The 56,681-nt window shown below is 58.8% G+C and carries 50 protein-coding genes, 1 tRNA gene and 3 pseudogenes (1 of these 54 only partly in view); 33 read left to right on the top strand and 21 right to left on the bottom strand.

Annotation, left to right across the window (positions count from 1 at the left end):
- Positions 1-72: 72 nt before the first annotated feature.
- Positions 73-723 (top strand): DNA repair protein RadC, encoded by a 651-nt coding sequence (radC, locus tag ACJ2A4_RS01380; RefSeq protein WP_408874068.1) that lies wholly within the window; start codon positions 73-75, stop codon positions 721-723.
- A 4-nt stretch (positions 724-727) separates the two neighbouring features.
- Here the strand turns inward: radC and ACJ2A4_RS01375 are convergent, their stop codons facing one another.
- From ACJ2A4_RS01375 to rpmE, 6 genes are all read right to left on the bottom strand, one after another.
- Positions 728-1,852 carry a 5-(carboxyamino)imidazole ribonucleotide synthase gene (locus tag ACJ2A4_RS01375; RefSeq protein WP_408873311.1) on the bottom strand — a complete coding sequence of 375 codons (1,125 nt, stop codon included), beginning with the start codon at positions 1,850-1,852 and terminating at the stop codon, positions 728-730.
- Positions 1,849-2,373 (bottom strand): 5-(carboxyamino)imidazole ribonucleotide mutase, encoded by a 525-nt coding sequence (gene purE / locus ACJ2A4_RS01370; RefSeq protein ID WP_408873310.1) that lies wholly within the window; start codon positions 2,371-2,373, stop codon positions 1,849-1,851. The genes ACJ2A4_RS01375 and purE overlap by 4 nt, the downstream gene beginning before the upstream one ends.
- Positions 2,374-2,574, bottom strand: a complete 201-nt coding sequence (locus ACJ2A4_RS01365) for a YdcH family protein (RefSeq protein ID WP_011253895.1) — start codon at positions 2,572-2,574, stop codon at positions 2,374-2,376.
- A gap of 151 nt (positions 2,575-2,725) precedes the next feature.
- A complete protein-coding gene (locus ACJ2A4_RS01360) occupies positions 2,726-3,310 on the bottom strand; it encodes a DUF1013 domain-containing protein (RefSeq protein ID WP_062510366.1) in 585 nt (194 codons plus the stop codon).
- Between the two features lie 210 nt (positions 3,311-3,520).
- Positions 3,521-3,979 carry an Hsp20 family protein gene (locus tag ACJ2A4_RS01355; protein WP_408873309.1) on the bottom strand — a complete coding sequence of 153 codons (459 nt, stop codon included), beginning with the start codon at positions 3,977-3,979 and terminating at the stop codon, positions 3,521-3,523.
- Between the two features lie 156 nt (positions 3,980-4,135).
- Positions 4,136-4,363: a 50S ribosomal protein L31 gene (rpmE, locus tag ACJ2A4_RS01350; protein ID WP_062028708.1), complete on the bottom strand. Its 228-nt coding sequence runs from the start codon at positions 4,361-4,363 to the stop codon at positions 4,136-4,138.
- 189 nt (positions 4,364-4,552) lie between these two features.
- Between rpmE and mscL the strand changes: the two genes are divergently transcribed.
- Together mscL and ACJ2A4_RS01340 are read left to right on the top strand one after the other, a co-directional pair.
- On the top strand, positions 4,553-5,011 hold the full coding sequence (mscL, locus tag ACJ2A4_RS01345) for a large-conductance mechanosensitive channel protein MscL (protein WP_062510362.1): 459 nt from the start codon (positions 4,553-4,555) through the stop codon (positions 5,009-5,011).
- Positions 5,011-5,403, top strand: a complete 393-nt coding sequence (locus tag ACJ2A4_RS01340; protein WP_408873308.1) for a hypothetical protein — start codon at positions 5,011-5,013, stop codon at positions 5,401-5,403. The genes mscL and ACJ2A4_RS01340 overlap by 1 nt, the downstream gene beginning before the upstream one ends.
- 36 nt (positions 5,404-5,439) lie before the next feature.
- Here the strand turns inward: ACJ2A4_RS01340 and secF are convergent, their stop codons facing one another.
- Together secF and secD are read right to left on the bottom strand one after the other, a co-directional pair.
- Positions 5,440-6,378 (bottom strand): protein translocase subunit SecF, encoded by a 939-nt coding sequence (secF, locus tag ACJ2A4_RS01335; RefSeq protein WP_408873307.1) that lies wholly within the window; start codon positions 6,376-6,378, stop codon positions 5,440-5,442.
- Positions 6,379-6,383: 5 nt separating this feature from the next.
- The gene (gene secD, locus ACJ2A4_RS01330) at positions 6,384-7,925 is read right to left on the bottom strand and encodes a protein translocase subunit SecD (protein ID WP_408874067.1); all 1,542 of its coding nucleotides are present in this window, start codon (positions 7,923-7,925) and stop codon (positions 6,384-6,386) included.
- 159 nt (positions 7,926-8,084) lie between these two features.
- Between secD and ACJ2A4_RS01325 the strand changes: the two are divergent.
- Positions 8,085-9,069: pseudogene (locus tag ACJ2A4_RS01325) on the top strand (Gfo/Idh/MocA family protein).
- Between the two features lie 27 nt (positions 9,070-9,096).
- On the opposite strand, the gene ACJ2A4_RS01320 reads toward ACJ2A4_RS01325, so the two are convergent.
- Entirely contained in the window at positions 9,097-10,905 is a 1,809-nt protein-coding gene (locus tag ACJ2A4_RS01320; protein WP_408873306.1) for an ABC-F family ATP-binding cassette domain-containing protein, read from the bottom strand.
- 60 nt (positions 10,906-10,965) lie between these two features.
- Positions 10,966-11,706, bottom strand: coding sequence for a response regulator (locus tag ACJ2A4_RS01315; RefSeq protein ID WP_408873305.1), 741 nt, complete (start codon positions 11,704-11,706; stop codon positions 10,966-10,968).
- A gap of 222 nt (positions 11,707-11,928) precedes the next feature.
- Here ACJ2A4_RS01315 and ACJ2A4_RS01310 point away from each other — a divergent pair, with 222 nt between their 5' ends.
- The 8 genes from ACJ2A4_RS01310 (at position 11,929) to recQ (ending at position 21,211) form a co-directional block, all read left to right on the top strand.
- Positions 11,929-12,435, top strand: coding sequence for a sigma-70 family RNA polymerase sigma factor (locus ACJ2A4_RS01310; RefSeq protein WP_408874066.1), 507 nt, complete (start codon positions 11,929-11,931; stop codon positions 12,433-12,435).
- Positions 12,436-12,567: 132 nt separating this feature from the next.
- On the top strand, positions 12,568-13,143 hold the full coding sequence (locus tag ACJ2A4_RS01305) for a sigma-70 family RNA polymerase sigma factor (protein ID WP_194260590.1): 576 nt from the start codon (positions 12,568-12,570) through the stop codon (positions 13,141-13,143).
- Positions 13,144-13,344: 201 nt separating this feature from the next.
- Positions 13,345-13,518 carry a NepR family anti-sigma factor gene (locus tag ACJ2A4_RS01300; protein WP_408873304.1) on the top strand — a complete coding sequence of 58 codons (174 nt, stop codon included), beginning with the start codon at positions 13,345-13,347 and terminating at the stop codon, positions 13,516-13,518.
- The gene (locus ACJ2A4_RS01295) at positions 13,515-15,389 is read left to right on the top strand and encodes a sensor histidine kinase (RefSeq protein WP_408873303.1); all 1,875 of its coding nucleotides are present in this window, start codon (positions 13,515-13,517) and stop codon (positions 15,387-15,389) included. Before ACJ2A4_RS01300 ends, ACJ2A4_RS01295 begins: the two co-directional genes overlap by 4 nt.
- Positions 15,390-15,502: 113 nt before the next feature.
- The gene (gene cydD / locus ACJ2A4_RS01290) at positions 15,503-17,188 is read left to right on the top strand and encodes a thiol reductant ABC exporter subunit CydD (protein WP_408873302.1); all 1,686 of its coding nucleotides are present in this window, start codon (positions 15,503-15,505) and stop codon (positions 17,186-17,188) included.
- Positions 17,185-18,867 (top strand): thiol reductant ABC exporter subunit CydC, encoded by a 1,683-nt coding sequence (gene cydC, locus ACJ2A4_RS01285; RefSeq protein ID WP_408873301.1) that lies wholly within the window; start codon positions 17,185-17,187, stop codon positions 18,865-18,867. The genes cydD and cydC overlap by 4 nt, the downstream gene beginning before the upstream one ends.
- Before the next feature lie 54 nt (positions 18,868-18,921).
- Positions 18,922-19,329 (top strand): OmpA family protein, encoded by a 408-nt coding sequence (locus tag ACJ2A4_RS01280; protein ID WP_408873300.1) that lies wholly within the window; start codon positions 18,922-18,924, stop codon positions 19,327-19,329.
- Between the two features lie 13 nt (positions 19,330-19,342).
- Positions 19,343-21,211, top strand: coding sequence for a DNA helicase RecQ (gene recQ, locus ACJ2A4_RS01275; RefSeq protein WP_408873299.1), 1,869 nt, complete (start codon positions 19,343-19,345; stop codon positions 21,209-21,211).
- A gap of 18 nt (positions 21,212-21,229) precedes the next feature.
- Here recQ and ACJ2A4_RS01270 read toward each other — a convergent pair whose 3' ends face one another.
- Positions 21,230-21,715: a copper chaperone PCu(A)C gene (locus ACJ2A4_RS01270; protein WP_408873298.1), complete on the bottom strand. Its 486-nt coding sequence runs from the start codon at positions 21,713-21,715 to the stop codon at positions 21,230-21,232.
- Positions 21,716-21,845: 130 nt separating this feature from the next.
- On the opposite strand from ACJ2A4_RS01270, the gene nrdR reads away from it, so the two are divergent.
- Genes nrdR through thiL form a run of 3 tightly spaced genes read left to right on the top strand, consistent with a single transcriptional unit; the run spans position 21,846 to position 23,809 of the window.
- A complete protein-coding gene (gene nrdR / locus ACJ2A4_RS01265; RefSeq protein WP_408873297.1) occupies positions 21,846-22,346 on the top strand; it encodes a transcriptional regulator NrdR in 501 nt (166 codons plus the stop codon).
- Positions 22,343-22,828: a transcription antitermination factor NusB gene (nusB, locus tag ACJ2A4_RS01260; protein ID WP_062510336.1), complete on the top strand. Its 486-nt coding sequence runs from the start codon at positions 22,343-22,345 to the stop codon at positions 22,826-22,828. The genes nrdR and nusB overlap by 4 nt, the downstream gene beginning before the upstream one ends.
- A 3-nt stretch (positions 22,829-22,831) precedes the next feature.
- Complete coding sequence (thiL, locus tag ACJ2A4_RS01255) at positions 22,832-23,809, top strand: thiamine-phosphate kinase (protein ID WP_408873296.1); 978 nt, start codon at positions 22,832-22,834, stop codon at positions 23,807-23,809.
- 24 nt (positions 23,810-23,833) lie between these two features.
- Here thiL and ACJ2A4_RS01250 read toward each other — a convergent pair whose 3' ends face one another.
- Complete coding sequence (locus ACJ2A4_RS01250) at positions 23,834-25,027, bottom strand: hypothetical protein (protein ID WP_408873295.1); 1,194 nt, start codon at positions 25,025-25,027, stop codon at positions 23,834-23,836.
- A 139-nt stretch (positions 25,028-25,166) separates the two neighbouring features.
- Here ACJ2A4_RS01250 and ACJ2A4_RS01245 point away from each other — a divergent pair, with 139 nt between their 5' ends.
- From ACJ2A4_RS01245 to ACJ2A4_RS01235, 3 genes are all read left to right on the top strand, one after another.
- Positions 25,167-25,970 carry an SDR family NAD(P)-dependent oxidoreductase gene (locus ACJ2A4_RS01245; protein WP_408873294.1) on the top strand — a complete coding sequence of 268 codons (804 nt, stop codon included), beginning with the start codon at positions 25,167-25,169 and terminating at the stop codon, positions 25,968-25,970.
- Positions 25,971-26,083: 113 nt separating this feature from the next.
- The gene (locus ACJ2A4_RS01240) at positions 26,084-27,052 is read left to right on the top strand and encodes a glucokinase (protein WP_408873293.1); all 969 of its coding nucleotides are present in this window, start codon (positions 26,084-26,086) and stop codon (positions 27,050-27,052) included.
- Between the two features lie 851 nt (positions 27,053-27,903).
- On the top strand, positions 27,904-28,326 hold the full coding sequence (locus ACJ2A4_RS01235) for a hypothetical protein (protein WP_408873292.1): 423 nt from the start codon (positions 27,904-27,906) through the stop codon (positions 28,324-28,326).
- 1,190 nt (positions 28,327-29,516) lie between these two features.
- Here ACJ2A4_RS01235 and ACJ2A4_RS01230 read toward each other — a convergent pair.
- The gene (locus ACJ2A4_RS01230) at positions 29,517-29,771 is read right to left on the bottom strand and encodes a hypothetical protein (protein ID WP_408873291.1); all 255 of its coding nucleotides are present in this window, start codon (positions 29,769-29,771) and stop codon (positions 29,517-29,519) included.
- A gap of 377 nt (positions 29,772-30,148) precedes the next feature.
- Here ACJ2A4_RS01230 and ACJ2A4_RS01225 point away from each other — a divergent pair.
- Positions 30,149-30,944 (top strand): IS5 family transposase gene (locus ACJ2A4_RS01225; RefSeq protein ID WP_408873290.1). Its coding sequence is split into 2 segments (ribosomal slippage): positions 30,149-30,489 and positions 30,488-30,944, totalling 798 coding nucleotides; the frame shifts between segments, so codons are not numbered across the junction.
- Between the two features lie 6 nt (positions 30,945-30,950).
- On the opposite strand, the gene ACJ2A4_RS01220 is transcribed toward ACJ2A4_RS01225, so the two are convergent.
- The gene (locus tag ACJ2A4_RS01220; RefSeq protein WP_408873289.1) at positions 30,951-31,730 is read right to left on the bottom strand and encodes a carbohydrate porin; all 780 of its coding nucleotides are present in this window, start codon (positions 31,728-31,730) and stop codon (positions 30,951-30,953) included.
- Between the two features lie 116 nt (positions 31,731-31,846).
- On the opposite strand from ACJ2A4_RS01220, the gene ACJ2A4_RS01215 reads away from it, so the two are divergent.
- On the top strand, positions 31,847-32,926 hold the full coding sequence (locus ACJ2A4_RS01215) for an IS5 family transposase (protein WP_408873288.1): 1,080 nt from the start codon (positions 31,847-31,849) through the stop codon (positions 32,924-32,926).
- A 461-nt stretch (positions 32,927-33,387) separates the two neighbouring features.
- Positions 33,388-34,110: pseudogene (locus tag ACJ2A4_RS01210) on the top strand (IS5 family transposase).
- A 517-nt stretch (positions 34,111-34,627) separates the two neighbouring features.
- On the opposite strand, the gene ACJ2A4_RS01205 reads toward ACJ2A4_RS01210, so the two are convergent.
- A tRNA-Cys gene (locus tag ACJ2A4_RS01205) sits at positions 34,628-34,701 on the bottom strand.
- 156 nt (positions 34,702-34,857) lie between these two features.
- Here ACJ2A4_RS01205 and ACJ2A4_RS01200 point away from each other — a divergent pair.
- From ACJ2A4_RS01200 to ACJ2A4_RS01185, 4 genes are all read left to right on the top strand, one after another.
- Positions 34,858-36,315: a TolC family outer membrane protein gene (locus ACJ2A4_RS01200; protein WP_408873287.1), complete on the top strand. Its 1,458-nt coding sequence runs from the start codon at positions 34,858-34,860 to the stop codon at positions 36,313-36,315.
- Positions 36,316-36,482: 167 nt separating this feature from the next.
- The gene (locus ACJ2A4_RS01195; protein ID WP_408873286.1) at positions 36,483-36,866 is read left to right on the top strand and encodes a DUF2497 domain-containing protein; all 384 of its coding nucleotides are present in this window, start codon (positions 36,483-36,485) and stop codon (positions 36,864-36,866) included.
- Positions 36,867-36,921: 55 nt separating this feature from the next.
- Positions 36,922-39,588 (top strand): valine--tRNA ligase, encoded by a 2,667-nt coding sequence (locus ACJ2A4_RS01190; protein WP_408873285.1) that lies wholly within the window; start codon positions 36,922-36,924, stop codon positions 39,586-39,588.
- Complete coding sequence (locus ACJ2A4_RS01185; protein ID WP_408873284.1) at positions 39,581-40,447, top strand: hypothetical protein; 867 nt, start codon at positions 39,581-39,583, stop codon at positions 40,445-40,447. Before ACJ2A4_RS01190 ends, ACJ2A4_RS01185 begins: the two co-directional genes overlap by 8 nt.
- On the opposite strand, the gene ilvD is transcribed toward ACJ2A4_RS01185, so the two are convergent.
- Complete coding sequence (ilvD, locus tag ACJ2A4_RS01180) at positions 40,425-42,281, bottom strand: dihydroxy-acid dehydratase (protein ID WP_408874065.1); 1,857 nt, start codon at positions 42,279-42,281, stop codon at positions 40,425-40,427. The genes ACJ2A4_RS01185 and ilvD overlap by 23 nt on opposite strands.
- Before the next feature lie 152 nt (positions 42,282-42,433).
- Between ilvD and ACJ2A4_RS01175 the strand changes: the two genes are divergently transcribed.
- The 3 genes from ACJ2A4_RS01175 to ACJ2A4_RS01165 all read left to right on the top strand — a co-directional run bounded on the left by ACJ2A4_RS01175 (position 42,434) and on the right by ACJ2A4_RS01165 (position 46,451).
- On the top strand, positions 42,434-44,380 hold the full coding sequence (locus ACJ2A4_RS01175; protein WP_408873283.1) for a CocE/NonD family hydrolase: 1,947 nt from the start codon (positions 42,434-42,436) through the stop codon (positions 44,378-44,380).
- Positions 44,381-44,453: 73 nt separating this feature from the next.
- Positions 44,454-45,008, top strand: coding sequence for a peptide-methionine (S)-S-oxide reductase MsrA (gene msrA, locus ACJ2A4_RS01170; protein ID WP_408873282.1), 555 nt, complete (start codon positions 44,454-44,456; stop codon positions 45,006-45,008).
- Positions 45,009-45,068: 60 nt separating this feature from the next.
- Complete coding sequence (locus ACJ2A4_RS01165) at positions 45,069-46,451, top strand: DUF2252 domain-containing protein (protein ID WP_408873281.1); 1,383 nt, start codon at positions 45,069-45,071, stop codon at positions 46,449-46,451.
- Positions 46,452-46,466: 15 nt separating this feature from the next.
- Here ACJ2A4_RS01165 and ACJ2A4_RS01160 read toward each other — a convergent pair whose 3' ends face one another.
- The 5 genes and pseudogenes from ACJ2A4_RS01160 to ACJ2A4_RS01140 form a co-directional block, all read right to left on the bottom strand.
- The gene (locus ACJ2A4_RS01160) at positions 46,467-47,780 is read right to left on the bottom strand and encodes an AAA-associated domain-containing protein (protein ID WP_408873280.1); all 1,314 of its coding nucleotides are present in this window, start codon (positions 47,778-47,780) and stop codon (positions 46,467-46,469) included.
- A gap of 25 nt (positions 47,781-47,805) precedes the next feature.
- The gene (locus ACJ2A4_RS01155; protein WP_408873279.1) at positions 47,806-49,449 is read right to left on the bottom strand and encodes a transporter; all 1,644 of its coding nucleotides are present in this window, start codon (positions 49,447-49,449) and stop codon (positions 47,806-47,808) included.
- Between the two features lie 90 nt (positions 49,450-49,539).
- The gene (dut, locus tag ACJ2A4_RS01150; RefSeq protein ID WP_408873278.1) at positions 49,540-49,995 is read right to left on the bottom strand and encodes a dUTP diphosphatase; all 456 of its coding nucleotides are present in this window, start codon (positions 49,993-49,995) and stop codon (positions 49,540-49,542) included.
- 29 nt (positions 49,996-50,024) lie between these two features.
- A pseudogene (gene coaBC, locus ACJ2A4_RS01145) lies at positions 50,025-51,217 on the bottom strand (bifunctional phosphopantothenoylcysteine decarboxylase/phosphopantothenate--cysteine ligase CoaBC).
- 4 nt (positions 51,218-51,221) lie between these two features.
- Positions 51,222-52,010 (bottom strand): class I SAM-dependent methyltransferase, encoded by a 789-nt coding sequence (locus ACJ2A4_RS01140; RefSeq protein WP_011253996.1) that lies wholly within the window; start codon positions 52,008-52,010, stop codon positions 51,222-51,224.
- Positions 52,011-52,040: 30 nt separating this feature from the next.
- Between ACJ2A4_RS01140 and mutM the strand changes: the two genes are divergently transcribed.
- From mutM to recF, 5 genes are all read left to right on the top strand, one after another.
- On the top strand, positions 52,041-52,874 hold the full coding sequence (gene mutM, locus ACJ2A4_RS01135) for a bifunctional DNA-formamidopyrimidine glycosylase/DNA-(apurinic or apyrimidinic site) lyase (RefSeq protein ID WP_408873277.1): 834 nt from the start codon (positions 52,041-52,043) through the stop codon (positions 52,872-52,874).
- Between the two features lie 126 nt (positions 52,875-53,000).
- Positions 53,001-53,270 carry a 30S ribosomal protein S20 gene (gene rpsT / locus ACJ2A4_RS01130; protein WP_062510301.1) on the top strand — a complete coding sequence of 90 codons (270 nt, stop codon included), beginning with the start codon at positions 53,001-53,003 and terminating at the stop codon, positions 53,268-53,270.
- Positions 53,271-53,592: 322 nt separating this feature from the next.
- Positions 53,593-55,032, top strand: coding sequence for a chromosomal replication initiator protein DnaA (gene dnaA / locus ACJ2A4_RS01125; protein ID WP_408873276.1), 1,440 nt, complete (start codon positions 53,593-53,595; stop codon positions 55,030-55,032).
- Between the two features lie 90 nt (positions 55,033-55,122).
- Positions 55,123-56,247, top strand: coding sequence for a DNA polymerase III subunit beta (gene dnaN / locus ACJ2A4_RS01120; RefSeq protein ID WP_408873275.1), 1,125 nt, complete (start codon positions 55,123-55,125; stop codon positions 56,245-56,247).
- A gap of 13 nt (positions 56,248-56,260) precedes the next feature.
- Positions 56,261-56,681, top strand: the 5' end (the start) of a protein-coding gene (gene recF / locus ACJ2A4_RS01115; protein WP_408873274.1) for a DNA replication/repair protein RecF. The gene runs 683 nt beyond the window's last position; 421 of the gene's 1,104 nt are visible here — the first part of the coding sequence; its start codon is at positions 56,261-56,263; its stop codon lies beyond the right edge, outside the window.

Here is a 56,681-nt window from a genome sequence, read left to right as displayed (position 1 = left end):
TCGGATGGCATAACCGGCCTGTCGTCAGCCCATCTGCGACAGATCACAGCACTGACGGATGCTCTTCCCGAAATGGAACCGCCGCTTGCCCTGCTGACGGGGCGGGGGCGGCATCTGGACGATGCAACCTTGCTACACCTCCTGACCGTGCTGTTCACCGGACGGGAAACGGGCAGCGTCTCGCTGTCTCACAACCTCTTCGCGCGTTTCGGATCCCTAGCCGCCGTCCTGTCCGCTACAGACCGGGAACTCGAAAGCATCACGGATATGGGCACGCACATGCTGCCCATGATCCGCGTCCTTCAGGAAGCAGCACTTCGCTACAACCGCGCACGCCTGCCGCCGGAAGACGTGCTCGACAACGAACAGAAACTGCTCGACTACCTCACGGCCCGTCTGGCGCGGGAGAACATCGAACAGTTCCGCATCCTGTTTCTCAACGAAAAAAACAGCCTGATCGCCGACGAGGCTCAGGCCAGAGGCACGGTCAATCACACGCCTGTCTATCCGCGGGAAGTCGCCAGACGCGCCGTGGAAATTGGCGCCACAGCACTCGTTCTGGTCCACAACCATCCAAGCGGCGATCCTACGCCCTCGGAAGCCGATCTTCAGATGACCATGCAGGTTCAAGCGGCGCTCGAAGTGGTCGGTGTCACGATCGCGGATCACTTCATCATCGGCAACGGCCGGCACACCAGCTTTCGCCGCAGCAACCTGCTCTGAGCCTTCAGCCGCGCGGCGGCAGAAGGCCTTCAAGCGCCAATTCGCCCGGAAGAGCTCCGCGCGGGAAGATGGTGTTCACATGCCCCATCTTGCGTCCCGGACGCGCTTCCGCCTTGCCGTACAGATGCAGCGATGCCCCATCCGTCGCAAGAATGGCCGGAACACGCGCCATGTCCTCGGGTCCGATCAGATTATGCATGACCGCATCGGAATGCCGACGTGCCGGCGGCAGCGGCAGGCCCGCAACCGCCCGCACATGCATCTCGAACTGATGCACCAGACACGCATCCATGGTCCAGTGCCCGGAATTATGCGGGCGAGGGGCGATCTCGTTCACCATGAGACTGCCATCAGCAGCGTGGAACATCTCCACGCCCATGATCCCGACCAGACCCAGCGCCTCGGCAATGCAGGCCGCCATATCCTGCGCCTGCATTGCCATATCCGGCATCACGCGGGCCGGGGCCAGCGTCACGTCCAGAATGCCATTGCGGTGCCGGTTCTCGACCGTATCAAAACACCGCACGGTCCCGTCCAGACCACGGACCACCATCACGCTGAGCTCACGCTCGAAATCGATCATCGTCTCCGCAACGAGCGGGTAGGGCAGATCCTTCAGGGCATGGAGCGCCTCGGCATCGGTCACCCGGAACTGGCCCTTGCCGTCGTAACCAAAGCGGGTCGTCTTGAGAATGAGCGGAAAACCGAGCGTCTCAAGCCCTGCCAGATCCTCGGGGCCATTGACGGCCCGCCAGGGGGCCAGACCAACGCCAATTTCGGACAGACGCGTCTTTTCCGCGATCCGGTCCTGACTGATCCGCAGGATTTCCCCCGCAGGTCGCACCGGCCGGTGCTTCTCCAGCAGAGCCAGCCCTTCAGCACTGATATTCTCGAACTCGAACGTCACGACATCACAGCGCGAAGCAAAATCCTCAAGCGCCGCCGGATCGTCATAGGCCCCGACCGTCACAGACGCCGCGACTTCCGTAGCCGGGCTTGGCGCCTCGGTGCTCAGAACATGGACATGAAAGCCAAGCTTCGAGGCCGCCACGGCTGACATGCGGCCAAGCTGCCCACCGCCAATGATCCCGATCGTGCTGCCGGGAGGAAAAATCTTCTGGTCCGTCATTCGACCGGGACATCCGCAACAGCCGCCGTCTGCGTCGCCCGCCAGGCATCCAGACGCGCCATGACCTCGCTATCCGAAACCGAAAGAATAGACGCGGCGAGTAGGCCAGCATTAATCGCACCGGCCTTGCCGATCGCCAGGGTCCCGACCGGCACGCCGCCTGGCATCTGCACGATCGAAAGCAGGCTGTCCTGCCCGTTCAGGGCACGGCTCTGCACAGGGACGCCGAGAACGGGAATGCTTGTCCAGGCGGAGCACATTCCCGGAAGATGCGCTGCACCACCTGCGCCGGCGATAATGACATGAAGGCCACGCTGACGGGCCGTCTTTGCGTATTCCACAAGACGGTCAGGCGTGCGGTGAGCCGAGACGATCCGCTTCTCATGGGCAATTCCAAGATCGTCGAGGATCTCACAGGCGTGACGCATAGTCTCCCAGTCGGACTGGCTTCCCATGATCACACCAACACGGATCGGCATGTCGTCCTGAAGGGTTTCGTCGGCGGAGAGGATCTGGCTCATTCAGGCAATATTATCCGGGATGAGACGGGTCTCGATCCACGAAATCTCATCTTTGAGCTGGAGCTTGCGCTTCTTGAGACGCTGAAGCTGCAGCTGGTTGAGGGGATGATGGACAAGACGCTCGATGACGGTATCAAGGTCGCGATGCTCGCTGCGCAGTTCGTGCAGACGTTTCAGCATGGCATTGTCGTCAGTCATCATGGCATCCGGCCCCGGAGAACGGTCAGGCGTTGTGGAGAGACTGATTCTTTCCACTTTTGTCATTGCAGTATCATGCCTGACGGGCAGCGGACCAGTGCCCGTCAGGCATTCATCCGGACCAGCCCTTCACAAGGCCGTCCGGATGCCGCAATCAGGCATGACTGTCGCTGTCTGGCACATAGGCGTCCACGACCGGAAGCGCATGACCTTCACGGGCCAGACGGTCGTTGGCAGCTGTCACGGCAGCATGCAGATCCGTCTGGGTGCACAGGCCGAGAATCACGGGATCACGCGGTTTGATGTTCGCGCTGTTCCAGTGCTGGCGATCGCGGACCTTGGTGATGGTGTCCTTGGTCGTGCCGAGCAGCTTGACGATCTGGGCTTCGGACAGCTGCGGGAACTGACGCAGGACGAATGCGATGGCATCCGGACGGTCATTACGCTTGGCGACCGGGGTGTAGCGCGCACCTTTGGCACGGCGCTTCACGGGACTTGCCGTCGGCATGATCTTCAGGCGTGCGTTGGTATCTGCCTCACAGCGCTTGATTTCGGCTTCAGCAAGCTGATGGTTCTTGATCGGATCATAGCCGTTGATCCCGGCAGCAACTTCGCCATCTGCAATCGCCTGCACTTCAAGCGGATGCATGCCGCAGAATTCTGCGATCTGGGTAAAGGTAAGACCGGTTTTCTCGATCAGCCAGACGGCCGTGGCCTTGGGCATCAAAGGCAGGGTCATGTCGGTGCGTTCCTTGCTGGGACACGGATGGAGCCGGCTTCCGCAGGCACCGATCGGGCGTATCCGGCGAGGAACCAATCCCGCCCGGGATATGATCGCGGCACCTGCTGGATGCTCTGCGATAATGCAGACGAGTATGGGCCACTGACGCCGCAGTGGTCAAGCACCAAAAAGAAAGGGAGCGCTTTTAGGACGCTCCCTTTCTGACGTTCAGGCTGCCTGAACAGTTTCTGCCGGTGCGACACGCTCCGCTCCCGTCCGGACGGGAATACGGCGCGGTCTGGCGGCTTCCGGCACGACCTGACGGACGGCAATGGACAGCAGTCCATTCACCAGCTCCGCCTGATCAATTTCCGTATGGTCAGCCAGAACAAAACGGCGCTCGAAGGCCCGCGTGGCGATGCCACGATGGAGCCAGTCCCGGTCACGACTGTTCTCGGGGACGCTACCGCGCACGACAAGCGTGTTCTCTTCCTGGAGAACTTCCACATCTTCTGGCCGGAAGCCCGCAAGAGCCATCGTCAGGACGTAATTCGTCTCGCCGGTTTTTTCGATATTGTAAGGGGGATAGCTTGGAATTGCCTGGGCATTGGCAACATTGCCAGCCATTCTGGCAAGACGGTCAAAGCCGATCGCGCTGCGGAACAGCGGTGTAAAATCGTAGGTCACTGAAACCTCCTTCTGGCAGGAATCATCTGGCGCATTTCCCGGTATGGCAAAATGCTATGGTCAAACCAGTCGCGACCCGAACGGCATCGCGACTGGTTTTCCAGATAGGTTCCGACCTGCCCGCCTTCAAGAGGAGACGGGAGGAGGGGCGCCGAATTACTTCGTGCGCGTACCGATGCCAGCAAAGCGCTTGTTGAACTTTGCGACCTGGCCTCCGGTATCCATCATGCGCTGGACGCCAGTCCAGGCCGGATGAGACTTCGGATCAACGTCGAGACGCAGCGTTGCGCCCGGTTCACCGTAGCAGGAGTGCGTCTTGTACTCAGTCCCGTCGGTCATGATGACGGTGATCTCGTGGTAATCGGGATGGATGCCGGATTTCATGAATTTCTACTCCATAAAGAAAGCTCCGATGCCGACCGGAGCGAATCATGAGGTGCGTATAACGGAAACCGCTCCCGGATGAAAGTAGCCTTTACTGGATCATATGAGTTCGTTTATCCCTTGGAATGAATGCGGGCTCGAAAGTCAGGCCTGCGACCGTGGTTTCACGGGTACCGAGAAAGGTTTGATATGAGCGAAACCAAACATACACTGCACACCCCGGGCTGGGTTGGCGATTTCCAGAAATTCATCATGCGCGGCAACGTGCTTGATCTTGCCGTCGGTGTCGTGATCGGTGCTGCGTTCAGCGCGATCGTCAGCAGTGCCGTCAAGGATATCCTGACGCCGTTCATTGGCCTGCTGACGGGAGGTGTCGATTTCTCGAACCTCTTCATTACACTCAAAGGCCCGGTCAAGGACACTCTGGCCGAGGCCCAGAAGGCGGGCGCTGTCACCGTCAATATCGGCGTCTTCCTGAACGCCGTGATCCAGTTCCTGATCGTCGCCTTCTTCATTTTCTGGCTGACGCGCATCCTCAGCAAGCTGCATCGCAAGGAAGAAGCTACACCTGCAGCTCCGCCGGCACCGACCAAGGAAGAAGTTCTGCTGACGGAAATCCGCGATCTTCTGGCAAAAAAGAGCGTCTGATGACTGACCTGAAGGCTTCCCCTGCTGCAGTCTGGCGCTCTACGGCCACACTGCTGGTAGCAGGAAGCCTTCTGGCCGGATGTGTGGCACGCCCTGTCATGACAGGGCTGCCGCCATCGCCGAACTCGCGTCTTTATGCCTATCTGATTGCACATGGCATGGCACGGGGTGCGGTTATGACCGGCCAGATTGGCCCCGAGGGACTGGTTCGGCTCGTCACTCTGGACAAGGCCGCACAGCAGGCCACGGTGAACGCCCTGAAGCTGCAAAGCTCGTCAGCCAACCGGCAGGCCGATCAGGCACTTTCCAACCTGCTGGCAGATCTTCCGCAGAAGACACCGCCGCTTCCACGAAGTCCGGCAGAACAGACACAAAAAAACCGGCTCCCCTGAGGGACGCCGGTTTTTTTGTGCTTGGAACAGACGTAATCAGCCTGTGTCAGTTTCCTTGCGCAACCGCTTCTCACCCATAAGGAGAAGCAGGGGCGCTGCAATGAAGATCGACGAAGACGTTCCGACCACAATGCCGAACAGCATGACCGTCGCAAAACCGGTCAGCGTGCTGCCACCGAACAGGGCCAGCGGCAGGGCGGCCAGAAAGACCGTCATGGAGGTGCCAAGTGTCCGGTTCAGGGTCTCGTTGATGGACAGATCCAGCAGTTCCCGCAGCGGCATCGTGCGGTATTTGCGAAGGTTCTCGCGGATCCGGTCATAGACCACCACCTTGTCGTTCGTGGAGTAGCCTAGGATCGTGAGCAGAGCTGCGACCATCACAAGATCGAATTCGAAGCGCGTGATGGCCAGAAAACCGACCGTCTTGGTCAGATCGAGAATGAGCGTTACCACTGCACTGATGGCGAACTCGCGCTCGAAGCGGACCCAGATATAGATCAGGATCATCGCAAGGCTGAAGCCAAGCGCCAGCAGACCATCGCGGAACAGTTCAGACGAAACCGAAGCGCCCACGGCGTCGGCACGAAGGACCTGAGTGCCGGGCTCGGCAGCCGAAATGGCACTCTTGACGCCATCAACCAGCTTCTGGGTCTGTGCCTCGCGATCCGCACCTTCCGGAGCATTGATCGAGATACGCACATCACGCGGCGATCCGAAGGCCTGCACGGCATCCGGATGAATGCCGGCATGATCGAGAGCGGCGCGCAGCTTGCCAAAATCGGCAGGGCCGGGGGTCTGGGCTTCGACAATGATGCCACCCCGGAAATCCAGTCCGAGCTTCAGCCCGGGCTGGAAGAACAGGATGACGGAAGCAATGGAGAGGACCGCCGAAACGATCAGCCCCATGTGACGGCCGCGCATGAAGTTGATGCGCCGATCGTCACGGACAAAACGGAAAAGAGGACGTGACAGCATGACGATCAGACCGGAAGTTCTTTGGGACGGGCGAGGGCGTACCACCGCACGACCAGAAGGCGTGACAGCAGGAGGGTCGTGAAGAGTGTCGTGACGATACCGATGGTGATCGTCAGGGCGAAGTTGCGGACAGGACCCGTTCCGAACACGAACAGCATGACATGCGCCAGGAACGCCGTGGCATTACTGTCAATGATCGTGCCGGTTGCGCGGTCGAAACCGGCCTGCAGGGCCTGAAGCGGACCACGGCCACGCTTCACTTCCTCACGGATACGCTCGTTGATCAGGATGTTGGCATCCACGGCCATGCCAAGGGTCAGCAGCATACCCGCCATGCCCGGCAGGGTCAGCGTTGCCTGGAACAGCGAGAGGATCGCCACCATCAGGATCAGGTTCGCGAACAGTGCGACGTCTGCATACAGGCCGAACCGACCGTAGAACAGCACCATGAACACGATGACCAGAAGCAGTCCGGTCAGAAGGCTAATGATACCGGCATGGATGGACGCCGCGCCTAGGCTCGGGCCGATCGTCCGCTGCTCGACCACCGAGAGTGGAGCAGGCAATGCACCGGCTCGCAGCAGAAGCGCGAGATCGGACGCACTGCGAGCATCGAAACCACCCGTGATCTGGCCGTTTCCAGCCGTGATCGGGCTGATGATGTTTGGGGCCTCGATGACCTTGTTGTCCAGCACGATTGCAAAGCGCTTGCCAACATTGGCGCGCGTCACGTTACCGAATGCCGTCGCACCCGCGCTGTTGAGCTGGAACGTCACAGCCCAGCCACCGCTCTGCTGATCGATCACCGCGCCTGCATTGGTCAGATCCGTGCCGTCGACATCGACATGATCCTGCACCGCGACCTGCGTATGCACACTCTCGTCCTCAAGCATCGTCGAGCCGGGGCTTGCAACGCTTGGGTTCGGAGCCAGCAGACGGAAAGTCAGACGAGCCGTCGTTCCCAGCAGGCTCTTGATCCGCTCGGGATCGCTGACACCCGGAAGCTCGACCACAATCCGGTCGTCACCTTCACGCGCGATGCTCGGATCGATCGCACCCGTTGCGTCGATACGACGACGGACGATCTCGATTGACTGTGCCACAGCTTCGCGCGCACGGGCCAGCATCGCGTCGTGCTGCAGCGTCAGAACGATACGGCCGTCCTTTTCAGACGTCGTGAATTCGTTCGGTACCACCGGCGGCAGGGACTGCATGGCCTTGAGCGCGGCGTCGCGTTCGGCATCCGAACGCGGCATGAAGCTCAGGCTGGCGGTTGCATCATCGCGGGCAAAATCACGATATCCCAGAGACCGGTCCAGAAGCGTCTGGCGCGCCTGATCCTGAAGGGACTGGAGGCGGTCATGCTCAAGGGATTTCAGATCGAGCTGAAGGAGCAGGTAGGATCCACCCCGCAGATCGAGCCCCAGATGGATCTGCCGCCAGGGCAGGGACGGTGAGGGAGAACGCAGAAAATTGGGCAGACACAGGAGCACGCCAATCAGGCAGATGCCCGCGACGCCCAGCAGTCTGAGCCGGCTGTAATACATCATATCAGGTCGAGACGTCCTCGGCGGATTTGGACAGATCGTTTTTCAGATCATTTTCAGGGCGGGACCATGCCGTTTCCGCCATGCCGATGCAACCTTTTGCCTCTTTGAGGGCGCACTGCCTTTGCGAGGATCGCCGTGGCTGATAAGCCTGTCACCATGAATACAGCGCAACAGCTTCGGGTCGGCATCGTCGGGGCCGGCCATTTCGGACGGTTTCATGCCCTCAAGTCTGCCGCAAACCCGGGCGAACAGCTTGTCGCGCTTCACGATCCCGATCCGGCCCGCGCAGCGATCGTGGCACGGGAAGTTCGTTGCGGAATTGCCACAAGCTATGAAAATCTTCTGGAGCAGGTGGATGCCGTCATCATCGCTGCACCAGCCGAGTATCACTTTGCCCTGACAAGCCAAGCCCTGAGAGCCAGGCGACATGTTCTGGTCGAAAAGCCTATCGCGGCCACGCTGGACGAAGCGCATGCCCTTGCCGATCTTGCCCGGGAAACCGGGAGAATCCTTCAGGTCGGCCATCTGCTGCGCTACTCGGCAGAACACCGGGCCATCACGGAGCGGATCAAGGCGCCGCTTTATATCGAAGCCACCCGCATTGCGCCTTACAAACCGCGGGGAACGGACGTATCGGTCATTCTGGATCTCATGATCCATGATCTTGACCTCGTTCTGGCAATCGTGGACAGCCCGATCGCGGAAATTGATGCCTTGGGAGCGGCTGTTTCGAGCGCGCATGAAGATATCGCCAATGCCCGCGTCCGCTTCGAGAATGGCTGGCGTGGCCACGATCACCGCCAGCCGGATTTCCCTGAAAACTGAAAGGCGTATGCGTCTTTTCTCACAGGATGGTTATCTGTCCGCCGATTTTATGGAGCGCAAATTGAGCTTCATTGGGCGTGAGCGCGGCGTACCGCTTCCCGGCACAGGTGGCTTCCGGCGCGAAGCCATAAGCTGGAAGGATCACGACAACCTTGCAGTCGAACATGACGCCTTTGCAGCGTCATGTCTTCATGGTGCGCCCGTACTGGTGGACTCCCAGGCAGGGATCAGGGCACTAGATGCCGCCATCCGGGTGACCGACAGCATCCGGCAGTCCCGGCAAATCATGGAGCTTTCAGGCCTGATCCCTTCCTGAAAGCCTAAATGATTTTATCCTTTCAAATTATTGATTTTCGAGGATTTCTTTTTTCATTTCCAGCTCGAGCCACTCTTCCTCGGACCGGGTAAGATCCTGTTCGGCAACCTCCAGAAGCTGGGTGGTCTTCTGAAATTTTGCAGCATCCCGGCTATACAGACCGGGATCGGCCAGAACGTCACGGTATGCCTGGATCTTCTTTTCCAGTTCCGCCATTTTCTGCGGAAGAAGATCCAGGGCCCGCTTGTCATTATAGCTGAGCTTTTTCGGCTTCTTCTCTGTTTTCAAAGCAGATTTTGGCGCAATTTCTTCCGCCTCCGACTGCGCAGGTTCACGACCGGCCGGAACACCCCCACGCTGGATCAGCATGTCGGAGTAGCCGCCTGCATATTCGATCCAGTCTCCACCACCGTCGGAAACCAGCACCGAGCTTGCGACCCGGTCGAGGAAGTCGCGATCATGACTTACCAGCAGGACCGTGCCCGCATAATCGGCCAGCATGTCCTGAAGAAGATCCAGCGTCTCAAGATCGAGATCGTTGGTCGGTTCGTCCAGCACCATGAGGCTGGACGGCTTGGCCAGTGCGCAGGCCAATGCAAGCCGTCCGCGCTCACCGCCCGAGAGCTTTCCTACGGGAGTGCGGGCCTGCTCCGGACGAAAGAGGAAGTCCTTCATATAGCCGATGACATGACGCTTCTCGTCGCCAACCTGCACCATGTCTCCGCTGCCGCCCGCAAGGGTTTCAGCTAGGGTCTTTGAAGGATCAAGGCTTTCCCGCTGCTGGTCCAGCGTGACCATGGCCACGGACGGCCCCATCTTCACGGTTCCGGACTGCGGCTCCATCTTGCCGGTCAGCAGACGCAGGAGCGTTGTCTTTCCGGCACCATTGGCCCCGACCAGACCGAGCCGGTCTCCACGCAGGACCCGCAGATCGAGATCCCGGACAATGGCGCGGTCATCATAGGCCCAGTTCACGCCCTCGGCTGCGATGGTGATCTTGCCTGCGCTTTCGGCTTCTGTCGCTGCCATCCGCAGCGTCCCCTTGCCACGGGACGCCAGTTCCCGGCGCTGCGCCCGGAGTGCTGCCAGTTCTCCGACACGGCGGACATTCCGCTTGCGGCGTGCGGTAACACCGTAAATCATCCAGTCTTCTTCGCGCGCAATCTGGCGGTCCAGCTTGTGCGCGTCACGTTCCTGCTGCTCCAGAACCTCATCCCGCCAGCTTTCGTAACGGGCAAATCCCTGATCCAGCCGACGCGTCACACCATTCTCAAGCCAGACCACGCTGCGAGACAGCGTCTCCAGCAGGCGTCTGTCATGGCTGATGACGATCATGGCGCAGCGGGTGGCAGCGAGCTCTTTTTCCAGCCAGGTGATGGATGGAAGATCCAGATGGTTCGTCGGCTCATCCAGCAGCAGAAGATCCGGCTCGGCTGCAAGGGCGCGGGCGAGGGCACAGCGACGGACTTCACCCCCCGAAAGGTTCTGACAGCTTTCTTCACCCGTCATGCCGAGTTCGGCCAGCATCGAGCGCGCCCGATAGGTCTCGGTCTCATCAAGACCTTCAGACGCATAATCGAACGTAGTGGGATAGGCAGAGAGGTCTGGCTCCTGCGCCAGATAATGAACCTTTGTCCCGGGTTGGACGAACCGCTCGCCAGAATCTGCGATGATATCGCCAGAGGCGATTTTCAGCAGCGTGGATTTTCCCGAGCCGTTCCGCCCGACCAGGCAGATCCGTTCACCGGGCAGAACGCCTAGCTCTGCTCCATCGAGGAGCGGGCGTCCACCAAGAGTGTAGGTAATGTTCTGAAGAGAAAGAATGGGTGCCGACATGGCATCCTATGTGTCGCAGCCTGACGTCTGCCGCAAGACGCCTCCGTCCGAATAAAACTCTCAGACGGGTGTCACACCGCCTGTCACGGCCTGATAGGTTGCAACGGCCAGCGTCATCGGCTCGAACGGCTTGGTGATAACGAAAGACGGCTCCTGCGTCTCACCGGTCAGCAGACGCTCCGGATAGGCTGTCACAAAAATGACCGGCGCTTCATGCGTGCGCAGAATCCGTCCCACGGCCTGCATGCCATCACCACCACCGCCAAGATTGATATCCGCGAGAATAAGGCCGGGCTTTGTCTTTGCGGCAAGTTCAACAGCGTCTGCCTCAGTATGAGCAACGCCCGCAATCCTGTGACCGCAGCGCTCGACCAGATCCTGAATGTCCATGGCGATGATCGGCTCGTCCTCGATAATGAGAACGTTGGTCTGTGCAATCCCCTGAAGCCCTTGGCGGGCCTTGTTGAGTTCGGCAGCCGCCTCTTCATCGGTAATGCCCAGAGCCTGCGCACTGGACGCAAGCGACTGCTCTTCCAGCGAGGTCAGTAGCAGAAGCGCACGCTGACGCAGCGGCATGCCCACCGCAGCATCCGCGCCGTGCTGTGCCATGAATACGTTCACGAGCAGGCCATAAAGCGCTTGTCGTGCGGAAAGACCGCTTCGAGGTGGCTTTTCCATCAGCTCTTTCAGGGCCGCGGCCACGAGTTGATCGCCCGTTTTCTGTTCGCCCACCAGGGCGCGGGCAAAGCGACGTGCATAGGGAAGTGCCTTGACGAGTTCCTGACGTGTCAGATCAGTCATGTGTCCGTGGCCTCCTGAAAAGATAGCTGCCGACCCATCCCGAGTGGGATGCATCCTGTTATGAAGGTTGAATAATCATGACACGATGCCCAATCTTCGTATAGTCTTCGTGGCCACCCCGGTCGCCTGCAATGTCGCATGAAGGATCTTCTTCTGAGCACACCAGCACCCGGGGGCACTCCATCCGGCCCGACTGCGAAAAAAGACAGTTTCCATCGAGGTCTGCTTCAGACCCTTCCGGATCTGCGGGGTTTTGCACGTTTTCTGACACGGGACACGGCTGCCGCTGATGATCTGGTGCAGGATACGATTGTCCGTGCTCTGGCAGCACAGGACCAGTTCCAGGAAGGAACAGTGCTGAAAGCCTGGCTGTTCACAATTCAGCGAAATGCCTTTTACGAGCAGACCCGTCGACGCAGCCGCGAACAGGAAATCATGCAGGATATCGAATTCGATATGCAGCCTTCCACCGCGGCACCATCACTGCAGCACGCGCGTGATGCGGTTCAGGATCTGGGTGAACTGCTCTGGAAGCTGCCGGACCTTCTGCGTGAAGCGCTCATTCTCGTGGGGGCACAGGAACTGTCCTACGAAGATGCCGCCCGGGTCTGCGATGTGCCTGCCGGAACCATGAGGGCCCGTGTTTCCCGTGCCAGAGCCCAGCTTGCGGAGCTGGCTGCAGAAAAAAGCGTTGAGCCGCAGACGGAACCCGAAAAAAATATCACCTGATTTCTGGCGGTTTTCAGCGGTTTTTGGTACCTTGTTTTCGCTCTTAAGAAGATTTTCTGCGGCTGGATGCAACATTTTCTCCCGACCGTTCATTGATCCCATGAAAACAGAGCGAAATCAGGAGTTAGTTCCATGACGTTCCACGATCAGGTCATTGCCATTCTTCCGAAGCTGCGTGTTCAGGCTCTTTCCCTGACCCGTAACCGCGCCGCTGCGGAAGATCTCGTACAGGACGCCGTGTGCAACGCCCTGGCTGCCCAGAACAGCTTCATCCCGGGAACGAACTTCTCGGCCTGGATGCATCGTATTCTGCGTAACCGCTTCATCTCTGATCTTCGCAAGCGTCGTGAGACGACCGACATCGATGATGTACCCGCATCCTCCTTTGCCAGCCCGGCAACGCATGAAGACAGCCTTGCTCTCAAGGATCTGTCGATGGCTCTTTCCCGTCTTCCGGCAGACCAGCGTGAAGCGCTTGTTATGGTGGTGATTCAGGGCATGAGCTATGAGGCTCTGGCCGAAGCAACAGATTGCGCCGTTGGTACGGCAAAGAGCCGCGTGTTCCGTGCCCGCCGTCAGCTGGAAGCATGGATGAGTGGCGAGCTGCCGACCAACGACAAGCTGCGCGTGAAGGTCAAGGCTCTGCGTGATGCAATGGATGCCCGTCGTCGCGCTGGTAAGTCTTCTGACGATCTGATGCTTTCCTGACCTTAATTGGTTACAAACGATGGAATCTGCGTCCATTGCGGTTTAGCAGCGATTGCAGAGAACGAGTTGTTTCGTAAGACTGGATTGGCAGTTCATCCCATAGCGGCTTCTCCAGGAGAAAACTCGGAGTTCGCGCCATAGTCAGTATCAAGGGTGCAGGATTTGCATCTTCTGACGTCACAGGAAGGTTCAGACCAGCCAATGACCGCAGGAGACAAGCGGAAGTCCTCAGCCAGCGATACCAGAGGTGAGGAAAAGGACTCGCCTTTTGGTATCTGGCTGAGCCGGGGCCTGCATCAGCTTTTCGATGATGTTGCAAACGAGCCGATTCCCGATGAGCTTCTCCGACTGATCGAGGAAGACCGAAACAAGTGACTGTTACCCGGTCTGGGTTCCCAGACCTGAGTCCGCGGCGCTGGCGCCGTCTGTTCTACAGATGGGGCGCTCTGCGCAATATCCGGATGCTGGATACTGTCGGTGCCCGGGTGATGGCGCTGATCGTGGCAACAACTCTTCCCCTCGCTATCATCGCCTCTCTGCTCGCATGGCACAGTTATCAACAGAATGTCGGTAACGGAGCCCTGCGCACCGAGCGGGATACCCAGCTTGCGATTTCGGAAATTACAACCGATCTCGATCAAACTCATACACTTCTGGACATGCTCGCCGATGGCGACATTTCCTCAGGCAATGCCCTGCGGGAATTTTCTCTCGTCCAGACAGTGTCGCAGCATCATTACTGCCTGCTGATGCTGACAGATGTTTCAGGGCGTCCGTCGGTCGTGCTGCCACCTGCATCAACGCAGGAAGCTGCAATCTGCCGGTCTCCTGAACTCGCTGACCCGTCGATGACATCGACGCCGGCAAAGCTCCCTGTTGTCGGGGTCGACGTTCTGAAAGGTGACCGCGGACCGCTTCTGAAATTTGTTGTTCCCATTCTCAGCAACAATTCCGTTTCCGGCTACATTATTGCCGTGCGAACACTTGGCTGGCAGCGCAGTCATCTCCCGAAAGGGGATAGCCGCCTTCTCCTTGGAACAGGAGACAATGCACAGCATTTTCTCGCAATGCCGGACGGCTCTCTTTATTCGCTTTTCCCCGATCGCCCCGTGGTTGCGACACTGCCGCCCAAAGCGTTGGCCCGACTGAAGAGGGACATCTCGTCTCTCAATCTGCACGACGTCTTTACAAGCCGCGGCATCACCTATGCCTTCCAGAACGCCTATGGCCCCGTAAGCCTGATCGTTTCCACCGAGCGTACTGCCGAGGAAAGCCATGCGCTCAATATCTTTTTGATCCGGGTCAGCCTTATTGTCGGGCTGCTGGTTCTTGAACTGATGGCTGTCGCACTAGGGGCCCGGCTTTTCCTCGTTGATCCGCTCGAGAAACTGGCTCAGGCCGTAGCTGACTGGCGGCGGGGAGCGCCATTCGCACCAAGGATAAACCGTTCCATACCGCTGGAAATCCGGCACCTGGAGAAAGCATTCCTTCGGGCAACGCGGCGACTGAGCCAACACGAACAGGATCTGGAGCAGTCGGCACGCAACCAAGACATGCTGATTCGCGAAATCCATCACCGCGTCAAAAACAACCTGCAGGTTGTCGCGTCCCTGCTGAACCTTCAGGCGAGCCGCATTCGCTCTCATGAAGCCCGTGAAGAGTTCCGTCTCGTCCGCGATCGTGTCAGGGCGCTCGCAACCCTGCACCGTTACCTTTATTCCGAGAGCGGCCTCTCTGCGCTGGACGTCCAGAGCTTTCTGGAAGAACTCTGCAGCATCCTGTTGTCTGCGAACGGGATGAACGCCCAGACGCGCATTCGCCTGCAGCTCGACATCGAGCATGTCCTGATTTCACCCGATCAGGCCGTGCCGATCGCCCTGATCGTCACCGAGGTCGTGAGCAATGCCCTCCGATATGCCTTCCCGGAGGACAGGGCAGGTCACATCGTCATCGCCTTGCACAAGGTCATCCCGGCGCCTCCTGAACAGGAGGGACTGGTCGAACTGAAGCTCGGAGACGACGGTATCGGTATCAATGCCGGCCAGGCCTCCGAGTCCCGCACACGTCGGGAAGGTATCGGGATGCAACTCATCCGCGGGTTCGCCCGTCAGATCAACGCCGAGATGACGGTCAGCAACGAAAATGGGACGTGGTATACCCTGCGTTTCGTTCCGGAACAGCCCTCACTTACGGCTCTGGCCATGGCCCGCAAGGCGATCAGTCACGGCGAAGACTCGGGCCTGTAAAGGCCGGTCACCTTCAAGGTTCCACCCGAAAATCCACGAAAAAATCTAAATAAGCGGCAAGAATTGTGTGAAGCACTGTCTTGTGGAGCTTTTGCGACCTATATGCAGGGATCATGAATGCCGACAAGACAATCGCAAAAGCGTGGGTAAAGGCACAGGGACGAGCAAGCCGCTCCCGGACCTCTGTCGTCGTATTTTTAGGACTGCTCTCGACCCTGCTGGGACTGCTGCAGGCCTGGGCACTGGCACGAACGCTGGCGTCTGTCCTGACGCGGGATACGGACAGTACCGGGCCGGCCATCGCCGTTTTCCTGCTGGCCTGTGTGCTGAGGGTCATCCTCTCCACCGTGCAGGACATGACGGCTGCGGCGGCAGGAATCCATGCCCGGCGCCGTCTGCGCCGTGAGGTGCTGGATCGCATCATCGGCGAAGGGCCAGCCTTGCTGCGCCGCCACCATAGTGCGGCCATCGCAGCGACTCTGGTCGATCGTATCGAGGCGCTGGACGGCTATTTTGCCCGCTGGCTGCCAGCAGCCTCGCTGTGGCTGGTGTCACAATGGCTGGTTGTCATTGCGCTGTATCTGGAAAATCACGAGGCCGGTCTGATCCTCGCCGCCTGCTGTGCATCGCTTCCCATCTTTCAGGCTGTCTTCGGAATCGCCACCGCTGTCGCATCCCGCCGGCAGTTTCTGGCCATGACGCGCCTTCAGACGCGCTTCCTTGACCGTGTGAAAGGCATCGCAACCATCGTCCTGTCCGGCGGCACCGATCGCGAGACACAGGCTCTGGCCCAGAGCGCCGATGACCTGCGCCAGCGCACCATGAAGGTTCTGCGGATCGCCTTTGTGGCGTCGGCCACCACTGATGTCGCCATGGTCGTGGCCCTTGTGCTGATTGTCGTGACGCAGGCCAACACCCTGATGGGACATCCTTCGGACGCCGTTCTGACCCACGCCCTTTATGCCGTTCTGCTGGTGCCGGAAGCGTTTGCATCCTTCCGTGCCCTGTCTGCCGCCTATCAGGACCGGGCCCATGCCACCGCTGCCGCAGAAGCCATGCATGAACTCGCACCACTGACCAAACGGACATCTGCTGGTCCGGATATTGTTCATGCGGATGGCGGAATTTCAGTGACTGCAGAGCATGTCTCCTTTGCCTGGGACGAGCAGCGCGGCACAGTCATTCATGATGTCAGCTTTGCTCTTCCGGCTGGATCGACCCTGATCCTTGAAGGAGCCTCTGGCGCAGGTAAATCCACGCTTCTGGAACTGCTTCTCGGCTTCGTTGCACCCTCACAGGGCCGCATCCTGTTCGATGGTCAGGACATGCAGACCCTGTCTCCGCGCCAGATTTCATCACGAATCAGCTGGATCGGACAGAAGCCTGTCCTGTTCGCCGGCACGATCCGGGAAAACATCCTCTTCGCGCGTCCAGATGCCTCGGCCGAAGATCTGAAACATGCCGTCTCGGCTGCGGCTGTCGATCAGTATCTGTCGTCCCTGCCGGAAGGTCTGGAAACGCGGATCGGCGAAGGAGGCTTTGGCCTCTCCGGCGGACAGGCGCAGCGTATTGCCATTGCACGCGCCTATCTCAAGGACGCGCCGCTTCTGCTTCTGGATGAGCCAACGTCCCATCTCGATCCGAAAACAGAGGCGGAAATCCTCATTAGTCTGAAAGAACTGGCCAAAGGCCGGACTGTCATCCTGTGCAGCCATTCCGCTCAGGCCCGCCAGTTCCACGGCCGTCATCTTGTCCTTGATGGCGGTCGCGCTGTCGCCTTTACGGGAGAAGCTGCATGAGCGCCCCGCTGCCAACCAGCCCGGTTTCAAGTCTGAACAGCGAGACGGCGCTCTCCCGCATTCTGCAGGTCTGGCGCCCCCAGTATACGCGTCTCATCACCGGCATTGTCATAGCTGAACTGGCTGTCTGTGCCGGCTTAGCCCTGATGGGGCAGGCAGGTGGACAAGTCGCCGGTGCCGCGATCGGAGCAGGGGCTGCCTATCTTCTCCTGCGTCTTTCAGGCCTGGCACAGATCGTCCTGCGCTATTGCGAACGCCTCTATACCCATGACGCCATGTTCCGCGCGCTGGCGGACCTGCGGGTCTGGTTCTACCGCAAGCTTGCAGGTGGTGCTGCGGCGGGCTTGGGTTTCCAGCGTTCAGGAGATCTCCTGTCGCGTCTGGTGTCCGACGTCCAGACGCTGGACAACCTGTATCTGCGCATTCTTGTGCCGCTGATTTCAGCCCTGCTGACACTCCCGATCGCAACACTTGTCTGGATGCGGGCCGGAATGGAAGCGGGCCTTCTGACCGGTGCGCTGTTTGCTGTCCTCGCATTCATATTGCCTCTGATGGGCGCGCGTCTGTCCCGTCGTTTCGGTCCGGACATTCTTCGTGCGGAGTCCGACCTCCGGGTTGCCGCTCTTGATCTCACATCCGGCCTCCGCGAAGCCCGGGCTTTCGGCGCAGAAGATGTTCTTGCCGCCGCAGTGACGGACCGTCAGGAAACCCTGTTCAAGGCCCAGCGTCGTCAGCAGACCCGTATGGCGCTCATGCACGGTTTCGCGGGCCTGATCGCCAAGGCCGGGATTGCAGTTATCCTATGTGCGGTTGCAGGCATCCTGTTTCCGCAGTCTCCAGCCATTGCCGGCATCACGGCGCTGTTCGTTGCCATTACGGCTCTGGAAGGCGTGACAGGACTGGCCCGGGCAGGACTGCTCACCGGGCAGGTCAGTCACGCGGCACAACGCATTGTCGAGATTGCCGACCGCGCCCCCCCGGCTCCGGAAGGCAATGCGGCACTTCCGGCTGGACGGGATCTGCGACTGGAGAATGTGACGTTCCGCTGGACAGCGGACCGTGCACCGATCTTTCGTGACCTGAACCTCACACTCCGGCAGGGCGAGCGCGCAGCCCTGATCGGGCCTTCCGGCGCAGGAAAGTCCAGTCTGGCCGCACTGATCCTTAAGGCGGCATCCCCGGAAAAGGGACGGATCCTGCTGGGAGGAACAGACATCACCACACTGCGCGACAGCGACCTGCGGTCTCAGATCGCATGGCTGTCACAGGCCAGTCACCTGTTTGATGATACCATTCGGGGCAATCTGCTACTCGGACGGACGGACGTCCCCGACACCGCACTCTGGGCTGCACTCGAGCAAGCCAGGATCGCAGATGTTGTCCGCGAACTTCCCGATGGTCTGGATACGTGGATCGGCGAGGGCGGCTCGAAACTTTCAGGCGGGCAGGGACGGCGTATCGCTCTGGCGCGTGTCCTGCTGTCCGATGCTCCGATCCTTGTTCTCGACGAGCCGGCAACCGGACTGGACGCCGATACCGAGCGGGCCTTCCTCGAAACGCTGAACAATGCGACCGAGGGACGAAGCGTCCTGCTGATCGCGCATCGTCTGACCGGTGTGGAAAAACTTGACCGCATCTGGCGCCTCGAGGACGGACAGGTTATTTCCAGTGCGTGCTGACCGGCCCGCGCCGATCCAGCTTCACGCTTACTTACCCTGACAGGACGCTACGCCATGGCACGTTTCCTCTCCTTCGTCCGCATCGCGGCCCCGGTTTTCGTTCTGTCAGCTGCGCTGGCTGGATGCGCCCAGCAGCCGTCGCGTGACAGCTACGTCGTTTTCTTCGATCGTAAATCGGTAACGCTCAGCCCTGTCGCACAGGCTGTCGTGACCAAGGCTGCTACAGCCGCCCGCGCTGAACATGCCTCCGTCGTCCGCGTCTCGGGTTCGGCCGGTGCAAATGGTGACGCTGCGGTTCTGAAAGAACTGGCCACGAGCCGCGCCCAGACCGTCGCTACCCAGCTCAGCAATGACGGGATCAACGGTGCACGGATCGAAATGACGCCGTACACGCCGAGCGAGCTTGAGGATTCCCACGTCGCCCTGCGTCGCGTCTCCATCACCATCGTTCCGGGCCACTGATCCGGCGCCCGGGATGACGCAGGCGCAGAACAGCCCTCCCGTCACTCCGGGATCACATCCGCCTTCCACGCCTGAAAGCGTGCTTGCGGAAGTTTTCGGTTTTCCCGGTTTCCGCGGCCTCCAGCAGGAAGCTGTCGAGACGGTCATGCGGGGTGAGGATGTCCTTGTCCTCATGCCGACCGGTGGCGGAAAAAGCCTGTGCTATCAGGTGCCAGCTCTTTGCCGCGACGGTATGGGACTGGTCATTTCCCCGCTGATTGCCCTGATGGACGATCAGGTTGCCGGTCTTCGACAGCTTGGAGTTCGCGCGGCAGCCCTGCATTCCGGACTTGAGCCGGATGAACGCGATGCACTGCAAAGCGATCTTCGCGGTGGCAGGATCGACATTCTCTACATTTCGCCAGAGCGTCTCCTTCAGCCCTCAACCGCGAATTTCCTGTCAAAGCGCCAGATCTCGCTGATTGCGATCGACGAAGCGCACTGCATTTCGGCCTGGGGGCATGAATTCCGACCGGAATACCGCGCACTCGCCAGCCTGCCGGAGATGTTTCCGGGTGTGCCGCGCATTGCCCTGACGGCCACGGCCGATCCCCGGACGCGGGATGATATTCTGAACGCGCTCGGCATGCCCGACGCACGTGTCCTGATGGCGAGCTTTCACCGCCCCAACCTGATTGTGGAAGCCAGAGCCAAGGCCAGCGAAAGCCGGCAGCTTCTCGAGACCCTGCAGAGCCATCGTGAGGGAGCCTCCATCGTCTATTGCGGCAGTCGCAACAAGACGGAACGTGTCGCGACGATGCTGCGGGACAAGGGCCTGACGGCTCTTCCGTTCCATGCCGGTCTGTCCTCGGTCGAGAAACGGGCGACCCTGCTGCGCTTCCGCTCCGGCGAGGAAATGGTGATCGTCGCCACGATCGCGTTTGGCATGGGAATCGACCGGCCCGACGTGCGCTGTGTGGTCCATCTGGACATGCCCTCGTCGCCAGAAGCCTATTACCAGCAGATCGGACGGGCAGGGCGCGATGGGGAGCCATCCGATACGCTCCTGCTCTATGGCGGCGAAGACATGGCCCGGGCCCGTTACTGGCTCGAACAGTCCAGCGCACCGGATCATGAAAAGCGCGTCATGCAGGCACGGCTTGAGAGCATGATCGCGCTCACGGAAACCACGGGCTGCCGCACCCAGGCATTGCTGGCATGCTTTGGAGAAAACCTTCCTCAGCCCTGCGGCCACTGCGACAACTGCATCAGCCCGGTTTCGACCTTCGACGGCACGCAGGCGGCCCAGAAGGTGCTTTCGGCGATCTATCGCACCGGGCAGCGCCTTGGAGCAGTTCAGCTTTCCAATGTGCTGCGCGGAAAGCTCAACGAAACCATCGAGCGCAATGCCTATCAGCATCTTTCGGTGTTCGGGATCGGCAAAGATCATAGTGAGCAGTGGTGGCGCGCTGTCATTCGTCAGCTGATCGCGCGCGGTGCCATCCGGATGCACGGCGAATATGGCAGTCTGGCATTGCAGAGCGAGATCGCCCGTCCGATCCTGCGCGGCGAAGAACGCGTAGCGCTCCGGCTTGAGGCCAAGGCAGCCCTGACTGCCAGCGCGGGCTCGGATGGCCATACAGAAAATGATCGCCTGTCAGCAGACGAAAAGCCGTATTTCGATGCCCTGCGTCAATGGCGCCTGTCAGAGGCGCGGGAGCAGGAAATCCCGCCCTATGTCATTTTTCATGACTCGGTCCTGCGAGACATTGCCCGAGAGCAGCCTGTCAGCCGCGAAGAACTGGGAACCATCAAAGGAGTGGGCGCCTCGAAGCTGGACCGCTATGGCGCCGCAGTACTGACCGTACTGCGCGAGATCCGTGAGCCTGCGACGGCTCACTGAACGCTTACCGAAAAAAAGTCAGTCGTGGGTCAGTTCGTCAGGCTCGGTCACGGTGAAACTGACGGTGATGCCGCCACCATTGAGAATATCAAACGTGAAAGGCACCTTGTCGCCCTTTGCTGGCATCTGCCGGATCCCCATGCACATCATATGATAGCCAGACCGCGGAAAGATCATCGTCGAGTTGTGGGGCAGGGCCAGATGCGTGAAAAGATCATTCGCGCCATCGGTCTGCTGCTGGTTCGTATGATGGGCAACAACATTCTGACAGAGCGGAGACGAAATGCCCTTCAGCAGATGATCGACACTGTCATCATTGCGAATCGTGAAATACCCAGCACCTCGGTTCGGAAAATACGCTGAAGGACGGAACGTCCCGTCCATGACCACCACCCGCTGTGCGTTATGATCGGCATCCGGTGCCGCCGCCGCTGGAACCTGCTGGGCCATGGCAGAGGCAGTGGAAAGAGCAAAGAGGGCGGTCAGGACAGATACCCGTTTCAACGACAGTCTCCCGGTGTTGTGCGCGATTTCCCAAAGCCATTGGGGAAGCCCGTTTGGGCCGGAACGCATCATCCGGTAAAGTGCTCCCATTTCCCCGGCCACGACAAGGCCCGAACACTCAGGATCGCGAATGCGTTGCCCTTTTTGCGGACATGACGATACCCAGGTCAAGGACAGCCGCTCCACGGAAGACGGCGTTGCCATCCGTCGCCGGCGCGTCTGTTCGGCATGTACGCAGCGTTTTACCACCGTGGAGCGGGTCCAGCTCCGCGAACTCTCCGTCACCAAGGCGGACGGACGGCGCGTGCCTTTCGACCGGGACAAGCTCGCACGCTCCATCCGCGTTGCCCTGCGCAAGCGCCCGGTTCCCGAGGAACGTCAGGAGCGTCTGGTCAACGGGCTGGTCCGACAGCTTGAGGCTTCCGGGGAACACGAGATTTCTTCCCATCGCATCGGCCAGCTGGCGATGGATGCATTGCGCGAAGTGGACGGTGTGGCTTATGTCCGCTTCACCAGCGTCTACCGCGACTTCCGCGAGGTCGAGGCGTTCTCGAAAATCCTCGCCGACATGAAACCCATTCCCGGGGATACGGACACACCGTCCCCCGACAACTCCCAGGAGACACCATGACCGCCACCGACGCCCCCGCCACGAACCCGACGCGCCGCAGCCGGACCATTGCCCGCGTTGCGGCCGTCCAGGGACTGTTCCAGTGTGAACAGTCCGGCGACACGGCGGAAACCGTCATCAGCCAGTTCATCCGTCACCGCCGCGTCAGCTCTACCGCTTCGTTCGACGATGGACATATCCCCGATGCTGATCTGAAGCTGTTTCAGGAAATCGTTTTGGGTGTCACACGCCGTCAGGACGATATTGATGCGAAGCTGAGCGACGTTCTCCCTGAGCAGTGGCCGCTTCCGCGTCTGGATCCCGTGCTTCGGGCGCTTCTGCGCGCTGCCGTCTTTGAACTGATCGCCACGGATACGCCCGACCGGATCATCATCAACGAATATCTGGATGTCGCTCACGGCTTCTTCTCGGGCGACGAGCCCAAGATGGTCAACGGCATCCTTGATACGCTCAGCCGCCGCGGCAGCGACGGCAACGTCTGATCCATGACGGGCACGTCAGGGGCCGAAGCGACGAAAGCAGGCGAGTTCGGCTTCATCGCCCGTCATTTCCGGCCCCTGGCTGGGCCAGAGAGCCTCGACCTGCGCGATGACTGCGCCCTGATGCGCTGTCCCGCAGGCGAGGAGTTCGCCATCTCGACCGACACCATGGTCGAAAACGTCCATTTTCTTCCTGACGATCCACCCGAAACACTCGGGCGCAAGCTGTTGCGCTGCAATCTTTCGGATCTGGCGGCCATGGGGGCACGGCCTCATGCCTATACGCTGAACGTCACGGTTCCACGTGGCGGACGGCATGATGAAAGCTGGTTTGCCGCCTTCTCACGTGGACTGTCCGAAGACCAGAAGCTTTATGGCATTCATCTGATTGGTGGCGATACCACGTCCATTTCAGGCCCTTTGGTTCTCTCCGCCACCGTGTTCGGACTACTGCAGCGCGATACGGCGCTCCGTCGCAGCACCGCCCGTCCCGGAGACGATGTCTGGGTCACAGGCACGATCGGGGATGCCGCTCTGGGACTGCTTGTCCTGCAGGGCAAGTTGCAGGATCCATCAGGCTTCCTGGCAGAACGATATCATCTACCCCGGCCCAGAACAGGGCTTCACCTGCACGGCATCGTCAGCGCGGCGATGGACATTTCGGACGGACTGATTCAGGACTGTGGCCATATCGCCGAAGAATCCGGTGTCCAGCTTGTCATTGAAGCAGATGCCGTTCCAGTCTCTTCTGCCGCGGCCTCACTGGGGCATGACTGGCTCATGCGTCGCCTGTGCGGCGGCGACGATTACGAACTGCTTCTCACATGCGCACCACGACATTCAGAAGCCCTTCAGGTGGCGTGTCAGGCTGCCGAAATCCCGGTCCATCGCATCGGAACGGTACGTTCTGGCACAGGCGTGCGTGTTCTGGACGCAAAGGGACGGGACATTATCCCAGAGCAGGGTGGCTGGCAGCATTTCTGACAGCCACCCTGTGAGCGCGGAGCCTCAGGCGGGATCTTCGATAGCCCGCTCATAGAGCCGGTAGCGCTTGTATGGCTCCGGCACGATGCTCTCGGCCAGATTGCGCATGTTGGAATCGGACGCCTGGATCCAGCCCAGTTCCACCCAGGAATAGGGCAGGGACTTCCGCCGACGCATCAGCTCGGCAATGGCCAGCGATGGAAGAAGCGCCCCCAGAACCGTTCCGCGCAGACGCTGCGTCACGCCAAGCAGAATGACACGGGCAGAGTGGAAGCGATGCGTTGCCAGACGCGCGGCGAGCTTCACCCAGCCGAGAGGCGAGGGGGCACCACCAAGGTCGCCCGCGATATCATAAAGATTGGGCACAACCAGTGCCATGGCGACAGGCTCACCATTCTGGTCGATCTGGACGTAATGTTCCGGGCGAAGGACCGGGCCAAGCTGCTTGATCATGGCCTTCATTTCGTAATCCTGAAGCGGAACGAAATTGAATTTGTCACTCCAGGCGTCATTGTAAAGCTGGCGCAGGATTTCACCCTGCTGGGCAATCTGCTTCTTTGACAGACGTCGGATGGCGATGGCGCCCAGCCGGCCTTCACCGATTTTCAGATCGCCCGGCACCTTGAAGCGCGACTCCGTCTGATCATCCAGATCGAGCTTGTAGCTGAGCAGATCCTCAACAGGGGTATAACCCGCTTCTTCGACCAGTTTGCCCAGCAGAGGTGGATGCCAGGGCATGGCAACCATCAGGGGCTGGTCCTGTCCTTCGATCATCAGACCGGATTCGCCGTTACCGCTCAGTGTGACAGGGCCGCGCATCGTCTGCATGCCCTGCAGCCGCAGCCAGTTCCGTGCCGTGTCCAGAAGAGCGCTGACGATGCTCCCTTCCGGAATGGCGTCCAGGGCCCCGAAGCAGCCGATCTTCATGCCCCAGTGCTCGATGGCACGATGGTCCACGATCGCGGCGATGCGCCCTACAGCCGTGTTGCCGCGCCAGGCCAGAAAATACCGGATGCTTGCATGACGGAAAATCGGTGCTTTTTTCGGATTGAGCAGGTCATCCTGCTCCATGTCGAAAGCCGGAACAAAGCCAGCCATGCCGGCATAGATGCGACGCGGCAGGGTCATGAACAGCTTGAGGTCCGCCCGCGTGGTCACTGGCCGGACCACAAGATCATCATGTGGCGCAGGGATGTCAGTCCTGTCGGGCAGTGTCATAATGGCAGGTGAACCTCTGATCGAAAAAAACATCCCGTCAGACGGGGTGATGTGCCAGTACGGCACGGGGTCGCATCTTGTTGCATGGGAGGGCTATACCCTTCCAGCCCCGATCCGACCACGAATAAAGCGGTTTCCCATGTCAGATGCTTCTGTTTCCTCCTCCAGCGCCCCGTTTCACGTCCTTATTACCGGGGGATCAAGCGGCATCGGCGCCGCCTTGGCCCTCCAGTATGCCCGTCCGGGAACACATCTGACGCTCTGGGGACGCAATCCCGAGCGTCTCGCCGAAGTTGCGGCACAGGTTGTGCGCAAGGGGGCAACGGCCGACACATTCTCGCTCGATCTGTGTCAGACGGACGATGCCCTGGCAGAACTCCGAAAGACGGATGATGCGCGGCAGATCGATATCCTGATCCTGGGAGCAGGCCTCGGAGATATCCGCCCTGAAGGCGCGCTCACGGAAACAGCCGAGGAAGTTCGCAACATTTCCCTGGTCAATTTCACAACCCCCGCAACGCTTGCGACCGAGATGGCTTCACGCATGGCCGCTCGCAAGGGTGGACGTATCGCACTCGTGGGCTCGGTGGCCGCTTTCCATGATCTGCCGATCGCCACGGCCTATAGTGGCTCCAAAGCCGGTCTTGCGAGGTTCAGCACAGCCCTTCACGCTGCCATGACCCCGCACCATGTCTCTGTCACCCTGATTTCCCCGGGTTATGTGGACACACCCATGAGCCAGCGTCTTGAAGGGCCAAGACCTTTCCTGGTGTCGTCTCGCCGTGCCGCGCAGATGATTGCCCGCGCGATCGGGCAGGGACAGGCGCATCTGCTTTTCCCGTGGCCGTTCGCCATTGCCCGGTTTTTGGAGATGATTGTGCCACGGGCCATCGTTCACCGACTGCTCAGAACAGCCGAGGTCCGGCAGCGCCCTGCACGCTGAAGTAAATTCTTTGGAAGCTTCCGGAACTTGACGTGGCCGGGACGGTAGGTAACTGCTGCGCATAAGAAAAAGCGCGGGCCACCGGCCAGCATCGTCAGAGGATTTGAGGTGCCATGAGGGAAATCGTAGCCGTCGATATCGGTGGAACGCACGCACGGTTTGCAATTGCGACCATTGAGGACGGCAAGGTCGCCACACTGGGTGAAGCCACGACACTGAAATGTGCGAATCATGGTAGCCTCGCTCTGGCATGGGAAACGTTCGGTCGCTCCCTGAACCGGACACTTCCGCGCGAAGCCGGAATTGCGGTGGCGTGTCCGGTAAGTGGCGAGATCCTCAAGCTCACCAATAACCCATGGATCATCCAGCCCAGCCAGCTGGGGGCGCGTCTGCATCTCGACAATTTCGTGCTCGTCAATGACTTCGGCGCTGTGGCTCACGCTGTAGCACAGGTCGATTCGTCGCATATGAGGCATCTCTGCGGACCCGATATCGATCTGCCGACCGAAGGCGCCATCACGATTGTCGGTCCCGGTACGGGGCTGGGCGCCGCCTGCCTCCTTCGTCGCAAAGACCGGTATTTTGTCATGGAGACCGAAGGTGGCCATCTGGACTATCCGCCACTCGACGAACTTGAAGACAAAATCCTCAGCGCCCTGCGTCTGCGCTTCCGCCGCGTTTCCGCCGAGCGGATCGTTTCCGGCCCGGGCCTGACCAATCTGTATGAAGTCATTGCGGAGATGCAGGGCTGGCCCATTACCCTGCGTGACAACCGGACATTGTGGAAAAACGCGCTCGACGGCTCCGATACTGTTGCCGTTGCCGCTCTGGAACGCTTCTGCCTCAGCCTGGGCGCCATTTCAGGCGATCTGGCTCTGGCACATGGCGCCCGCGGCGTCGTCATTGGCGGAGGACTGGGACTGCGGCTCGCCGATGGCCTCGGCCATTCCGGCTTTGCTGAGCGATTTGTCGCAAAGGGCCGCTTTGAAGGCATGATGACCGAAATGCCGGTCAAGATCATCACGCACCCGCAACCTGGCCTGTTTGGCGCGGCCGCAGCATACGCAGAAGCTCATCCGTAAAACGAAAATACGCCCGGATTTCTGGAAAACATTTCTGCAGATCCGGGCGAAAATGACATGACAGCCAGTGCTAAAAACCTGGCGGCGTGAAACGTCAAAACTTTCCTCTACAAAACCGCCGTTTTTCGCGCGTTTCGTGAGACGACTTGCCGTATTCCCTTTACGCCCGACCTGGCTTCAGCTTGCACCGGCGACCAGGATTAACCGGCAATTCTGAGGCAACGATAGCCTTAGGGGAGGCGGCAAACTGATAACCGTCGCAGCAGACAAAAACCCGGCAGTTCATCAGCATTTCTTGACGGTTCGAAGACTTGCTGTTCTGTTCTCATTATCGGAGAACAGGAAGTATCTGAAACCGATTATCGGTGCGTCGCCGCTTCAGCGTCGGATTGTGGCTATGAGATCTGAGCTCAAAAGAAATCTGGAGAGAACACATGAATGATGGTTTTCTGATTGGCGATCTGGTCAGGGCCAAACAGTCTGCCGTCGATGCGACAGTTACCGCGATTGCCAAAGATGTTGCCGGCCCATATTTCCTCCAGAGGCGCCCTGCATTGGTACTGGATTTTGGACCGGCGGGCTCTGGTTCTCGAAGGAGCGCATGGATTGCCTACAGGCGGAAAAAGTAGACTTAAGTAAATATAAACTCGTTGCCAGACCGGAAAAAATCAGCACTTCTCAATCCATTTAAAACCTGAGAAATTCCTCCCCAGTCGAAACGCATTAGTCTCGTCAGATCAAAAAAATGCTTCTACAGCATCCAATGGGCCAGCGGGACATGCACGAGTGATCCTGATACGCCCCTGATGTATCAGGCTTTACCCATGTCAACCGCTGATCTGGGAGCATGTATGCGTCTTGCTCTCTCTAAAGCCAGCGATCATAAAGCGCAGCAGATCGACGGAAAATTGCCAGAGGAGTATCGAAAGGAGATTTCTCGTCGATCCGGTGAAAGTGAAAAAGTCGTTCAGGAAGAACTTCGCGTAAAATACAAAATCGAACCAAGCAAGCTTCTTTCTGCACGGTCAAAAACTAATGTTGAGCAGTTATTTTGCTGTTACAAATTGCACCCTCCCGTTCAATGTGGTGGAAGCGATATGTTTGTGTCCATAAATGAAAGTAATGAAAACATGGGATTGGTGGCATTGAAAATGCTCGACAGGCCTTATATGCGGAGAAGAAATGCTGTGAAAAATATTCGCTCTCCTCAAAGATCATGCCTCTTCTTGAGGACTCCATCATTAATGCAGAATTTTAATTATGCAGTGTATTGAAACTATATTTCTCGAAGATTTGTTCTAATAGCAGTAAATAAATTATCTATAAATATAGATTAAACATAATACACATATATTTGGCGCATGCATTAGGATTTCTAGTCAGTGAGGACTTTGAACTGGGCCAAATATCTTAGTCTCGAAGATAATAATCGCGCGGCAGCATGATTTTTCGCTTCAGAATAAGATTAAATCGCAGCGTATAACTGGTATTCTCTTTGGCGTAGTTTCTGAACCAGGGAAAAGCGTCCGAAGAAGCTGGTTTATATTGATAAGACTACCATCCGTACACGCTGTGAGCGGCGCCTGATTCAGACTTGTATTATCAAGAAGCGAGCGTCTGGTAATTCCTTAATAGGCGCCGATTTGCATTTCGTGACGTCCCAGCCATGCCTTATCCAATTTCCAGAAGATATGTGGATCAACACTCTTTATTTCACTCATCCAGCGAATGGACTGCCCTCTAGAAGCCCAATTTCTATCAGTATCATTCGGGCGATCGCAAACTCGGGATCAAGGAGGTCGTGCTGTATCTATATCATGTCAGATAGCCTGGTTAATAGCCACGATACTGCAATGTGCTTTGATGTCGGATATGAGTCTGTTCGTCACCGCACATAATCACAAACAAATGTCCTGACAGTCCGGCTCTACATGCTCTTGCGCTTCGTTGAGGCCAACAGCACCATTCGACAGCCCACCTGCTGAACGAAGCACGACCTCAGCCGTCTACACCAAGATACCCTCATAGCATGATGTAAAACCTTCATCAGGAAGCTGGGCGGTTAGACAGACCCGGATTTCAGCTTACCTCCAGCAAGGTTTCTTTTTGTATATATCGAACCAGTCGCCGACAGCAGATTTAAGTCGCTATACAACAGGAGGCGACCATGTTCGCTCAATCCGGTAACGCACACTGTAATCCGACGAAACCAGCAGGTTCTCCAGGCGAAAGGGAACCTTTTGATCTCTTTCTAGACGAGAACCCGATCATAGACGGGCCACCAGAAGAAGACGCGGCTGAAGAAGACTATGACCCGACGAAAAGTGCTCCGCCTTCCAAACCTGGAGAGCCGCCTGTACTTCCGGAGTCTCCGGGCAATCCCACCAACTGATTCTGCCCGGCTTCGGCCGGGTTTCTTTTCGCTGCGACCAAACCTCCGCTTCGAAACGGCTTTGAAGTGTTGTCACCCCTGAAACGGAGATGATGATGTCTTACCCTCAAAGCCCCAGTGAGTTGCCCAATCCACCACCACCAATGCCGCCTCAACCACCGAAACCCAATCCATACCCGCCGCCAGGTGAAGATCCTCCGCCCATGCAGGAACCACCAAATCTGGTGAATTGATAAAGAGACCCGGTAGAAGCCGGGTTTCTTTTTGTCTCAACCAAACTCCGGGTCTGCGGTACGCTTGAGTCATTTTGCCGGAAGGGCGAACCATGTTCATTCCAGTTGATGAGCACACCACAAAGCCAGCTCTCCCTTCAGACAACCGCGACCTCAAGCCACATGATGATGGCCTAACGGTGAATACTGAAAATCCACAGCTTGATTCTCCGCCGCGGCGATTAAAGCATGAATATCGCATTCGCCCTCTCGGCAGATTTCGCCCGCCTTGGATATCGCATTAAAATAGTGTCTCATCCAGAAAGAGCAGTCAGAATTGATTTTCTTTTACATATTCACCATCACAGCCTTACTGCAACTACCGATTAATACTTCCCTCTCGCAACACAGTGACACCATAAAGCATATATATGTTCGATACGCATGAGTTTAGGGCCTGTTAGATCTTGAATTTCTTCCCATATTGTAGGGATGGAAGAAGGAGACAGAACAGGCACCTTTACGGACGAGACATGGGCGATCTGGGAACCTCTGATTGAGGAGGTTCGCCCGAGGGGCAAGACGCCGCCACATGATCTGCGGCGGACGATAGCAGCGATTTTCTGGCGTCATGAGAATGGCGCGAAATGGCGGAGCATCCCCGCTGAACTGGGTCCGTGGTGGCGGGCTGCGCAGCTTTTCATCCGCTGGGCGAAGCTCGGCGTATGGGAACGCCTGCTCGAACTGGTTCAGGAACAACAGGGAGTGGCGTTCGGAATGACTTTTCTGGATGGTACGAACATCAGGGCTCACCACAAGGCGGCGGGAGCCCAAAAAAGGGGCCTCTTTCGAAGAGCGGGACCATCGTGAAGCACTTGGCCGCTCTCGCGGCGGCTATGGCACGAAAGTCTGCGTGATCGCTGATGGACATGGAAAAGCCTTCGGTTTTGCGCTGGCCCCCGGACAGGCTCATGAACTGCCCCTGGCACCAGCCATGCTCGACAACCTTCCCGCCATTCCCCTGTGGGTAGTGGCGGACAAGGGCTATGCGTCAAATGCCTTTCGTGAACGGATATGGGACATGGGAGCCCGGCCCGCCATTCCTGCGAAACGACGCGATGGCCCGGTCGCCTGCCCAAAATGGGCCTATCGGTGTCGACATCTTGTCGAGAACCTCTGGGCTCGCCTCAAGGAGTGGCGCGCTGTCGCAACCAGATATGAAAAAACAGCAACGTCGTTCCTCGCGGTCATCCACATCGCTGCCGCAGCAGACTGGATCAAGCCCTAACAGGCCCTAGACGTTATTGACCTGGGATGAATCCCAGTATCCGCCGACTTTTACATTGGTCTGGAGTGGCCCGCTGTAATCGTCCTTCCCGCCCTGATGCCAGACCAGTTGGAACGGGAGAAATGTGCCCGTTGCACCATGCAGGTTCATTTTCCAGCCGTTATGCGTATTGCCGATCGTGGGGTCTACGGAATACGCCCCGAACTGGATCGAATAATGGTCATTTCCGGCCGGATAGAATTTGACCCATGCCCCCGGGTGCGCTGTCGGGTAGTAACTGTATCCGGAGTTGAACGCGATCGACTGTGGCATGCCGCAGATCGCATTACTTTCGAATTGGCAATAATTATTCATCCCCCAGTACATGGACCATGATTCAAAATCGGTTTCGGCGTTCATCTCGCCCACATCCGTAGTCACATACCGGTTCCAGGGCATTTCCCAGGACAGGAGTGACAGGCGTACGGTCGGAGAACCATAAATCTCCTGCGGACTATCGAGAGCTGGCAGCTTTGCGCCCAGACCAAGACCCGCTCGTGATGTTACGGTGAGATGGAACAGACCGATCGAAAATCCCGTCAGCTTCTTGAGATCGAAATCCACATTGACGCCGACTTCATGTGCGTAGCGGACATTTTTCGATGCCCCCCCCATCGGATTTCCCGCACTATCCTGAAAATAATGTCCGCTGATATTGACGCCCTTTTTCGTCAGCCATGTCCTCCACCCGGCCCAGTCACCCGTCATGGTGCTCTGGGTCAGCCAGTCATGAAAACTGTCCGGCAACAGGCTGCTCTCCGTCGTATCAGAAGTTCGGGCAACGTGGAGGGTTCGAAAAACCCTTGGCTCTGAGCTGTTCTGTGTGATTCCATTTCTTCGGCGTTGATTGGGGATGGTGGAAGATGAAGCAGCCTGGTTTCTTTGATGTTGAAGAGCAGCTTGCTCGGCTGAGCGGGCTTGGCGATCAGCTGGAGGCCTTTTCCCGGACTGTGGATTTTGAGGTGTTCCGTCCTGATCTGGAGCTGGCTCTGGCCTATTCAGACGGAAGTAAAGGCGGACGTCCGCCGTTTGATCCGGTGCTGATGTTCAAAATTCTGGTCATCCAGACGTTGAACAATTTGTCTGATGAACGGACAGAGTATCTGATCAACGACCGCCTCTCCTTTATGCGTTTCCTTGGTCTGGGGCTGTCGGATCGTGTGCCGGATGCCAAAACGGTCTGGCTGTTTCGTGAACGCCTGACCCAGGCGGGTGCCATTGAAAGGCTGTTTGACCGATTTGACGCGACCCTGCGGAACGCCGGGTATTTACCGATGTCCGGCCAGATCCTGGATGCCACACTGGTGGCTGCTCCAAAGCAGCGCAATACGAAGGCTGAGAAAGCGGATCTCCGGGCAGGACGTATTCCCGAAGACTGGCAGGACAAGCCCGCAAAGATGTCGCATAAGGATCGTCATGCACGATGGACACTGAAGTTCACGAAGGCGAAGCGGCAGGACGATGGAACCATACCGTCGAGCGATCTCGCCATCCCGTTCTTTGGCTACAAATCCCACGTCTCCATCGACCGGAAGTTTCGGTTCATCCGAAAATGGAAGACGACGGATGCCGCCGCCAGTGATGGTGCGCGATTGAGAGAGGGGCTGTTAGATAAAACCAATACGGCCTCAAGCGTTTGGGCTGATACAGCTTATCGCTCGAAAGCGAATGAGGACTTCATGGACAAAGAGGGTTTTGTCTCAAAGGTTCACAGAAAAAAGCCGCATCTCAAGCCTATGCCCCGACATATCCAGAAATCGAATGCTGGAAAGTCCGTGATCCGATCGCGCGTCGAGCACGTCTTTGCCGACCAGAAATCACAGACGGGATTGTTCATCCGAACTGTCGGTATCACCCGGGCCACCATGAGGATCGGGCTGGCCAATATCGTCTACAACATGCGCCGCTTCCTCTTCCTCGAAAGATTGAACGCGAGCGCATAGTCATCCAGCGGGAGAGCAGTCCCCGATCTGCTCAAAACGCAGATCAAAAGCTCCCCCAAAAACCGTCAATCAAATCGCCAAAAGCCTGAAATCACGAGCCAGGCGCATCAACCAACGGTTCTTCGATCCCTCCAGGTAACGGGCACTCACAAGGATGAGATTCTATGCTTGAGTATCGGCGATCATAGAGGATTGGAGCCTACCACCACGCTCTCATCCTTCTTTTAATCTTAGAACCAGATCGTCGATCCCCGAACCACATATCTATAATGCCGCTTTTGCCGTCACAGTTCTCAAAGATCAGGATTTCGCCTTTGCCGACTGAGCCTTCGAGATCAGCATCAAAATCTGTTGCCTATACTGGCACCTCACCACAGAACAGGATTTGATCTACCCTCAGGATTTATTGATATGAGTGTCCGGATGTGACTTAGGCTCCTTGAGGAGACTGGAGATGGCAGATGGAGCGTCTGCGGCCCTTTTTCCCGAAGAGCCATGGCAAACCTCGCGTTGATGACCGTCGTGTGTTGAGTGGGATCATTTTCGTGAACAGAAATGGTCCGCATTGGCATGATGCATTCCGGGAATACGGTCCACACAAGACCCTCTCGGCAAGGCAGAGCCTCAGACGATCATGATTGATGCGGCCTATCTCAAAGCACTTCGCACAGCTTCTAGCCTGCGGTTAAAAAAGGGCTCCAGGTCATCTGATCGGGCGCACCAAAGGCGGGATGAATACGAAGCTGCATGCCGTCACCGACCGGATCGGACGTCCGCTCGACTTCTTCATGATAGCAGGACAGATCAGTGATGACACCGGTGTGGCTGCCCTTCTGGACGGTCTCCCACCAGATGAATGGATGCTGGCAGACCGAGGCTATGATGCTGACTGGTTCAGGGATGCCCTAGAGGAGAAAGGGATCAAACCCTGCATTCCGGGACGGAAACCCATAAAATATGACAAGCGGAAATGCAAAAGACACAACCGTATCGAGATCATGTTCGACAGGCTCAAGGACTGGAGACGGGTCGCAACACGCTATGACAGATGTCCCACCGTATTCTTCTCGGCAATCTGCCTCGCTGCAACCATCATCTTCTGGCTATCAGTCCTGAGCCTAGATGGATCCTGTACGGAAGACGCAACGCTTAAAAAAGCCCTAGAAGGACAGAACAGGGATTGAGGTGAAGCGCTTGGTTTTCCAAATGCATTGATCTTTGGGATAGTGGATCCAGAACGGCTCTTAGATTTCTGTTTCAGACGTGGCAGCAGCGTGTGGATGTCGTGAAGGTTGGTACCCTCTGGTACCAAGGATAGCGTGATCGCCATCAGGTAGCATAGTTGGATACTCGTCTGATGGTTCCAATTCTTAAAGAAAGGTTTGGCGCTCGCTGCGTTGTCAGACGTAAGGACCCACCTTCTATAGGTCACATCTAGGAGAGAGCACTCTTCAATTCATGTAGCAATTTGGAAAGGCTACACGCTAGCTGCAGGATTGCGTCTAGTCCCTTCATGGGCATAAATTTTGTGCATGGAAACGACCAAAAAGCTCATGAAAGCAGTGTATGCGGCACTTTAATCGGAGTAGGAGCGATATATGCGCTCAGTCGATCAAAAACAGTCGGAAAAACGCTGACATTGCGGTACTTGAGACTGCAAAGCAGAATAGCAAAAGCTATTTTCTGTAGGCTGAAAATCTCTGGAGGTCCGGGCGGGAATCGAACCCACATACGCGGATTTGCAGTCCGCTACATCACCATTCTGCCACCGGACCTCGATGGAGACAGGGGCTATATCACCTCTGAAGCCCGACGGGTCAAGACCGATAATTGATCTGCAGAAGGATTTTTATTCTGTCTTGCGACAGGCTATTAAGGACTGATTCACATAATGCTGTGATATGATGCATACTTAAAGAGCAGGAAATCTAATGACTTCAGGATGCAACGGTGCGGTAAAACTGACGGTCCCATTTGGGCTGGGTCTTCTATCGTTTTTCCTGAGCGGAACTGCTCTTGCCCAGAAATATGACGGCAGCGGCTCACCAAATTTCATTCCGCACACGCTGCAGGAAGCGCTTCAGACCGCATACCTGACCAACCCAACTCTTCGCGAAGGCCGGGCTCATTTGCGGGCAACTGATGAGCAGCTTCCTACTGCTCTTGCCGGCTGGCGGCCGACCGTCCAGACCACCATGAATCTGACCTATTATGATGGCAGCACCAATTATGCTTCCAAAGGGGGGTATCTTGGCAGTTCTCGCCGCTATCAGACACCTGGTTATAATGGTGGCGTTACCATCACGCAGCCGCTCTACCAAGGCGGAAAGACCGTAGCGAGTGTTCATGCTGCAACCAATCAGATCATGGCTGAGCGTGCCAATCTGATCCAGACAGAACAGGATGTTTTCACTAACGTCGTCAACGCTTATGTCGGAATTATCGAAGACGAGCAGTTGCTACAGATTGCAATCAATAATGAACATGTTTTGCAGCAACAGGTTGAAGCGACCCAAGAACGGTTCCATGTCGGCGAAATTACCCGTACCGATGTAGCGCAGGCACAGGCTGCTCTTGCCAGTGCCACAGCCGAGCGTCAGCAGGCCGAAGGAACACTTCAGAGCGCCCAAGCAACCTATCTCCAGGCTGTCGGGATTGCAGCAGCACCTAATCTTGAGGCTCCTCAACCTCTCAACCTTCCTGTACACAGCGAACAGGAAGCTGTGGCAATTGCGGTTCAGAACAACCCAAAAGTCGTCAATGCGCTTTTCCTTGAAGCACAGCGCAAGGACAACATTTCAGTCCAGATTTCCCAGATCATGCCCAAAGTTTCTGCAAGTCTGAATTATCAGCGTGCGGTCAATCAGGCTTACGGCAACTCACTGCAGGATAATAAATATGGTGAGATCGAATTTTCTGTTCCGCTGTATCAAGGGGGAACGGAATATGCGTCGATCCGGGGTGCCCGACAGGATGCCCAGGCCGCGCATCGTGAAGTCGATGTCCAGCGCAGAACGGCCATGCAGAAGGCGGCATCTAACTGGCAGCAGATGGTTTCGTTTAGGCAGTCCATTTCCAGTGACCGGATGGCTATCTCTGCCAATGTGATTGCGCTGGATGGTGTCGAGCGGCAGGCTCTCGTAGGCACAAGTACGACACTTGCAGTTCTTCAGCAGCAGCAGACCCTGCTGCAGTCACAGCGGATGCTTGTTCAGCATCTCTCGAACTTGGTTACATCTTCCTATGCTGTTGCTGCAGCTATTGGGCGTCTCACGGCAGTCGATCTCAAACTCGGTGTGCCGCTTTATGACGAAAAAGCTTATTATAATGCGGTTAAGAACAAGCTCTGGGGCATGAGCGACTATGCAATCAACCAGCCCGGCCGATAAATCTTTTCAGTAAAACGGAATATCGAAACGCCATGACTTCCTCTGATTTGGTTCAGCCTGATCACCAAGACGATACAGCAGTGACAGATGTCCTGAGTTCAATCAGGCGCGTTCTTCACGATGACCCTGCCGCATCCCAGCATCAAGCAACCGAGGAAACACCAAACATGTCATCCCAGGAAGACGAACTGACACTGGATAGCTCCATGATGGTCACACCTCCTGTACCGTCCAAAGATGCTGAAACGACGGCGCCGGTATCGTCTGCCACCTCCACTCCAGCCGAAACCGAGGAGAGTAAAGATGACCTCATGAATGCGCAGACGGTGGCAGCCGCGGAACGCTCGCTGGACGAACTGCACACAGCGTTCAGTGGAACGACACCTCTCGCGTCTGATACGGTCATCAGCCGCAGCAGCGGCCTGACCATTGAAGATATGGTCCGTAGCGAAGTCCGGAGCATGGTGCGCACATGGCTGGATGCCCATCTTCCGTCGCTGGTTGAAATTCTTGTCCGTGCGGAAATTGCCCGTCTGCGTCCGCGAGAGTAAGAAGGGCGGTGGAAGCACGTCCTTCCACCTGCTGTACTGACTGTCCTGGATAACCATGCTCGAAAAAAGCTTCGTCCCCGCCGATCACGAAAATGCCCTCTACGACGCGTGGGAGAAAAGCGGCGCTTTCCGGGCTCACCCCGATCAGCCGGGTGAGCCTTTTTCGATCATGTTCCCGCCGCCGAACGTCACTGGCACGCTGCATCTCGGCCATTCCCTGAATTTTGTCCTTCAGGACATGCTGATTCGCTGGAAACGTCAGGAAGGATACAATGTCCTCTGGCAGCCCGGAACGGATCACGCGGGCATCGCCACGCAGATGGTCGTCGAGCGTGCTCTCGACAAAGAAGGCACCAGCAGAACCGCTCTGGGGCGCGAAGGGTTTCTCGAGCGCGTCTGGGACTGGAAGCAGGAATACGGCGGCACGATCGTCAAGCAGCTCCGCAAGCTCGGCGCCTCGGCAGACTGGGAGCGTGAGCGGTTTACGATGGACGACGGATTGTCCCGTGCTGTCCGGAAGGTTTTCGTTACCCTTTACAAAGAAGGTCTGATTTATCGCGACCGGCGGCTGGTGAACTGGGACCCGAAGTTCCGTTCGGCCATTTCGGACCTGGAAGTGGAAAACCACGAGACCAAGGGGTCCATGTGGTACATCCGCTATCCGCTGGAAGACGGCCGGACCATCACGGTGGCCACAACACGTCCGGAAACCATGCTGGGTGATGTTGCGGTGGCTGTTCATCCCGAGGATGAACGATATGCTGACATGATCGGCAAGACCGTGATCCTGCCGCTCACGGGACGTCGCATTCCCGTTGTTGCCGATCTGCATTCCGATCCGGAAAAGGGCACAGGCGCCGTCAAGATTACTCCAGCACATGACTTCAATGACTTTGAAGTCGGCAAACGTCATGACATGCCGGCTCCGACTGTTCTTGATGAAACAGCCTGCCTGTGGATCGAGGAAATCCGTCCTGAACTGCGCGATGTTGAAGGACTGGCTTCGGTTGCGTTCGTCGAATCCCTGAATGGGCTGAGCCGCGAAGAAGGCCGCAAGCAGGTTGTTGCCGAGCTTGAGCGTCTGGAATGGCTGGAGAAGATCGAGCCGCACAAGCTTCAGGTGCCACATGCGGAGCGTGGCGGTGCAATCGTTGAGCCGCGTCTGACGCTGCAGTGGTATTGCGACGCCAAAACCCTATCGGGCCCCGCCGTAGAGGCGGTCGAAAGCGGAAAGATCGCTTTTGAGCCGCGGCAGTGGGAAAACACGTTCCATGCCTGGATGCGCGATATCCAGCCCTGGTGCATCAGCCGGCAGCTCTGGTGGGGACACCGGATCCCGGCCTGGTATGGGGCGGACGGCAAGGTCTATGTCGCGGAAAATGAACAGGATGCTCAGGCTCAGGCAGGCGAGGGTGTAAGCCTCATGCAGGATGAGGATGTTCTGGACACATGGTTCAGTTCGGCCCTGTGGCCCTTCACGACGCTTGGCTGGCCTGACAAAACGGAAGAGTTGGCCCGTTATTATCCGACCAGCGTGCTGGTTACGGGTTTTGACATCATTTTCTTCTGGGTTGCCCGGATGATGATGATGGGTCTGCACTTCATGGATGATGTTCCGTTCCGGACTGTCCTGATCCATGGGCTGGTCCGGGACGAGAAGGGGCAGAAAATGTCCAAGTCCAAGGGCAACGGTCTTGATCCGCTGGATCTTGTAGCCGAGTTTGGGGCGGATGCGACACGTCTGGCGATTTGTGCGGGCACGGGGCCGGGACGGGATATCAAGCTTGGGCGCAAGCGTGTTGAAGAACATCGGGCTTTCGTCACGAAGCTGTGGAATGCCGCGCGTTTCCTTGAAATGAACGGCGCCAAGCCGACGAAAGGTTTCGACCCCGCGAGCGTCAAGAGCGCGCTTGGGCGGTGGATCCTGACGGAAGCGAATGATGCCATCACTGAAGCGGGGCGGGCCCTCTCGGTCTATCGTTTCGATGAATATGCCAATTGCTGCTACCGGTTCGTCTGGAGCCGTTTCTGTGACTGGTTCGTGGAATTCTCGAAGCCCGTCTTTGCGGCGGAAAACGAGGAAACTGCCGAGTTGCGGGCTGTCAGCGCGCACGTGCTGGGGCTGATCCTGCGGCTGATGCAGCCGGTCATTCCGTTCGTGACGGCGACGCTGTGGCAGGAGCTTGGCTATCCGGGCAAATTCGAGGAGATCCGCTGGCCGGAAATCATGACGGTTCCTGCCGCGGATGAAGCCCGTTCGGAGCTGGACTGGGTAATCCGTCTGATTGGCGAAGTCCGGACTGTGCGGTCGGAAATGAACATTCCGCCGTCACAGAAGGCGCCGCTTCTGCTGCGTGACGCCGCACCGGAAAATCTGGAACGTGCAAAGACCTGGGCTGAGGCCATTGGTCGCATGGCGCGTGTTTCCGAAGTTGGTGTGGTCGGCGAGGATACGCCGCGCAATGCCGCCCAGATTGTTCTGGATGAAGCGACCATTTTCATCCCGCTGGAAGGTCTGATCGACCTTGATGCGGAACGGGCGCGTCTTGCCAAGGAAACCTCCCGGATTGAAGGGGAGATCCTCAAGGTGACGCGCAAGCTGGACAATGCGGATTTCGTTGCCCGGGCCAAGCCGGAAGTCGTGGAAGAAAATCGTGAACGTCTCGTGGCTTTCCAGAGCGATCTGGCCCGTCTCAAGGCAGCCCTGGGGCGTCTTGCCTGATTTGAAGGTTTCTGCCTGCCTCGGCGCCGCCGTTCTTGCTCTCATGGCAGGAACGGCTGAAGCCGGGATTTTGCCCGAAGGCCGCAGCCTTGAAAATGTGACCGTTGCCGGTGAGCATTTCGATGTTGCGGTTTTCAGGCCCGCATCCTGTCAGATCCGGGCCATCCTGATCGTGCTTGCCGGAAAAAACCGTGACAGCGCGACCTATCGCGATGACGCGATTCCGCTTGCCAGACATGAATGCAGTCTGGTGTTTGCTCCCGATTTTCCCATGTCGCGTTTTCCGGTCCAGCAGTATCAGCGTGGGGGGTATCCTGTCTCACGGGCAGCGTCCTATATGAAGCCGCTGGAGCAATGGACGCGCAGCGTTTCGGACGAGCAGCGGGTTCCGATCATTCTGGTGGGTCATTCTGCCGGGGCGCAGTATCTGGAGCGTGTCGCAGCCTATGCTCCGGGGGAGGAGAGCATGACCGTGATCATGAATCCTTCCACCTATGTCGAGCCCGAGACGGACACAGCCGTCCCTTATGGCTTTCGCAACTGGCCGGAGCCGGCCAGTCTTCCAGATCTCAGACGTTATCTTGCAAGAAATATCGCGGTTATTCTGGGCGCGGATGATACCGAAACGACATCAGCCACATATCATAGTCCTGCAGCCGCAGAGCAGGGCCGCAACCGTCTTGAACGGGGGCAGTGGGCGTATGCGCAGGCGCGGGAACAGGCTGAAAAGCTGAATGTTCCCTTTGGCTGGACGATTACGCTCGTCCCGGCGACCGGCCATGAGGCTTCAAAAATGCTGGCGTCCGCCGAATTGCAGGACGCCATTGAGACTGCAATCAGATCCGCGTCTTCACGATGATCTGCGACAGATCGCGGACGGCGCCATGGGCCGCGCTCGTGGTCATCGCGGCATAGGCCTGAAGGGCTTTTGAGACCACGCGTTCACGGTTCGGCTTCCAGGCGCTGGCGCCACGCGCATTCATGCGCTCGCGGCGGTCGGCAATGTCGGAGTCCGAAACGGCGAGGTGCAGGGTACGTTTCGGGATGTCGATCTCGATGCGATCGCCGTCCTCGACCAGACCGATCAGACCGCCTTCGGCCGCCTCGGGGGACATGTGACCGATGGACAGGCCCGAGCTTCCGCCTGAGAAGCGGCCATCCGTGATCAGGGCGCAGACTTTGCCGAGGCCTTTCGACTTCAGATAGCTCGTCGGGTACAGCATTTCCTGCATGCCGGGGCCGCCCTTGGGGCCTTCGTAGCGGATGACGACGACGTCACCGGCGACGATGCGATTGCCAAGAATGGCTGCCACGGCATCGTCCTGGCTCTCGAAGACCCGCGCCGTTCCCGTGAAGGTCAGGATGCTGGCTTCGACGCCGGCCGTTTTGACGATGGCGCCGTCCTCGGCGAGGTTGCCATACAACACAGCCAGACCACCATCCTGCGAGAAGGCATGCGCCTTGTCACGCAGAACACCGGCTTCGCGGTCCTGATCCAGTTCGTGATAACGGCTGGACTGGGAGAAGGCATGAACGGTCCGGACATTGCCGGGAGCAGCCTTGAACAGATGGGCAGCTTCTTCGTCGCCGTTGAGGATGTCCCACTTTTTCAGGGCATCGCCCAGTGTCGGCGCGTGAACGGTTGAAACGCTCGTATCGAGCAGGCCGGCGCGATCCAGTTCGCCCAGAATAGCGGGGATGCCGCCTGCGCGATGGACGTCTTCCATGTGCACGTCGTTCTTGGCCGGTGCGACCTTGCACAAATTCGGCACACGGCGCGACAAGCGGTCGATGTCGTGCATGTGGAAATCGACTTCACCTTCGCGGGCTGCGGCCAGAAGATGCAGGACCGTATTGGTCGAGCCGCCCATGGCGATATCGAGCGTCATGGCGTTCTCGAAGGCCGCACGCGTGGCGATGTTGCGGGGCAGGACAGACGCATCGTCCTGTTCGTACCAGCGGCGTGCCAGGTCCACGATCCGGCGCCCGGCGCTCAGGAACAGTTCGCGGCGGTCGCTGTGGGTAGCGAGCAGGGAGCCATTGCCTGGCAGGGACAGGCCCAGAGCTTCGGTCAGGCAGTTCATGGAATTGGCGGTGAACATGCCCGAGCAGGAGCCGCAGGTGGGGCAGGCGGAGCGCTCGATCTGTTCTAACTCGCTGTCGGACACGTCCGGGTTGGCAGCGGCGACCATGGAATCAATCAGGTCCAGCTTGCGCGTCACGCCCGGACCGTTGACCTTGCCAGCCTCCATCGGGCCACCGGAGACGAACACAACCGGGACGTTCAGGCGCATGGAGGCCATCAGCATGCCCGGCGTGATCTTGTCGCAGTTGCTGATGCAGACGATCGCATCGGCGCAATGCGCGTTGACCATGTATTCCACGGAATCCGCGATCAGCTCGCGCGAGGGCAGGGAGTACAGCATTCCGCCATGGCCCATCGCGATGCCGTCATCCACTGCGATCGTGTTGAATTCCTTGGCAATTCCGCCGACTTCCTCGATCGCGGACGCCACCAGACTGCCCATATCCTTCAGATGGACATGGCCAGGCACGAACTGCGTGAAGGAATTGGCAATAGCGATAATGGGCTTGCCGAAATCACCGTCTTTCATGCCCGTCGCCCGCCAGAGCGCACGTGCGCCAGCCATGTTGCGGCCATGTGTGGTGGTGCGGGAGCGATAGGCGGGCATGGAAGATACTTTCATGACAGGAGAAGGCCCTGATCCATAGCGAATCAGACGCGCAGAAGCCAGTGCGGGAAAGATGTGAAAAGCCGCACCGGCTCCCCTTGCCCCGAAGACTCCGTTCGGTCCAAACTCGCAACAAAGATCAGGAGCCTTTTGTGAGACGTCATTTTCTGAGCCTCGGTACCGCTCTGGCCGTGACCTGCCTGTGTGCAGCCCAGGCCGCCGAACCCGCAGCCTCCAGCCCTGCGGTCACACCTGACATGATCCAGACGGGCAGCGACATTCCCGCCCATGTCAACATGCCGGTCGACCAGCGCGACTATATCAAGCGCGATGTGATGATCCCGATGCGTGACGGGATCAAGCTGCATACCGTCATCGTGATCCCCAAAGGTGCCAAGAACGCCCCGATCCTGCTGACCCGCACGCCGTATCATGCGAGCGAGCGCGCCAACCGGGTGCCCAATGCCTCGACCATGCGCGCCATCCTCCCGCAGGGTGACGGCGTGTTCGTGGATGAAGGCTATATCCGCGTCTTTCAGGACGTTCGCGGCAAGTATGGTTCACAGGGCGACTATGTCATGACGCGGCCGCCGATCGGGCCGCTGAACCCGACCAAGACGGACGACACGACCGATGCGTGGGACACGATCGACTGGCTGGTGAAGAACCTGCCCGAGAGCAACGGCAAGGTGGGCATGACGGGATCGTCCTATGAGGGCTGGACCGTCGTCATGGCGCTGCTTGATCCGCATCCTGCCCTGAAGGTCGCCTCTCCGGAGAGCCCGATGGTCGATGGCTGGATGGGCGATGACTGGTTCCATTATGGCGCGTTCCGCCAGCCGGGTCTGGATTACTTCACCGCCCAGATGACGGAAGCTGGCTCAGGCGCGTCCATTCCCCGCCCGGATGCGGACGATTACACGACGTTCCTTGCCGATGTCTCAACCGGCAATTTCGCGACGAAGGCCGGTCTGGACCAGTTCCCCTGGTGGCGTCGCATGAAGGCCCATCCGGCCTATGATGCCTTCTGGCAGGATCAGGCGCTCGACCAGTTGATCGTGAAAAAGCCGCTCAAGGTTCCGACCATGTGGGAGCAGGGGCTGTGGGATCAGGAGGACATGTGGGGCGCGATCCATTCCTGGATGAATCTGAAGGCGCATCACACGCAGGTTCCGAACATCCTCGTCATGGGTCCGTGGCGTCATAGCGGTGTGAACTATGATGGCTCCACGCTTGGCCCGCTGCATTTCAACGGTGACACCGCCCTGTGGTACCGCGCCAATGTCATGCGTCCGTTCTTCGATCATTATCTGAAGAACGCGCCTGATCCGCATTTCGATGAAGCCATCATCTATAATACGGGTGAGAACCACTGGGATCACTTCCGCAACTGGCTGAGCGACTGCACCACGACCTGCATGCAGAAGGGCGAGCGCCTGTATCTGCAGCCGGATCACGGTCTGGCTTTCAAGCGCACACTGCCTGGCACGGACAGCTATGTCTCCGATCCGGCCCATCCGGTGCCTTTCGTCCAGCGTCCGTACATGATGGGTGAGGATCCGCGCTGGAAGGCCTGGCTCGTGACCGACCAGCGGTTCGCCGAGAGCCGCCCGGATGTGCTGACCTATGAAACGCCCGTGCTTGACGCTCCGGTTACGGTCTCCGGTGTTCCGACGGCGGATCTGTTCGCCGCGACCACGGGGACGGATGCGGACTGGGTCGTCAAGATCATTGACGTCCAGCCTGGTCTGACGCCGGATAATCCGCAGATGGGTGGTTATGAGCTGCCGATGTCGATGGATATTTTCCGCGGCCGTTACCGGCAGAGCTTCACGCATCCGTCCGCCATTCCGGCAGGGCAGGTGCAGGAATACCGCTTCACGCTTCCGGCCATGAACCATGTGTTCCAGAAGGGCCACCGGATCATGATCCAGATCCAGTCGAGCTGGTTCCCGCTCTATGACCGCAACCCGCAGACCTTCGTGCCGAACATCTTCGACGCCAAGGCTTCGGACTATCACGTCGCCACACAGACCATTCATCGTGGTGGCGACCATGCCAGCGCCATCTGGCTGCCGACGGTGACGCCGGCGCCGTAATTCCGGCCGGCAACTCGTCAAACTGGATCAGCCTTCCCATATGGGGAGGCTGTCCTTTTAACGGAGCATCATCATGACGACCCAGTCCCCCAATCTGTCGTCCATTCTCCTTGGCGGCGGCTGCTTCTGGTGCGTGGAAGCCGTCTTTACCGGTCTGCGTGGCATCATCTCGGCGGAACCGGGTTATGCCGGTGGCTCCGTTGAGAACCCGAGTTACGAACAGGTCTGCACCGGCCGGACGGGCCATGCCGAAGTCGTGAAAGTCGTGTTTGATCCGGCTGAAATCGGGCTGGAAGACGTGCTTCGCGTGTTTTTCACGACGCATGATCCGACGCAGCTTAACCGTCAGGGCAATGATGTTGGCACGCAGTACCGGTCGGTCATTTTCGCGGATGCCGCGCAGCAGGAAACGGCCCGCAAGGTCCGTGACGAAATTGCAGCGGAAGGGATCTGGTCTGACCCGATCGTGACCTCGATCGAAGGACTAGCCCATTTCTGGCCAGCCGAAGAAAAGCATCACGACTACTTCGCCCGCAATCCGCAGACGGCCTATTGTGCCGCGGTTGTTGCCCCGAAAGTTGCCAAGGCACGGAAGCTGTATCGGGATCGTCTGAAAAATCCGGGCTAAAGCACGCACAGGATCGGGAAAACTTTGTTGCGTCAGCGTTCTCCGCTATCGTGACAAATTATGACCCAAGCCAGAACATTTCCCCCGCTCCGTACCCGTCAGGATCGCTATGAGGCGGGTGTGGCCCTGCGCAAGACCGTCAAGCGTAGCAGCCATGCCCTCTGGCTGCCTCCCGCCAACCGGCGCGACCCGGTTGAAATCCTGCTTGAACAGGGAAAGAGCCGGATTGCGGATCTTCTGCCTATCCGGCACCAGCGCATGAAAGCGTCCCCGTTCGCGTTTCTGCGGGGTGCGGCGGCCGTGATGGCTTCGGACCTGTCCTTCACGCCGCAGACCGGGCTTAAGGTTCAGTCCTGCGGGGACTGCCATCTGGCCAATTTCGGCTGCTATCCGTCGCCTGAAGGCATTCCCGTTTTCGATATCAACGATTTCGACGAAACCGCACCGGCTACTTTTGAATGGGATCTCAAGCGTCTGGCTACAAGCCTCGTGCTGGCCGGTCGTGAAGCATCCATGTCGGACAAGGCGTGTCAGGGGCTCGTGAGCTCTGCTGTTGGCAGTTATGTTGGCGAAATTGCACGTCTTGCGGCACTTCCGCCGCTGCGGGCCTGGAATGAGCGGGTGGATGTGCGGGACGTCATCAGCCGGATCGAGGATGACGACATCCGGACAGGCATGACGGAAAAGCTCCAGTCCCAGCTTCGGGCGATTTCCAGTCATTTCGGGATGATTGATCCGAAATCCGCCCGGCGCCTGAAAGAACGGCCGCCTTTCGTGACACGTCTGCCGCAGCAGAATGATCTCGTCCGCGCGGCTTTCGCCCGTTATGTCAGCCAGCTTCCGCCGGAACGCAGGATCGTGCTTGACCGCTATGCCCTTCAGGACGTTCTGTTCAAAGTGGTGGGTATCGGCAGCGTGGGGACGTTCTGTGCCCTTGGGCTTTTTACTACGGCTGACAACGAACCGCTGATCCTGCAGATCAAGGAAGCCCAGTCCTCAGTGCTGGAACCCTATCAGGGCGCGGTGGACATGCCTAATCATGGTGAGCGGGTTGTAACGGGGCAGCGCATCATGCAGGCAGCCTCGGACCCGTTCCTGGGCTGGACGCACACTACGGGGAAACGGACGACTGCGCAGACGGGGCGCAAGGCCGGAGGCGGCCGGGACTTCTATGTGCGTCAGACCAAGGACGTCCGCCTTGCCGCCATTGGTGAGAAAATCCAGGACAATCTTCTGCCGGACTACGCTGCCCTGTGTGGGCGGACGCTTGGGCGCGCACATGGACGGTCTGCGGATCTGGCGATGCTGGCCGGGTATCTCGGGAAAGGCCATTCCTTTGCCCGAGCCATTACCGAGTTTGCCGTGCTCTACGCCAAGCAGAGCGAGGCGGACTGGAAGGCATTCACGCAGGCCATCGCGGACAAGCGCGTCTCCTGCGCCTGAGGCCGGTGAACTGGCTTATTCCTCGTTTTCCAGATGGAAGCGGTCGGATTCCTCATCATAGTCGAACAGCTCGGCATAGCGTGCCCAGCTGATGGCGGTGGTGAGGGTCTGACGCGCATAGTCCGGGGACATGTTTTCTTCCATGGCCTTGCGGAACCGCGCGGCATCGACGACATGGCTGGACCGCTCATCCAGCGTGCTGCGGATGGAGCGTAGCAGGGGAAGGTGATGCAGCAGGGCCGTGCGCATCAGGTCCTTGCGGGTATCGGAATCGCCTTCGACGAAAGCCTTGCCATCGGGTGTGAGCAGGATGTCGCCATCTTCCAGTTCAGCGAGATCAAGCAACTGGAGCGATTCACCCAAGGGCAGCAGATCGTCCAGCGTCATCTGCAGCCGCTGCGCCAGTTCGGGCAGGTCCGCACGGCCGGAAAGCGGTTCGCTTCCCAGAACTTCCATCAATCCGACCAGAACCTCGACCGCAAGATCAGGCAGAACGATGGAGAAAGGTGGGAGCGTCGTGCCTGAAGCCAAAGAGGGCTGCACCGGATCCGCTTCGGATACGATCGGCGCGCGGCGCGTCATGAGGGTGTAGATCTGGTCCACGAACCGACGGAAATCTTCATCTTCACGGTTACGCGGATGGGGAAAAGGGACGGCGATTTCATGTGTCACGCGGCCGGGGCTGGACGAGAAAATGAGGATGCGGTCGCACATCAGGACCGCTTCCTCGATCCCGTGCGTTGCAAGCAGCATGGCCTTGAGGGGCAGGCGCTTTTCATCCCACAGTTCGATCAGATCGGTCCGCAGGTTTTCGGCACTCAGGACATCCAGCGCCGAGAAGGGCTCATCCAGCAGAAGCAGGGACGGCTGAAGCGCCAAAGCGCGGGCGAAGGAGACACGCTGGCTGAGGGCTTCGGACAGTTCCTTGGGGTAGGCGTTCTCGTAGCCCTCAAGCCCCATGACTTCGATGGCGGCGTCGGTCATCGCCTCGCGCTCGGCACGGGGCAGGCGGCGCATTTCCAGGCCCAGCGCCACATTCTGCCGCAGGGTCAGCCAGGGAAAGAGCGCTCCGGACTGAAAGACCGTCGCCACGCCGTCAAGCGGCCCGGTCACGGGAGCGCCCTGCCAGAAGACCTGTCCTGACATTGGCGGCGTTAGTCCGGCCATGATCCGCAGCAGGGATGATTTTCCCGAGCCGGAGCGCCCGAGAAGGCCCAGAATTTCTCCCGTCCGCACATCGAAACTGACATGGTCGAGCACGACCAGATCCGTGCTGCTCTCCTTGAGATAGGTCTGGCGACATTCGCGAAGGGACAGGAGGGATTTCATGGGTCTGTGGATTTCAGCCTGGGGTTCAGATCGTGTATTTCTGGGCCGCATTCACGGCAAGAGGTTGCAGGACCAGCCGGTCCAGCATCATGGAGAGAAGCGTCAGCAGCATCAGGGCAAGGATCTGGGCGCTCACGGCACCACTCAGCACTTCGGAGAGCAGGCGCGCGCCCAGCCCGCTATCAGCAGGCACGAAGGCCTCCGCCACCATCACGGCATTCCAGACCGGCACGACAGCCGTCAGAAGTCCGCCGCCCAGTTCAGGCGCGATGGCCGGCAGCAGAAGCCGGCGCCACAGCAGGACGCCGCGCAGCCGGAGCCCTGTAGCGACCTGTCTCAGACCCGAAGGAATGGCTTTTGCCGCGTCCAGAACGACGATCCCGATCAGCCAGTGCGCGCCGAGGAACAGCAGCACGACAGCGGAGTTGAGCCCGAGTTCCCGACAGAGCGGGTAAAGCAGGACGGCCGGAAACAGCCCGCAGGCCGCAACAGCCGCGCGGCACAGGTTTCGCAGGGACGACCTGCTCTCGCTGATCAGAAGGCCCAGGGGAACCCAGACCAGCACGCACAGAACCAGCGTTCCGCAGACATGCAGGAGCGTCAGCATAGCTTCGGCAAGATCCGAAGGAAGAAGCCGGAGAAGGCCGGCATGATAGATCGCATAGACGAGCAGCAGCAGCGAAACGACAGGCAGGAGTGCTTCGGGAAGCTGCCGGATTGCCTTGGTGCGTTCGGGAAGAATGATCCGGGGGCGCCCGATCCGCCAGTTACCGATCCATGTGAGCGCGCGCCCTATGATGCCGCTGATCCAGAGCATGGGTTTCGTCCGGCGCCAGATCATCAGCAGCCATGACTGCGGACGTGAGCGCTCTTCAAAAGGGCCTTCCGGACGATAGCGTTGCGCCCACCCTACCATCGGACGCATGACGGCCTGATCGAGCAGGAGGATCAGCAGAAGGATGACTACGGAGACTTCGATGATCCGGACGGGATGATGCTCCAGCGTCGCCCGCAGGACTTCCGCGCCGCATCCGCCTGTCGTCTGGTGGCTCATCAGCATCATCACGCCTTCCGCAGACAGCAGTCGGACCCAGAAGGCCGGCATGGCCTGCATGGCCCTGAACGTCGTCAGGGGTACGGCGATTGGCATCTGCAGGCGCCAGAAGCGCTGCCAGCCCGTCATGCGCAGGCCCGTTGCCACCTCATCCAGCGCGGCAGGAAGTGTGTCCTCAGCATCCAGAACAGCGGTTACGATCCGCCAGATCATGCTTGAGGCCGCAACCAGCATGATTGTCAGGTCAGGGGGGAAGATGGCGGCCAGTATCCCAATCAGCCCAAGACCCGGAATGGCACGGGCCACAGAAAGAGCAGGGACCAGAAAGGCCCGGAAGCGTGGCCACTGACAGGCCGCACCCGACAGGAGCAGGGACGTTCCCACAACGATCACCAGCGATAGGGCAATGTGCAGAAGCGTCAGACCGGCCACCTCCCACAGGGGCGGCGTCAGGCCCGGCGGAACGGCGGCAAGGACGGACATGGCCGGGCCGCGATGTGCGACGAGAAGTGCAAGAGCCGTCGCGCAGAACAGGATCGAAAGCTCGATGCCGCTCATTCGCTGTCGCCAGCGATGCATGATCCGCATGGGCATGGCCATCGGGCTGCCCGTCATGATGCGCGCGATCCTTCCTCGTGATGGGAGTCAGAGGTTAGAAAGAGAAATCTGGAAGGCTCAAGTCTTTTCTGCATGTCACCGATCGGATCAGTGGCCGGTGCTGCCAAAGCCGCCCTCGCCACGCGCCGTCTCATCCAGCGTCTCGACTTCCGTCCAGCGCAGGCGGGAGACGGGGGCCAGCACGCCCTGCGCGATCCGGGTGCCACGCTCGACGGTGAAGGGTTCGGTACCCGCATTCATGACGATGATGCGGAGTTCGCCGCGATAGTCCTCGTCAATGGTGCCGGGAGAATTGGGCAGGGTGACGCCATGCTTGAGGGCCAGACCCGAGCGGGGACGGACCTGAAGCTCATAGGCAGGGGGCAGGGCGATGCACAGTCCGGTCGGCACCAGAACGCGCTCACCCGGAGCGATCGTCATGGGAGCGTCCACAGCAGCCAGAAAATCAAATCCTGCAGCACCGGCAGTGGCATAGGCGGGAAGGGGAAGGCCTTCGGAATGAGGCAGGCGCGTGATGCGCACATCAATCAGGTCTGTCGTCATGGCCTCTGTCTTATCCCGGATTGTGATGCCTATGAAGACGGATGGGCAAAGAAGGCCGCAATCCTCTGCGCGAGCTGTTCTGCGACGTCGGTCTTGTCCATTTCCGGCCAGCTCTGAATGCCATTGTCGTCGATCAGGCTGACGGTATTGCGCATGGCGCCGAACACGCCCTGGCGTACATCGTTGGCCACCAGCCAGTCGCACCCCTTGCGCAGACGCTTGGCCTGGGCGTTGTCCAGAACATCATCCGTCTCGGCCGCAAATCCCACGACAAGACGCGCGCGTTGGGCGGCACGGCAGAGCGTTGCCAGAATATCCGGGTTTTCCACCAGTTCGAAGTTCTGGGCGGTCCGTCACCCGTCTTCTTGATCTTGCCCGGCGCCAGTTCCTTTGCACGCCAGTCACTGACGGCGGCGGTACAGACCGCAGCATCGACCGGCAGGGCAGCTTCACAGGCTGCAAGCATCTCGCGGGCGGTCTGAACGGAGATGCGGTGAACGCCCTCAGGCACAGGGATCGAAACTGGCCCGCTGACCAGTGTGACGTCCGCGCCCCGTGCCGCCAGAGCCGCCGCAATGGCATAGCCCTGTCGGCCGGAAGAATGGTTGGACAGGAACCGTACGGGATCGAGCGGCTCGACGGTTGGACCAGCCGTTACGAGAATACGACGCCCGGCCAAAGAGCGGTCCGGCGTCAGGATATGCAGGATGGCATCGCGGATCGCGGATGGCTCGCTCAGCCGGCCCGCGCCGATTTCTCCACAGGCCATGCTTCCCACATCCGGCCCGACGATGGAAACGCCGCGTGCTTCGAGAGCTTTCAGATTGGCCTGCGTGGCTGGGTGTGCCCACATCCGGACATTCATGGCCGGGGCCAGAAGGATGGGAGATGTGGTCACGAGCAGAAGTGTGGTCGCCAGATCATCGGCAAGACCGTGGGCCATGCGCGCCATGATGTTGGCAGTGGCAGGACAGACAACCACAAGATCCGCGCTGCGGGCGAGGGCGATATGGCCGATCTCGCTTTCCTGCGTGGGCTCGAACAGCGCATCGTGAACCCGCTCTCCTGCCAGCGTCTCGAGGCTGAGCGGGGTGACGAAGGCTTTGGCGGCCTCGGTCATGACGGGCGTGACGGCAATGCCCTCAGCCCGCAGCAGCCGCACCAGCTCAAGCGCCCGGAACGCAGCAATGCCGCCCGAGACGATCAGCAGGACGCGGCGCATGGTCTTACAGACGCCAGCCGGAATGGATGGCGGCGATGCCACCAGAGAGATTGCGGTACTGGACCTGCTCCAGTCCGGCATCGCGCATCATCTGCGCCAGCGTTTCCTGATCGGGGAACATGCGGATGCTCTCGGCGAGATACTGGTAGCTCTCGGAATCCTTGGCGATGATCTGGCCCATCTTGGGCAGAACCTGGAAGGACCACATGTCATAGATCGGCGCGAGGGCTGCGACTTCGACCTGCGAGAACTCAAGGCAGAAGAAGCGGCCGCCCGGCTTGAGGACACGACGCGCCTCACGCAACACGGCGTCCTTGTCCGTGCAGTTGCGCAGGCCGAAGGCGATCGTCACGCGATCGACGGAGCAGTCGGGCAGAGGGATGGCTTCTGCATCCACGACGCAGACTTCGATCTTGCCAATCAGTCCGGCCTTGATGGCACGATCGCGCCCCACGGACAGCATGGCGGCATTGATGTCGGACAGGATGGCGGGGCCACCGCCGGCACGGAGCCAGCCGAAGGTGATGTCGCCAGTACCGCCCGCCAGATCCAGCAGCTTCATGTTCGGGCGCGGATTGAGCATGCCCACGAAAATGCGCTTCCAGACGCGGTGGATACCCAGCGACATCACGTCATTCATGATGTCGTATTTCCCGGCGACGCTCTCGAACACCTCCCGGACCATCGTCTTCTTCTGGCCGCGCGGAACACTCCGGTAGCCGAAATCGGTGGTGTCCTCGGCGTGTGCGGAGGACTGGAAGGGCGAGGCGTTGTGTTCTGCGCTATCGGTCATGGGGCAATCGATATATCGTTGAGGCCAGCCATGCCAGAGCTTCCAGAAGTCGAAACCGTCATGCGTGGATTTCGTGATGCCTTTGAAGGGCACCGAATCAGCCATGTTTCCGTCAATCGTCCCGACCTTCGATGGCCGTTTCCCGCTGATCTGCGGGAAAAGCTGGAAGGTCATCACGTTCTCTCGTTCCGCAGGCGCGCGAAGTATATTCTCATGCGTCTTGAAGGCGGGTGGAGCATGCTGCTGCACCTGGGTATGTCGGGCCAACTCACGATTGGCCGGGCAGGGACAAACGCAACTCCGCCAGCACACGAGCATCTGGTCCTTGAAACGGACAGCGGCGCGCGGGCAGGGCTGGTTGATCCCCGACGCTTTGGCATGGTCGATCTGGTTCGCACATCTGAAGAGGACAGTCACCGGCTCCTGGCCCATCTGGGGATGGAGCCTCTTTCGGAGGCCATGATTGGGCCAGCACTGGCGAACCTGTTCCGGGGCAGGCGCTCGCCGATCAAATCCGCGCTGCTGGATCAGAAGCTGATTGCAGGTCTTGGCAATATCTATGTGTGCGAAGCGCTGTTCCGCTGCGGCATTCATCCCGAGCGGCAGGCCTATACTCTGACGCAAGAAGAGACTGCCGCCCTTGCAGAAGCCATTCCGCAGATCCTGAAGCAGGCCATTGCCTCCGGAGGATCATCCCTGCGCGACTATGTGCAGGCTGACGGCACGAAAGGCGGGTTTCAGGACCTGCACCTCGTCTATGGACGCGAAGGGGCTCCATGCCCAAACTGTGGAGCAGAACATCCGATCCAGCGCATCACACAGGCAGGGCGCTCAACGTTCTTCTGTCCGACCTGCCAGAAATAGGCAGCGCGACAGGAAGATGCCCCCATCCTGTGTAAAATGTGCAAAACGCTTGACGTGACCCGTCCGGACAGAGTAGACGGCGCCAACCATTTACGCGACCAAAACGCAAACTGAACCGAAAGATCCATGGCAAACACAGCTTCTGCCCGCAAGCGTATCCGTCAGAACGAACGTCGCCGTGAGCGCAACGTTGCTCGCATGTCCCGCATGCGTACGTTCATCAAGAAGGTTGAACTCGCCATCCAGGCCGGTGACAAGTCCGCTGCTTCCGAGGCTTTCAAGGTTGCACAGCCGGAAATGCAGCGCGCAGCAGGCAAGGGCGTGATTGCCAAGAACACGGTCAGCCGCAAGCTGTCCCGTCTGTCCGCCCGCGTGAAGGCTCTGGCAACCGCCTGAGCTTCACCTTCGGGTCGGAACTGAAGAACGCGCTCCCCTCCAGGAGCGCGTTCTTTTTTGACTGCATCCCCGAGATCTTTTTCCGGGCTTCTGTTGCCGGGTTGCTCATTGGGAACACTCCCGCGACATCCCGCTGAACCCTTCGTGTTCCAGCTTGCTTCGGGCAGAACGGACGCCTATTCTGGGCGTTCGACAAAAAAGTATCGGATGCTCTGGCCTCTCCGGAAATTCGCCGGCTTTTCTGCTGCAGTTTTTCTGTCGAGAGCACAATTGCCCTGCGTGCAGGGAACCATAACTGATGCCCGCGGATGCGGGAATGGACATGAAAGGGGGTACAATGGTGGAAAACGCTCAGTATCTGGACGCCAGCGCCTCCGCCCCCGGTTCGACGACATCGCTGGAGACCGCCTGGGTCCGCGTTCGTGAGAAACTGAAGATTGAGGTCGGCGAGGTCGAATACCGGACGTGGCTCCGGCAGATCGTTCTGGGGCCGCTCGACGAAGATGAACTGACCCTTTACCTGCCCACGCGCTTTCTCCGCGACTGGGTCCGCAGCCAGTATGAGGAGCGCCTTCAGACGCTCTGGCGTACCGAGCGCGAAGACATCAAGGGCGTTGAACTTCAGGTCAAGCGTGGTCTTCCGGAAGTGCCGGTGGATGATCTGGACGAGGCCGGCGAGGGCACGGGCGAAATCAGCGAAAGCCTGCCTCAGGCAGTCGCGCCTGAAAGCCGCAGCGATCTGGCCGTACCGCTTGATCCGCGCTTTACGTTTGATACCTTCATCGTCGGCAAGCCGAACGAATTTGCCTATGCCTGCGCCCGTCGCGTGGCGGAAAAGCCGTCGAGCCCCGGCTTCAATCCGCTGTTCCTGTATGGCGGCGTTGGTCTCGGCAAGACCCATCTGATGCACGCGATCGGAACGGAACTGACCCGAACAGGCAAGGTCTCCGTGGCCTATATGTCCGCGGAAAAGTTCATGTACCGCTTCATCGCGGCGATCCGTTCGCAGTCCACGATGGAATTCAAGGAACAGCTCCGCTCCGTTGACGTGCTGATGATCGACGATCTGCAGTTCCTGATCGGCAAGGACAATACGCAGGAAGAGTTCTTCCATACGTTCAATGCCCTCGTCGATGCCGGACGTCAGATCATCGTCAGCGCGGATAAGAGCCCGTCCGATCTGTCGGGCCTTGAAGACCGTCTGCGGACCCGTCTGGGCTGCGGCATGGTCGCTGACATCCATGCCACGACCTTCGAGCTGCGCATTTCCATTCTGGAAGCCAAGGCCAAGGCCTCGGGCACGCATGTTCCGTCCAAGGTTCTGGAATATCTGGCCCACAAGATCACGACCAATGTTCGTGAGCTTGAAGGCGCGCTGAACCGCCTGATTGCCCATGCTGATCTGGTTGGACGTCCGGTTACGCTCGATACGACGCAGGATGTTCTCAAGGACATGCTGAAGGCCCATGACCGGCGCGTGACCATTGAGGAAATCCAGCGCAAAGTTTCCGAGCACTGGAATATCCGCCTGACGGACATGTCCTCGGCCCGCCGCGCCCGTGCCGTGGCACGTCCGCGTCAGGTTGCCATGTATCTGGCCAAGCAGCTCACAAGCCGCTCGCTTCCGGAAATCGGACGCAAGTTTGGCAACCGCGATCACACGACCGTCATGCACGCCGTCAACCGCGTGACCGAGCTGATGGACCAGGACACATCCTTTGCCGAGGACGTGGAACTGCTGCGCCGGATGCTGGAAGGCTGACCCCGCGAGACCTCCGATCCCTCTCTTTCCCGAGGGGCGGGGGTCTGCTAGGTTCTCTCAATTAATTCAAGATCTTCGCCGAGGCTCGGAATGAAATTCAAGGTTGACCGTACCCTGCTGCAACGGGCTCTGGCGCATATTCACGGCGTTGCGGAAAAGCGGAATACCATCCCCATCCTGGCCAATGTTCTGATGAGCTATCAGGATGACGTTCTGCGCCTGACGGCGACGGATATGGAAATCGCCGTCGTGGAAGATGTTCCCGCGACGGGTGAGCGTTCGGGATCCACAACTGTTCCGGCTGCTGTGCTTTTTGAGATTGTCCGCAAACTGCCCGATGGCGTTGCTCTGGAGTTCGATCATCAGGACAGTGAGGCTCCGCTTGCCCTGCGTGCCGGCCGTTATGCGACCAGCCTGAACGTACTGCCGGTTGATGATTTCCCGGCCATGGTTGCTGGCGATCTGCCGCATCGTTTTTCAATTCCGGCTGCAACGCTTCGTGGTCTGATCGACCGTACCAAGTTCGCCATTTCCAACGAAGAAACCCGCTATTATCTGAACGGTATTTACCTGCACGTTGCAGAAAACGGGTCCATCCCGATGCTGCGGGCCGTGGCCACGGATGGCCATCGTCTCGCCCGCGTCGAGACGGAACTTCCCGAAGGCGCACGCGGCATGCCGGGCGTCATCATCCCGCGCAAGACCATCAACGAACTGCGCAAGCTGCTCGACGAAGGAGCAGCTGATCTGGAAGTGTCGCTGTCCGACACCCGTATCCAGTTCCAGGCCGGTCCGGTCCTTCTGACCTCCAAGCTGATCGACGGCACTTTCCCGGAATACGAGCGTGTCATTCCCAAGGGCAATGACCGCATCCTGCGCGTTGGAAAACGCGACTTTGCAGCGGCCGTTGGTCGCGTCGCAGCCATCAGCCAGGAGCGTTCGCGCCCGGTCAAGCTGTCTGTCACGCAGAATATGCTGAACCTCTCCGCCACCAGCCCCGATCAGGGTGTGGCCCATGAGGAACTGGATGAAAACGCCGTTTCCTACGACGCTGCGCCGATCGAAATCGGCTTCCAGGCCCGTTACCTGACGGACATCACCGATCAGATCGACGTGGAAGTGGAATTCGCATTCTCTGACAGCTCTGCTCCCACCATCGTCCGTGACACGGCGTCCCCTTCGGCGCTGTACGTCCTGATGCCCATGCGGGTCTGAGCACGAGCCACGATTGAAACTGACCCGGCTCGCGCTGACGGATTTCCGGAACTACACCCATACCGTCTGGACCCCGGATGCCTCCATTCTGGTTCTGACGGGAGAGAACGGTTCCGGGAAAACCAATCTGCTCGAAGCCGTTTCCCTGCTGGCACCTGGCCGAGGCCTTCGGGGAGCGCCTCTTCCGGCTCTCTGTCGCAATGGGGCGAACCACTGGGGCGTTGCAGCGACGCTTCAGTCTGGTCTGGATGAATTCCGGATCGGCACCGGCAGCGATCTGACCGAAAGGCAGCGCCGGACATTCCGGCTTGATGGGGAAAATATCCGCTCTCAGGCTGTAATCGGGCAAAAATTTTCCTGCGTGTGGCTGACCCCGCAGATGGACCGGCTTTTTCAGGAAGGCTCCAGCGGACGACGCCGGTTTCTGGACCGGC

It is taken from the genome of Gluconobacter roseus (assembly GCF_046058915.1).
Taxonomy (GTDB): Bacteria; Pseudomonadota; Alphaproteobacteria; order Acetobacterales; family Acetobacteraceae; genus Gluconobacter; species Gluconobacter roseus_A.
Note: the sequence above shows the minus strand (reverse complement) of the source record. Positions and strands in the feature narration are given on the sequence as shown.

Excerpts from the sequence above, each read along its gene's own strand:
- radC (WP_408874068.1), top strand. The coding sequence starts at position 73 with ATGGAACCGCCGCTTGCCCTGCTGACGGGGCGGGGGCGGCATCTGGAC.
- ACJ2A4_RS01375 (WP_408873311.1), bottom strand. The coding sequence starts at position 1,852 with ATGACGGACCAGAAGATTTTTCCTCCCGGCAGCACGATCGGGATCATT.
- purE (WP_408873310.1), bottom strand. The coding sequence starts at position 2,373 with ATGAGCCAGATCCTCTCCGCCGACGAAACCCTTCAGGACGACATGCCG.
- ACJ2A4_RS01365 (WP_011253895.1), bottom strand. The coding sequence starts at position 2,574 with ATGATGACTGACGACAATGCCATGCTGAAACGTCTGCACGAACTGCGC.
- ACJ2A4_RS01360 (WP_062510366.1), bottom strand. The coding sequence starts at position 3,310 with ATGACCCTGCCTTTGATGCCCAAGGCCACGGCCGTCTGGCTGATCGAG.
- rpmE (WP_062028708.1), bottom strand. The coding sequence starts at position 4,363 with ATGAAATCCGGCATCCATCCCGATTACCACGAGATCACCGTCATCATG.
- mscL (WP_062510362.1), top strand. The coding sequence starts at position 4,553 with ATGAGCGAAACCAAACATACACTGCACACCCCGGGCTGGGTTGGCGAT.
- ACJ2A4_RS01340 (WP_408873308.1), top strand. The coding sequence starts at position 5,011 with ATGACTGACCTGAAGGCTTCCCCTGCTGCAGTCTGGCGCTCTACGGCC.
- secF (WP_408873307.1), bottom strand. The coding sequence starts at position 6,378 with ATGCTGTCACGTCCTCTTTTCCGTTTTGTCCGTGACGATCGGCGCATC.
- secD (WP_408874067.1), bottom strand. The coding sequence starts at position 7,925 with ATGTATTACAGCCGGCTCAGACTGCTGGGCGTCGCGGGCATCTGCCTG.
- ACJ2A4_RS01320 (WP_408873306.1), bottom strand. The coding sequence starts at position 10,905 with ATGTCGGCACCCATTCTTTCTCTTCAGAACATTACCTACACTCTTGGT.
- ACJ2A4_RS01315 (WP_408873305.1), bottom strand. The coding sequence starts at position 11,706 with ATGACTGATCTGACACGTCAGGAACTCGTCAAGGCACTTCCCTATGCA.
- ACJ2A4_RS01305 (WP_194260590.1), top strand. The coding sequence starts at position 12,568 with ATGACGTTCCACGATCAGGTCATTGCCATTCTTCCGAAGCTGCGTGTT.
- ACJ2A4_RS01300 (WP_408873304.1), top strand. The coding sequence starts at position 13,345 with ATGACCGCAGGAGACAAGCGGAAGTCCTCAGCCAGCGATACCAGAGGT.
- cydD (WP_408873302.1), top strand. The coding sequence starts at position 15,503 with ATGAATGCCGACAAGACAATCGCAAAAGCGTGGGTAAAGGCACAGGGA.
- cydC (WP_408873301.1), top strand. The coding sequence starts at position 17,185 with ATGAGCGCCCCGCTGCCAACCAGCCCGGTTTCAAGTCTGAACAGCGAG.
- ACJ2A4_RS01280 (WP_408873300.1), top strand. The coding sequence starts at position 18,922 with ATGGCACGTTTCCTCTCCTTCGTCCGCATCGCGGCCCCGGTTTTCGTT.
- recQ (WP_408873299.1), top strand. The coding sequence starts at position 19,343 with ATGACGCAGGCGCAGAACAGCCCTCCCGTCACTCCGGGATCACATCCG.
- nrdR (WP_408873297.1), top strand. The coding sequence starts at position 21,846 with ATGCGTTGCCCTTTTTGCGGACATGACGATACCCAGGTCAAGGACAGC.
- nusB (WP_062510336.1), top strand. The coding sequence starts at position 22,343 with ATGACCGCCACCGACGCCCCCGCCACGAACCCGACGCGCCGCAGCCGG.
- thiL (WP_408873296.1), top strand. The coding sequence starts at position 22,832 with ATGACGGGCACGTCAGGGGCCGAAGCGACGAAAGCAGGCGAGTTCGGC.
- ACJ2A4_RS01250 (WP_408873295.1), bottom strand. The coding sequence starts at position 25,027 with ATGACACTGCCCGACAGGACTGACATCCCTGCGCCACATGATGATCTT.
- ACJ2A4_RS01245 (WP_408873294.1), top strand. The coding sequence starts at position 25,167 with ATGTCAGATGCTTCTGTTTCCTCCTCCAGCGCCCCGTTTCACGTCCTT.
- ACJ2A4_RS01240 (WP_408873293.1), top strand. The coding sequence starts at position 26,084 with ATGAGGGAAATCGTAGCCGTCGATATCGGTGGAACGCACGCACGGTTT.
- ACJ2A4_RS01235 (WP_408873292.1), top strand. The coding sequence starts at position 27,904 with ATGCGTCTTGCTCTCTCTAAAGCCAGCGATCATAAAGCGCAGCAGATC.
- ACJ2A4_RS01230 (WP_408873291.1), bottom strand. The coding sequence starts at position 29,771 with ATGGTTCGCCCTTCCGGCAAAATGACTCAAGCGTACCGCAGACCCGGA.
- ACJ2A4_RS01215 (WP_408873288.1), top strand. The coding sequence starts at position 31,847 with ATGAAGCAGCCTGGTTTCTTTGATGTTGAAGAGCAGCTTGCTCGGCTG.
- ACJ2A4_RS01200 (WP_408873287.1), top strand. The coding sequence starts at position 34,858 with ATGACTTCAGGATGCAACGGTGCGGTAAAACTGACGGTCCCATTTGGG.
- ACJ2A4_RS01195 (WP_408873286.1), top strand. The coding sequence starts at position 36,483 with ATGTCATCCCAGGAAGACGAACTGACACTGGATAGCTCCATGATGGTC.
- ACJ2A4_RS01190 (WP_408873285.1), top strand. The coding sequence starts at position 36,922 with ATGCTCGAAAAAAGCTTCGTCCCCGCCGATCACGAAAATGCCCTCTAC.
- ilvD (WP_408874065.1), bottom strand. The coding sequence starts at position 42,281 with ATGCCCGCCTATCGCTCCCGCACCACCACACATGGCCGCAACATGGCT.
- msrA (WP_408873282.1), top strand. The coding sequence starts at position 44,454 with ATGACGACCCAGTCCCCCAATCTGTCGTCCATTCTCCTTGGCGGCGGC.
- ACJ2A4_RS01165 (WP_408873281.1), top strand. The coding sequence starts at position 45,069 with ATGACCCAAGCCAGAACATTTCCCCCGCTCCGTACCCGTCAGGATCGC.
- ACJ2A4_RS01160 (WP_408873280.1), bottom strand. The coding sequence starts at position 47,780 with ATGAAATCCCTCCTGTCCCTTCGCGAATGTCGCCAGACCTATCTCAAG.
- ACJ2A4_RS01155 (WP_408873279.1), bottom strand. The coding sequence starts at position 49,449 with ATGACGGGCAGCCCGATGGCCATGCCCATGCGGATCATGCATCGCTGG.
- dut (WP_408873278.1), bottom strand. The coding sequence starts at position 49,995 with ATGACGACAGACCTGATTGATGTGCGCATCACGCGCCTGCCTCATTCC.
- ACJ2A4_RS01140 (WP_011253996.1), bottom strand. The coding sequence starts at position 52,010 with ATGACCGATAGCGCAGAACACAACGCCTCGCCCTTCCAGTCCTCCGCA.
- mutM (WP_408873277.1), top strand. The coding sequence starts at position 52,041 with ATGCCAGAGCTTCCAGAAGTCGAAACCGTCATGCGTGGATTTCGTGAT.
- rpsT (WP_062510301.1), top strand. The coding sequence starts at position 53,001 with ATGGCAAACACAGCTTCTGCCCGCAAGCGTATCCGTCAGAACGAACGT.
- dnaA (WP_408873276.1), top strand. The coding sequence starts at position 53,593 with ATGAAAGGGGGTACAATGGTGGAAAACGCTCAGTATCTGGACGCCAGC.
- dnaN (WP_408873275.1), top strand. The coding sequence starts at position 55,123 with ATGAAATTCAAGGTTGACCGTACCCTGCTGCAACGGGCTCTGGCGCAT.